Origin of the sequence: Spirosoma aureum (assembly GCF_011604685.1) — a bacterium.
Classification (GTDB): domain Bacteria; phylum Bacteroidota; class Bacteroidia; order Cytophagales; family Spirosomataceae; genus Spirosoma; species Spirosoma aureum.
The window spans coordinates 5544576-5602246 of record NZ_CP050063.1 but is presented as its reverse complement, the minus strand read 5'-3'; the positions used below and the strand labels follow the sequence as shown (position 1 = coordinate 5602246).

The following is a 57671-nucleotide window of genomic DNA, read 5'->3' as shown; positions in this document are numbered from 1 at the left end:
GAACGGCGGGACTATTCAGGCCGATTTCGTCTACATCGGGGTTGGAAATGACTTTGTAAAGCTCCGGAATAAGGGACATATTTTTCGACTCGACAATCAGGCGCTGCGCGTTCATTCGCCAGAACATATTGTCGCTTTTGAGGGCAGCAATCAGACCTGCCGGTTCGTTTTTCGACAGCGTAATGGGCTGGTACGGTTTCGCTTTTTTATAAACGATGCGGTAAATACGTCCAAAATTGATGTCGCGCAACGGACTGTTAAAGGCGTTGCCCTGCCCACGTGGTTGCTCCTTGAAGGGCAACACCATTTCTGACGGGGCCTGCCGCTCCACAAATACGTTGTGCTGAATAATGAAGTTGTACCAATCAGCCACCCAAAGTGCTCCGTCCGGACCAACTTCTGCCTGCACAGGACCAACCCACTCGTCGGTACTGGCGAGCATATTCCAGCCATCCTGCTCGGCAAAACCGGCTCCTTTGGGCTCAATGATCGCATTATGAATCAGCCGAACGGTTGGTTCACACACAAATGCCACCCGATTCCAGTACGATTTTGGAAAATTCCGGGCCGTATAAAAATGGTGTCCTGCTGCCGACGTGAAACCACCTACTACGTCCACCTGCCGCAGATTCGGGGTCATTGTGTGCGAATCGTAATGCCCATCAATTTTTTGGACCGCCTGTATTGTCGCGCCCGGCAGGTTACGCTGCATGTAACGGGCAGGCATCGAATAAAACGCGCTGTGGGTATTGTTGGCCGTGGAAATAAATACGTTGTTATCCTCCGTAAAGCCCAGCCCCCAGGTATTATTGCTTGTATTCGCCAGAAAATCGAATCCGGTACCGTCGGGATTCACGTTATAAACGCCAGTTCTGAAATTAAGGGACAGACCATCGCGGGTAGTGCCGCTGTAGCCGGAGCCAACTACGCCCCAAATCTTGTTGTTGAAGCCATATTGCAGATTCGAGGGACCAAAGTGCGTATCGTTTTTGTCCCAGCCACTCATGATATTTTCCCGAACATCAGCCTTGTCGTCGCCGTTGGTGTCTTTCAGGAAAACGAAGTGCGGAGCCATCGACACTACCACACCACCGTTGGCAAATACCATGCTGGTGGGGATGTTCAGCTTGTCGGCAAAAATGGTGAATTTGTCGGCCCGCCCGTCGCCGTTGGTGTCTTCGCAAATTTTAATGCGGTCGTTGGCAGCTCCGTCGGTTTCCAGAAACGTATTCGGATAATCGACTGATTCTACAATCCAGAGCCTTCCTCGTTCATCCCACGACATGGCAATGGGATTTGTAATGTCCGGTTCAGCCGCAAACAACTGAATGTCGAAATCGGTGGGTACCTGCATCAGTTTTTTGGAGTCCTCGGGCTTCAACGCCACCTGCATGGCCGGAACGCGGTGCCGTTTGGTGTAATCGTCAATGGGAATGTTGGCCGACTCGTAAATGTCTACGTTCGGAATCGCCAGTTTAGCGATCTGTTTGGTTACTGGCTCCCCAATGGCCCACAACACCCCCCGATTTACCAGTTCACGGAAACCGGGATTTGCCCACGTACTGTCGTTATGGCCATAAGCCGTATAAAAAACCCGTCCTTTTCCCTGCTTACGTACCCACGTATAAGGCTCCTGCCGGTCGCCCTCCTGTCGGGTCGTCAAAATGGTCATGTCGGGGTTGAGCCGCTGGTGGATGTATGTTTCGTCCCAGGAGGTAGTAAAGGGCGTTAACCCCTGCATGACCGGGTGATTTTTTGCGACAATGTTCTCCGTAATCGGCCCTGTTTTGTGCGACTTGAACTGGCCACCGATCGTCGAGATGTACCAATCCGAATTTTTAAAACAGCCGGATGCTGAATGCAGTGGAATTAATCCCTTGCCACCCTCCACGAACGCCTTTAAAGCCGATTCCTGCGCGGGCGGGAGACTGTCGTGATTGGCGTAGATAATCAGCCCATCGTATTTAGCCAGATTTTCGGGGTTAAGGTCATTGACGTTAACGGTGTAGGTCAGATTCACGCCTTTTTTAAAAAGCGAAATAGCGAGCCAGGGGGCATATTTCCCTGAATCATGATGCTTGCTCCGGTTGCCCAGAAACAGCACTTCTCCCCGGCGAGCAGTTGTCTCGGAAGTAGAAGGATTCTGCCCCGAACCCATTCCGGGCCGGGCAGTTCTTGTGCAGCCCTGGTGCAGCACGAGTGCCAGCAGGAGGGTAAAAATGGGCAATTTCATAAAGAAAAAGTTGAGCGATTAGTGTTGGTTTTCGAGCCAGACTTGTTGGGTAAAAGCACCATTCACAGCGGCATCCCAGACTTCGACCCGGACCCACTTTCGATTTTTAAGATTTGTGTCGAACCGGTACGTTTTTTTGCTGAAGGGCAACGTATTGGTTAAGTCAATATGTTCGCGGTAGACCTGCTTGCCATCGCCGGATACAATTTCAGCGAATGAGAGTGGGAAAGTCCAGTTTACGTCCAGATTGATGGTCGTTTTTCCGTCGGCGGGTAACGAAGCGGTTTCGCCCGAACCTTTGCCGTTCACCGTGAAGGCTGGCAGCAGGACTTCGCCCGTTGTTACGAAAAACTTACCCTGTTTCATGACGTCCAGAACCGGTTGCCAGCCCGAATTGTAATCAGGCAGTTTGTCCATCTGGAAGTAATTGACATTCAGGTGCGCATAGGTTTCATTTTCCGGCTCCATCGTAAAAATGTCTGTCTCGGCTATGGCGTGTTTTTTGTGCCCCCAGTTCGAATAATCGTCCAGCAAATCCAGCACCCGGCGGCTCAGTCGTGGTTCCGACAGGTCAGCGGGAATATTCTTCCAGGCCGCTCCGAAAAAATGGTCCGACTTAAAAAAGTCTTCTTCCTTGTATTTATCAGGGTAGCCCGTTGAGCCTTTTGTACGGGCGTGGGCCACCCAGGCCAGACCGTTTTCGGCCTCCAGGAGCTTGAGCATATCATTCTTGTCGGCAATCCGATAGACCTTGCCGTAGCCGGGTTCATTCGTCACGAAAGGCATTTCGGGTTTGCGCGACATGATCCAGTAGACATCTTTCGGAAAGAAAGATAACCAGTGACCGCCGAAAAAATTATTGGGTTCTTCGCCGGGTAGCAACAGAAAGTCATTGGTTGATAGTCGTTTACATTGCTCATGGAGGGCTTTTAGTTCCCGTAGCCGCAAGCTATCGGGGCCTTTAGGATGGCCAGGGCCGTGAAATTCGGCCAGATGGACAATGTTCACGCCGTGGTCTTTAAATACCTTTACAAAGTTGGGAACTTCCGGTATGGGCTTACCTGCAAGTACCACTTTCATGGTGAACTCGTTGTGAAAGTGGCTCGACATCGTTTTGTAGCCTGGCACCGCCGGATATTTGTCGTTATGCGTGAATCGCTTCACCTCTGCCAGCGTTTCAGCCGGTTTGTCAGTGCTGAGCAGGCAGAAAAAGTTGAGCCGTTGCTGGGTGCCGGGTGGCGCATTGACCCACGGAACCCAGCGCTTGTCGCCCATTAAATCCTGCCGGATGCCGATGCCGAACTCTGGAACGAGGCTTCGATAGCCCGTCCCATACCACGTAAAATCTAGATTATATGCTTCGTCTAACGGATAAAAATATTGGTGCGGAGCCGGGAAAACAGCCAGCGTTCCATTGGGACCACAGCCCATGATGGTCCGGTATTTTACGGCCTGTGCCTTGTTGGGAGCCGTCGGATTAAGCGGAGACTCCTGAATCCGGTTGTCAGTATCCGACCAGGCCAGTGTGGTCCAACCTGGCATTTTGCTTACCAAACCCGCGTCGTAGAGAATAGCCGTTGAGTCAACCTGCGTCGACATGACAGCCGCTATGTTGAATAATGGGCTTCCCTGATACACCGTAATTTCGATGGCTCCCCGGAAACGGTCGGCTTCGGTATCGCCAATCCGCAACACGGTTCGCGTACCAACGGTGCTGACACTGGCCGACCGTTTGGTCAGTTGAACAGCATAGGATTTACTGGGCAGCCGGTTGGTTTTATCGAAAAAGATGTTCCAGCCGTTTTGCGACACTAGATCCCGTTTACCGATGGTCAGTACAAAGGCCGGGTTCATGTCCGTGGCAATTTCGCTGAACTTCCCGCTTTTTGACAACTGGATGTGACTAAACAGCGGTTTGTCCGAAACCAGACTAACGATTAGCCGACCCATTTCCCGCCCCGAAGCTGGCCAGGTTAGTATTACGTCGCTACCCTGCTGCGAAACTGTAGTGGGGCTTTTGGTGTATTTGGACAAATCAACAGCCACTTGAGCCTGAGTGGCGACCGATCCCAGAAGAGTGAGCAGGAAAAGGAGTTTTCGCATTGAGTAAGAAAGGTTTGCAGGTTGTGTTAGTTGGTTATTGATCAGGTTTGGAAAACTAAGCACAAAGGTTCGCCACTTATACTTGCTGACGATACATTCGTCGGGCGAACCTCTGCGGCTTAGTAAACAACCACCAACCTATAAATTGATTTTCTGCACGGGCGTATAAATCATGTCTTCCACGCCTGAGATTTTTAGCCCAATACGTGCGTATACGTAAGCCTGCGCAGGAACCAGAGCGGGCATGTCACCCGTAATCAGGCTTACATTGGCCATATCCTTAATATCGGCCCCCGCTAAATCTGCTTTGTTCAGACTATTACCTGCATCGACGAACTGCGTTTTGTTGACGTATAAAGATACACGTTCGACGGCCTTACCGTTCGTGGCATCAGTAATTACTTTTTCCAGCGAAACACTGCCCGATATTTTCCGACCATTGATCGCAATTTTGGGGTTTCGAAGCATGTAATACGGAATTACTTCGATGTCTAACTTCTGACTTCCCTGAACGGTAACATTCAAACTATCAGGCGTATTAGCTGCCGTTTTTTTCCAAAGAAAAGGGCCTTGTCCGTTGGGAACAATCAGTTTGTATTCTCCATCGAAAAGTAGCGACGAGAACGTACCGTCCTGCTTGATTGGAATCCGGATGGAACTGCGGTTGTTGTAGGCCTTCTGCCAGAGTTCCAGGAAAACCGGGAAATCGGAGTTGTTCGTGAACGCTACGTTCGAACTTTGCATGAGCAGAGGCTCACCTTTATAAACAAGCCGTCCCTCGAAGGTGGATTTGGGCGGTTCGAAATTATCCAGTTCACACCCGGTCAGGCTGAGGAGGGTTCCAATTAATAAAAGGTATGTCTTCATCTTTTTAAAGAGTGAAAGAGTTAATGAGTGAAAGAGTGTTTCTGAAGCAGAGCAAAATGACCCGGCAGGTTTTCGCTCATTCGCTCTTTCACTCATGCGCTTATTGGTTAGGGTTTCTGAGAATCAACGGATTGTTGTTGATGATCCCATCGTTGATGCGCGCATAATAGTTGCCCAGCCGGAAAATATGGCTTTGCGTTACCCGACCCGACAGTACTTTGCGGTACACCCATTTATTATGGTTGGGTCCGCCGGGATCGTAGATTTTGTACGGCCACAAACTATATACCCGTGTGCTCGGCTCGGTGGCCTTACCCGGTAATGTAGTCAGGTCGGAGTTGCTGCCATCCCATACGACGTGAGCAAGCCGCCACCGCTTCATATCCCACAAAATGTGATTTTCAAAAGATAGCTCCACTTTGCGTTCGTGAACAATCCGGTCGAACGTGATTTCAGAAGGAGTTAACGCTTTCGTGAGTCCTGCCCGGTCGCGCACCTGTTTCATATACCCGGCAGCTAACGCAGTCTGACCTAGTTCAAAGGCCGCTTCGGCGGCATTAAGCAGCACTTCAGCGTAGCGATAGCGCACATTCCAGACCTCACTCATCGTACCAATCTGCCCTGAACCAGTAACGGGGTCGTTGAATTTCCGCATATAAAATCCACTCTGCGCTGAGCCATCGTATCCTTCAATAGGCCCTGATAAACCTACTACCTGCACCGACGCACCGTTAACCATCTTGAGTTGGCCCAGTTGATCGCCCGACAAGATGCTGCCGTTGCCTAAAATCAGTCCGGCAAAGATGTCGATGGAGCGGTTTTTGAAAAGGTCTCCCGGCACCAGCACCGTTCCCCGAAGCCGCGCATCGCGTCCGGCGAAGAGATCTTCGGGTTTGTCGTAGTAGATATAGTCAGTAGCCGCGCCTTTATTTATCGGCAATGGCGCGAACGTATTATCTAACTTCTCGAACGACTGCACAAGGTTAAGCGAAGGATTCAACCTGCCTCCACGTTCGCCTTCTTCCGTAACAGCGCGTGGCTGATTATCTAATGCAAACGAGTGAACCTTACCACTTTGCAGTTTGTAATCCTCCACAAAAATCACCTCAGGGTTGTTCGCCTTGTCCAGGAAAATATTGGCGAAATTGGTGGAGAGGTCTGGCGCTTTCTGATAAAGCGAATACTGCCCGGAGTTAATCAATTCCTGAGCGGCATCCAGTGCTGTCTGGTAATACCCAGTTGCTTTAGCTACCGGAATGCCCACTTCGCCATCAGGTAACGTAACAGTCGGCGTATTGACACCATATTTGGCGATAGAACCGGCGTAGAGCGCTGCCCGTGATTTAGCGGCCAGAGCCAGTCCATAGGTAGCACGCGATTTCTCGTTGGGCGTTTTGGGCAGAATAGACTTGATCGCTTCAAGTTCGCTGATAACGTAGTCATAAATCTCCGATTCTTTGGCGCGGGGTTTACGGAGATAAGCCGCATTGCCACTGTAATCGTAGGTGAGCGATTCGGTAATGAGCGGTACTCCGCCCAGGCGCCTGACTAACTCAAAATAGACATTGGCCCGCAGGAATCGACCTTCGGCCACAAATCGGGCTTTATCAGCCGCGCTTAGTTTGGTTGCGGCATTGACCCGCTCGATGAACAGATTAATCTCTCGGATGTAGCCATAATCCCAATACGTTACTTCAGGATTATTTATGCCCGGAAAGACATAATCGTATTCCCTAGTCTGATGCCGCGGGTAGTCACCAGACGAGAAAGCTTCATCAAGGACCGCATAAATGCTAATTGTACCTGTGCCGGGCTCCTGAAAATCAGGAATACGGTTGTACAGGTCCGTTACCGCCGATAGCACCAGCCGGGGGTCGCTATAGACCTCATCGACCAGCAGAATACTTGTAGACTTGATATTCAGAAATTCAGAGTCGTCCTTGCAGCCGGTCGTTAACGAAAACAGGATGGCGAACGATAGAATGTATTTTTTCATGGTTGTGTCGGTTTAGAAGCTCAGGTTCAGGCCAAAATTGAGTAGCTTGGTCTGCGGGTATTGCAGCCCGTTTTCATCCTGTACTTCGGGGTCGATACCATAAGGCCGAGTGTTGTCGATGGAGAATAGGTTGTAGGTGTTCACAAACACGCGCGCCTTCTGAATCTTCACTTTTTGGGTCAGCAGGACTGGCAACGTATAGCCGAGTTCCATTGTCCGGTTGCGGAGATAAGAGATGTTGAGCAGCCACCAGGTCGAATTCTTATTGATGTTGCTATGTCCGGTATCGTTATAGCGAAGCGGAATTTGGCTACCGGCAATCCACGGACTGTCCGGATTGAGCGGGTCAGCCCGGCGCCAGCGGTCATCAAAGAGCAAATGCGGTACGTTACCCGTAGTCTGGTAAGCGTTTCGCTGTTCATTGATACGGTTAATCGCCATCATCCTGCCCCCGGAAAAATCCATAGCAAAATCAAATCCTTTGTATTGCAGCGTGAAGTTCAGACCACCCGATAAAATCGGTGTGTTGTTTATGCCGTAGCCGATGGGTCGTTCATCGCGGGTATTGATGACCCCGTCATTGTTCTGGTCGCGGTAGATCAAATCGCCCGGAATCATGGTCCGGTTTCCTTGCCCGTCGTTATTGACCGCGTAGTCGTTGATTTCATCCTGCGACTGAAACTGCCCGACCACTTCGTATCCCCAGAAAATGTTGCTCCACCGATCTGTTCGCGAATCGCGGTACTCAAGCAATGAATTACCGAAAAGTGGATTATAAGGAGTCAGGAACCGATTGCGGGCAAACGACAGGTTTGCGCCAATGGTGAAGCGAATGCCCCGCACGTTACCGTTATACGTCAGCGAACCTTCACCACCGGTAACGGCATCGCTCTCTAAGTTTTCCTGTGGCAACGCGTATCCCAATTCGCTGGGCACAAACACGTCGCTTTTTACGGCGGGTAATCCATCGCGAACCCGCCGGAAATAATCGAGCGTACCCGTGATCTTATTATTCAGCAGCGAAAAATCCAGCCCAATGTCGGTCACTTTGGCCGTCAGCCACGAAAGCCGATCGAAAGCAATCCCCCGATCACGAGCCGCTACGGTTGTCGTGCCCGACATAATGCCTATACCCGTGTTGTAATTGTAGCCAGGATTATAGGCGAACGGATCGAGTTCGACGTTGTTGGGCCGAATGTTGTCGTCACCAAGCTGCCCGTAGGATGCTCTCAGTTTAAGCTCGCTCAGGAAAGCGCCGTTATTGGTCCAGGCTTTGAAGAAAGGTTCCTCGGTAATGCGCCAGGCCAGTGAGACCGACGGGAATGTACCCCAGCGTTTCGAAGGGGAGAATTTCCAAGAGGCATCACGCCGGGCGGCTATTTCCACGAAATATTTATCGGCATAGCCATAGTTTATCCGACCAATGTAGCCTACCCTTGCCTGCGTAGAGTCGACGTCGTTATACGCCACAATATCAGCGAATTGCATGACGGGTAGCGAATTGGTTTTGGGCACAGTGCGGGCCTCTACGTTTCGGATACGCTTCTTCAGTCGCTCGGTTAGGGCGATGGCGTTAATGGAGTGCTTCCCAAACGTATTGGAGTAGAGTAACTGGATCTGCCCAACGTTTTCGTCAATTTTGTTCACCACCCGTTGCCGATAGGGGTTCTGACTACCACCCGTCCGATTGTATTGCTGAGTCGTTGGATTGTAGGTATACGTATCATAGGTGTACTCGAATACTTCGCGCTGGGCATCGCGGAACATATAGGAATACAGGCCCTTGATACTTAGACCTTTGATAGGGGTTTGGTATTCGGCTGTGGCCTGGGGGGTAATGGAGCTATACACTTCTTTGAGAAAGCCTGATCGCGTGTAGTTCAGATAGCCCCAGTTCGAAGCCGGGTTGCTGATGGTGTTGATATAATCAGGATTATCATTGGCGTAGGGGCGTTCGGTAGGGCGATTGCGTAGGATGGCCAACTTGGGTGCTACGTAGTCATCACCACCCGGCACACCCGGATTTTCGCGCGTTTCCTGCCGCCCGGCAATGGTTAGTCCCACTTTGATACGGTCTGAAATTCGGGCGTCAATGTTCGACTGAATATTGGTGCGGTTAAAGAAAAACTCGCGGCCCATCACCGAATTCTGATCCAGCCGCGTAGCGGAGATGTAGTAGTTAATACGTTCTGAGCCTCCGCTGGCACTGAGGTTTATGTTCGACTGGGGCGAGTTCGGTTGAATAATGAAATTATACCAGTCGAAACTCTGGTAACCGTATTCCGTCCCTGCTTTATACTTGTCTAATTCAGCCTGGGTGATGGCCGTCGTCCCATTGCGATTCACCTCGGCTTCTGCTTTTCCCAGATTCCAGTCGTAAGCGTTCACGACCGTCGGGAAGCGCGTCCAGTTCTGGAAACCGTAGTACGCATCCAGATTGATCGTACTTTTCTGGCCAACTGTTCCGCGCTTGGTCGTTACGATAATAACGCCGTTAGCTGCCCGCGAACCATAGATAGAAGCGGAGGCATCTTTCAGTACCGTGATCGTTTCGACATCATTGGGAGAGAGGTTATCGAACTGCGTTTTGTCTTTCGGCACACCGTCGATGATAAACAGTGGGTTACCACCCATATTCCGGATTTGAATAGTTGCCGCAGCACCGGGTCGGCCGTCGGGTTGCCGGAACTGTACACCTGGAATTTTACCGGCCAACGTTCCCGTTACGGTAGAAGCGTGAACCCGACCCACGTCGCGGGACGTAACAGCCGAGATGGCTCCGGTTATCGATTCTTTTTTCTGCGTGCCGTAACCGACAACAATAACCTCCTGCAAGCCTTTGGAATCCGGGACGATCGTTACGTCGATGGTAGTTTGATTGCCAAACGGCACTTCTTTCGTTAGGTAACCAATGAACGAGACAACCAACGTACTGCTTGTCTGTTCAGTTGGAATCGGGAGAGAATACAGCCCATCGGCGTTGGCTGACGTACCCGTCGATGTGCCTTTCAGCACAACAGTAGCCCCTGGCAGTGGCCCTCCGTTTTCCGCAAGGATTTTCCCTGAGAGCGTACGTTGCTGGGCTTGCGTATGCCTCCCAATCAGAAGAAATAGCAGAATTCCAACCAGCTTGATTGGCCTCAACCTGTAGTTGTTCTTCATAGAATGATTTTTGGTTAAAGGATTAAGGAGGAATTTGCCAGGCTGCCTAAAGCTTGGCATAATTCAAAGGAATGATTTTGCAATTTTAAGAAGTAGAGTTTACCTCAATCTTGACTTTTGATCAAATAACCAGGACAATTGTGCAGATTTTACCCCCTTATATCCAGTTTTGAATGATTGTGCGGATACAAATACATATAGCTGGTTTTATGATAATGCAACGAAAATGCCGCCTTAGGATACATTTTGTGAATCTTATTTTGTTGATTGTTAGTTTGTTACTTTCTATTGTCAGCACAAGTGAGGCTCAGAACTTTTATTTTAATGCGCTCACATCTGAACATGGGTTGTCGCACAATAGTGTTTTTAGTATCAAGCAGGACCATAAGGGCTTCATCTGGTTCGGAACGCGTGCAGGAATTAGCCGCTATGATAGCCAACGCCTTAAAAATTACCCGCTAACTGATTCTGACCCCAGTGCTGAAGGGGCCAGAGTCAACTGCCTTTATACCGTTGGGCATGCACTCTGGGTAGGAACTGCGGCTGGCTTGTTTCGGTATCTTTTCGATAAGGATGAATTTGTACCGGTATCGCTGGGAAAAAAATCAGTGAACGTATTGGGTATCCAGCGTGTATCGACAGGCGACTTATGGATAGGCAGTCCAGATGGAATCTATATTTTATCCGAGCGTGGATCAGTACGACAAATTCTGCCAGGGAAGCTCGTTCACGATATTTGTGAGTTCCGAAAAGGTTCTTTTCTGATTTTGCATAATAATACGCCATGCATCATCAATTCAGCTGGCGAAACCATAATTACACTCCCCATTGATGGGGAAAATCATCGGAAATCACATACGCTGCGCAACCATAAGCTTTTCAAAGATCGCCGGGGAGCTATCTGGCTGAGTACGGAAAACGATCTGCTGCAATTAGATGAAACGGCCATGATCTTCAGACCGTTAGAGTGGTTTGGGCGGCTTGTACGTGGGCAAGTACGGATAATCCGTACCGTTGTCGAAGATTTGGCCGGAAATGTCTGGATTGGTAGTGAAGCGGGGATTATTATGGTTGACAGCCAACGCCAAACTGCACGTAGCTATGATAAATCGTTTACGGCCTCTCCCTATGGCCTGACTGACCGGGCTGTTTATTCGAGCTTCGTGAGTCGGGATGGGATCGTTTGGCTGGGTACGTATTTTGGTGGGGTCAACTATACGAAACCCATCGGCATTTCATTCGAGCATCTTTTTCCAGCCACCGACGGGCAAACCATTGCGGGAAAGGCCATTAGTCAGCTTGCCATTGATGGGCAAGACCGTCTTTGGGTTGGCACTGAAGATGGAGGCATCAGTATTCAAGACCGGATTACTGGCAAGTATACATATCATAACCGGGCGAACGGTCTGAGCGACAATAACATACACGCTATTTTGATCGATAAGTCAGGAGCGGCCTGGGTTGGTACGTTTCTGGGTGGGCTAAACCGTATCGATCCGGTAACGGGAAAAAAGAAAGTATTTCTGCACAATCCGGATGATCCGACCTCGCTGACAAGTAATTACGTCAATGCACTCCACCGCGACCGAACCGGTCAACTTTGGGTGGGTACAACTCGGGGTCTGAATATTCTGGATGAGAAAACGGGTACCTTTCGACTCTTCAAACCTCAGGAGCTGGGAACCCGCTTTGTTGTCGATCTGCTTGGCGATACGTCGGGACGAATTTGGATTGCTACGTCGTACTCAGGTGTGTACCTGTACGACCCTAAACTCGACCAATTAACTCATTATGACGTCAGTAATACGCCTGTTTTGCGGAGTAATCAAATTATGAGCGTTTATGAAGATTCAGGCCATAATATATGGTTCGGTAGCCTGAATGGGGGGGCGAGTCAGTGGAGTTACAGGCAAAAAAAATTTATCAATCATCCAGTACAAGCTTACCTGTCTAATCAGACGGTGTATGAAACACTGGAAGATGACAATGGTACGTACTGGTTTTCGACCAACAGCGGGCTGCTTTCATTTAATACCAAAAAGAACACCCATCGGGTTTTCGACGGAAGTAATGGACTTGAGGCTACCCAGTTCAATTTTAAATCTGCCCTGAAAGACCATCAGGGTAATCTGTATTTTGGGAGCGTAGACGGACTTTGTTATTTCAATCCAGACAGCATTGCGAAACGGGTTTTTGATCCTCCAGTTTATTTTACCGATCTTAAACTCTTTAATAAGGAAGTCAGGGCCGACGGCGAATTGATGCTGACAAAGCGTCTTGATGAAACAAAAGAACTAGTTTTTAATTACGAGCAGAATGTCATTACGTTCGATTTTGTAGCCATCAATTATTTTTCGAAGCAGACCAATTATTATACGTATTACCTCGAAGGATTTGAAGAAACCTGGGGTCCGAAAACTACCGTTAACTCGCAAACGTACACGAATCTATCACCCGGAACTTACACGTTCCACGTTCGGTCGTATCAATCAAACGGCGATTTGTCGCCAAAGGAGCGTACGCTTCAGCTTGATGTGAAACCACCTTTCTGGCGAACGACCTTCGCCTATCTATTTTATGGGTTGTTCGGCATTGGTTTGCTGGTTCTGTATCGGCGGGTCATTACGTATCTGAACCGCCAGAAAATGGCCGTGCAGATGGAACGGGTCGAACGCGAAAAAAGCAGAGAGCTGAACCAGCAGAAACTGAATTTCTTTACGTTCCTTTCCAACGAATTCAAAACACCGATTACCCTGATTATTGCGGAGATTGACGAATTGATTCAAAACAACCAGGCCTGGCGCGCCGATTCAGCGACGAATTATAGTATCATCAAGAACAACGCCCGGCGGTTACAGGCACTGATTGATCAGATTACCGAACTTCGGAAGACAGGTCACGAAATTCAAAAAATCCACCTTGTTGATGCCGATGTCATTGCCTTCATTAAAGAAACATTGAAGGGATTCGATCCCCTGCTTCGGGCCAGGCAGATTTACAAGAGACTTACCTTTTCTCCCCCTTATCTGATGGCGTCGTTTGATGCCGGAAAGCTGGAAATGATAATTGGTAATGTATACTTTTACCTGATTGACCAACTGGCCGAAGGAGACGAACTGAATTTTGATGTTGAGATTACTAAGACTTCGGATCAGGCAACGGCGGAACTGCAACTCACCTTCACATTCAATGGCCAACCAGGCCTGTTGAAAAGCCTAGAAACCAGTTATCAATATGCTGGAAATTCAGAAGAGATTTTTGCGCAGAATAATTCGCTCAGTATAGGTATATTGTTAACATTCAGTCTGTTGAAAATGCTTTCGGGGCGCGTAATTTTTTCTGACATGAAGGACTGGGGCCGACTTTCACTATATATCCCCATACGAAAAACGCCAGTAAGCAAGGCAATAACGAACCCCAAAATTGAACACTCGATAAGTAGGCATATTGTCGATTCGTCGGAAGTAAATCTGCTGTGGGATGGGGAATTAGTTAGTTCCCCGGTTGACGATTCGTTACTGAATGATAAACCAAATCTGCTAATTATTGAACGCTCTAAAGAACTGGCACAGTTTCTGAAACGCCATTATGGAGAAACGTACCGTATTAGTGTGGCGACTACGTTTAACGAAGCGCTCAAGAAGGCCGAAAGCAGGCTGCCTGAAATTATTCTCTGTGACAGCAATATGCTCGATAAAGAGTATAAAAGCATCTGTCTGGTTCTAAAGAGCAATCCACAAACGCAACACATACCGATTATTCTACTACTGGAAAACGAGGAAGATAAAACGATTATTGAAGGCCTTAATAGTGGGGCTGAAGGATACATAAGCAAACCTTTCAGCCTGAAAGAGATGGATTTAATGATTACAAATCAACTGAAAACGGTATCCTTGTTAAAAACTAAGTTGACGGGCAGTCTGGCGGGCTCCTTGATAAGCACACTGCCTCGGCACAATAAAGATCAGGAGTTTGTGCTGCGGTTCGCTTCACTGATCAATCAGCAGTATAAAAATAAAGACGTAACGGCCGACGAACTGGCGCAGCAGATGAAATGCAGCCGGTCGCAACTGCATATGAAACTAAAAACACTAACGGGTCTGAGTACAAAGGAATACCTGAACGATTATCGCCTGATGTTAGCGCGTGAGTTACTCGAAAGCGGTACAAGCGTGACCGAAGCGGCTTTTGAAGTAGGTTTCAACGACCCAAATTATTTTGGTCGGGCCTTCAAAAATAAGTTCGGAATTACGCCAAGTAAGATTTACTAAGTTTAGGTCTGTACTGGGCAGTTTTACTTCTAGGCTTGATTTAACTAGGATTTGGTCCTGCCTAAATTATTGCTTTAGTACAATTTCAACCAAACTTATGACCGTTTACAAAACGCTTCAACAGAGAATTACAATGTTGGTCATATGCCTGACTCAATCCATACTATACAAGCCTGAAAACGTTCACGAAAAGCTTGCCTAACCTACTCCGGGAAAGTTTACTCTTTAAGCGATGAAAAGACCCACTAGGAGGGAAGACAACGCATTCGGGCTCTTTTTAACTAAGTATCCACAAGCCGAGTGCTGTCAGCTACTAACACAATCATACCTACTATCGTGAAAAAAGAACCCATCAGCAGTTTCTGGTAGTCTAGCAGTCCGCTCTATCCTATTTTTGAATGATTAGCCAATGACACTTCATCATGGACGCCCTGAATGGTTTTTAGTGAACCTATAACTAGTTATAGGTAGCTGGTTATCATTCATTTCACTAGATTGGCTTTAATTTTCCACCTGTTGCCTTCCCATGATTCGACTTTTATGGCTTTGCCTAATTTTCTGCCTGACCGCTGGCCCAGCCTTTGCCCAGGCTAAGCTTCCTGCCCGCTCCAGGCCTATTTTTACCGTGGACTCACTACCCGTCCAGGGCATCACGCTCAACCAGGACTGGCGATGGCACGAAGGAGACAACCCGAAGTGGGCAAATCCGGATGCCGATGATCGGAACTGGCAAGCAATTGACCCTAGTCAGGACATTGCCGAGTTACTCAAAACGCAGCCAATACAGATGGGCTGGCTGCGACTACATATGCGGCTGGATTCGGCGTTACTTGGCAAAGTAATCAGTATGCTGATTGAACAGCAGGTAGCCTCCGAGCTATACTTAAATGGAAAACTTATTGGCGGCTTTGGCCAGGTCAGCACAGACCCGACTCAGGTGAAGGCGTATAATCCGTCGGGTGCTAACCAGACATTAGGACAAACGATTCATTTTCTCCTGGGGCATCAGGCTCAACAGGTGCTGGCCATACGCTTTGCCCTCCAGCCAGGTATACGTTATTTAAAATTCTTCGATCGGCCCAATCCATTCCTGCTGATTCGGCTTTACCAGGCAGACCAACGGAACCAAAACCGATTTGACAGTATCGGTAACTTTGATCTAATGTTTTTAGACTATTTCAAAGTGGGGCTGTTTTTGATTCTTGCGCTGCTGCATTTGCTATTTTACTGCTTGTATCCGCCCCACAAAGCGAATTTTTGGTTTGGCTTGTTCTGCTTTTGTGTTGCTGCAATTTATTTGAATCAACCCATACACTATCAGTACCTCCATAGTGTATCCTACCGGATGGCCAGTGCTATCGCCCAGTGGGTCTTTATCTTTGGGGCGCACCTTTTCTTTTTAGGCGCCGTCTATACCCTGTTTAATAAACGAATCGGTATTGTCTTTTATACAGCCCTTTTTGGTTTTAGTGTTTATCTTGTCTTATTCACCCTGCAAGTGGCTATGCCTACCGACCTGGCTACTTTTTTAGCGCTGATCCTAACCGATATCGCATCAACCCGACGGCTGTTGCTGGCCGCTCGGAATCGAGGAAAAGAATATTGGATTTTAACGATTGGTGCCAGCGGTTTTGTGCTGTTGGTCACGGCTGCAATGATCCTTCCCTTGTTGTCGGTAAGTGGCCATATAAAATTCATATTAGCCCAAGTATTCTTCAATCTGGGTACGCTCAGTTTACCCCTCAGTATGACCTTATTTCTGGCCAGCGAATTTGCCAAAACCAACCGCTCACTGGCTAAAAAGTTGAAGCAGGTAGAGCAACTTTCCGCCCTGACGCGGGTTCAGGAAAAGGAAAAGCAGCAACTTCTAACCAATCAGAATGAAACCCTTGAACAACAAGTGACCCTCCGCACGGCCCAGTTGAAGCAATCGCTGGCTGACTTGAAAAGTACCCAGACGCAACTCCTGCAAGCCGAAAAAATGGCTACCATGGGCAAGCTCACCAAAGGCATTGTTGACCGGATTCTCAATCCTCTCAACTACATTAATAACTTTTCGCTGATGGCTAAGGAACTGCTTGAGGAAATGCAAGCAGTGATCCGGAAACACCAAACAACGTTTTCCGTTGACGAGCAGCAAGAACTGGACGATACCGCGGGGATGTTAGAGCAGAATTTAACCAAGATTCATACGCATGGTAACAGCACCGCCCGCATCTTACAGGATATGCAGCAGTTGCTCAAAGAGCGCTCGTCAAGCTACGTCCTTACGGACATAAATACTTACCTGACCCAGCATATTGAAATTTCCTTCCAAAAAGCCCAGGATACCTATGCGCCCACCGTACCGATCAAACTGGACCTAAAGCTAGCTCCTCAACCGCTACCAGTTAACTTATTGCCTGTTGAATTTGGTGATGTGCTGGATAGGCTGGTTGATAATTCGTGTTATACCTTATTGGAAAAATGCCACCATATAACGGGGTTTGACCCTCAACTGGAGGTGAGTACACAAGTGTTCGAGGATCAGGTACAGATTCAGGTACGGGACAACGGACTAGGCATAAGCGCACACGAACAAAAACAACTGTTTAGTCCCTTTTTTACCACCAAGGCTACGGCAAAAGGCACAGGCTTGAGCTTATATTTGAGTAAAGAAGTGGTGGAAGTGAATCTTCAGGGTCAGATGCGAATCGATTCGGTGGAAGAGGAATATACCCAGGTGACAATCTTCTTGCCGCTTAAGCTAGTGCTGGCAGTCTCTTAGTTAGACGGCTTTGTGGAGCTAAGCAACTGAAATTCCTTTTATCCCCTCCATTTACCTATTAGCCGGTTTGTTTCTAGCAGAGACAGGATCGTAGTTACTTTCGGCCAGCTAAATCCTGAACAAACTTTTATAGATGGAACATCCTGACCAAATCGATTCGGTAAAAGCAGCACAAACAGACATGAGAAGTGCTTACCTAAATGGCGCTACGGGTGTTCTCGTCTCCGGACTCGTATGGATAACAACGGCCGTTGTCATCTCCCTTTTTTCGACCAAACATGCGATTTGGGCACTGCTTGTCGGTGGAGCCCTTATCCACCCCATCGGCACACTGGTCAATAAACTACTAGGGGTGAAGGTTCCGATCAACAAAGACAACCCGTTGGCTAGTCTGGCGCTAGAGGGTACAATTTTTATGCGGATGAGTATCCCTGTCGCTTATGGACTTGCCTTGGTACGGCCGGCCTGGTTCTTTCAAAGCATGTTGATGATCATCGGAGGCCGGTACTTAACGTTTCATACACTGTATGGGAACAAGCTATACTGGCTATTAGGCGGTGTCTTAGGCTTGTCAGCTTATGGCTTATATACCTCTAACGCCCAGGCGATGATCACGACGCTCACAGGAGGATTAATCGAAATAGGTTTCAGTATCATTCTTTATTATGATTTCTCCTTTAGGAAACAAATAGGGGCTGCCAGATTATAAATTCAAGCAATATGAGTGGAGGGTGCAAGCTCAGGAACGCTGCTAGTGAGTCAAAGTGGATTGGCTATCTTTTTAAATGCCTGAGCCGCATCAAGTAGCCATTTCGGCTAAATGGCACTCGGGATTATACCCAGCCAAACTGCTCCAATAAGCGATCCTTATGCTGCCGGTATACAGGAATGTTGGCTCCCGTGGTCAAAATCAGGTACTTGCCTTCGCCCTTGACCAGTCGCTTACTATGGTCCAGATTCACGACCTACCGCCACCGTAGTCCGAATAATCTGTCGGCATTGACTCTTGGGTGCGCAAGTGGGGTTGAGTGAACACTGTTGACCGTCCTGACAGGTGGCTCGATAAATTTTCAGCAAATCGCCATTGTCCTGTGAATCAAAAACCTTGAAGGGTAGTGGCTTGCCAGCGGGAAAGCTGCTGAGTCATAAGGGATGACTTAAATCTGCAACTTATACTTGTCGAAGGTGGATTGCAAGTGGATTAATTTAAACTAATTTATTAGTTATATAACGTATTTATTAGTTATATTTGAAGACTTTTAGTTATTCCCAATTTTTCAGGGCACTCTAAGCTGGCTCGCTTATGGTACAGAGTTATGTCAAAATGGCTTGGCGGATTCTACGAAAACAACGGCTGTATAGTAGCCTGAACATCGTTGGTCTGGCCGTGGGTTTAGCCACTACGTTGCTCCTCTTATTGTGGATCAACGATGAACTTGGCTATGATCGCTTTCATTCCAATCATGGACAGATCGTTAAAGTGATGCTCAACATCACCTCGGAATCACAGACCCAGACCTATGGATGGGTCGCCACTCCCGTTGCCGACGCCATGCAGCGAGAGATTCCAGGGGTCAAACAAACCACCTGTTCATGGGAGCAAAAAGCCATATTTAGCTATAACGAGATAACCAGCGAGGAAAAGGGAATTGTAGCCGATTCGGCTTTCTTGCGAGTCTTCAACTTTCCACTTCTACAGGGGAATCCAGCCACAGCGCTTCTGGCCCCTAATTCGTTAGTGATTACCCGACATTTAGCCGAGAAATATTTTGGTACAGATAATCCAGTTGGAAAAATAATCCGGATCGACCAAACGACCGACTGTAAAATAGTGGGTGTTCTGGCTGATATTCCCAGCAATTCCACCTTACAGTTTGACTATTTACGACCTATGCCGACGCCTGCGGGCGCTGGTTCCTGGTTGGAAATTAAAGCCAATGTCTTTGCGGTGATTGATTCCAAAACCGATCCCGGAAAACTTCAGGCGCAGCTAAAAACCATGACGCAACGGCACATGCCAGACTGGTTAACCGGCTGGGCTTATTTCTCGTATAAACTGGATGACCTGTATTTACGGAGTAATTTCGAAAACGGCCAGTATGCAGGTGGTGGGCGCATTACGTATGTCCGTTTATTCGGACTCGTTGCGATTTTTGTGCTGTTGATTGCCGCCATCAACTTTATGAACCTGTCAACCGCGCGGGCCACCGGGCGAGCGAAGGAAGTTGGAGTTCGGAAAGCCGTTGGAGCGGGTAAATGGTCGCTCATCGGCCAATTTCTAAGCGAATCGTTGTTGCTTACCAGTTTAGCTGGCTTGGTCGCTTTGGGATTAATTCTGGTAGGGCTACCCTTATTCAATGGACTGCTTCAGAAACGTATCTCCATCGATTGGACTAATCCGATTTATTGGATGGGTTATGTTGGCGTGCTCTGGGGAACGAGTTTATTGGCAGGTTTATATCCAGCTTTCGTCCTGTCGGCTTTTCAGCCCGTTCGGGTGCTGAACGGATTGCGGGAAAGATCGGCTGTTAGCGTAGTTTGGCTGCGAAAAGCCCTGGTCGTTGTTCAGTTTACCGCTGCCAGTATGCTTCTGGTGGGAACCGGCGTGGTTTATCAACAGATTGATTTTATCCGAAACCGTAGTTTAGGCTATCAGAAGCAAAATCTGATTCGGTTCGACGCCAAAGGCCTAACAGAGCCTGAACCCTATAAACACGCCAAAACAATGCTGAGCAGCGTTCCGGGGGTGGCGGCTATTTCGAGCTCCAGCTCAAGTTTTCAGGGAACCTTCGGGCGGAATTATGTGGAATGGCGAGGTCAGGAAACGCCCGAGAAAACCATGTTTGTCGTCATCAATGGCGATCATGATTTACTGCCAACGCTGAAGGTGCCGCTTCAATCCGGGCGAGGTTTTTCTCCACAGTTTAGTACAGATAGTGTCGGTGTGATCATCAACGAAGCGGCTGTGCGCCGGATGAAATTCCGACAACCACTGAAACAGATGATCAGAGTAAATAACAAAGACTATCAGGTTATTGGCGTAGCGAAAGATTTTCATATTGCCTCTATTCATCAGCCGATTGAACCCACCGTGATACTTTACGATACCAAAAAATTCAGCTACTTCTTCGCTCGGCTGGATGACCAGAATCAGGCCAACACCTTGCGGCAATTAGCGGCAACATATCAATCCTTACGACCAGGTGCCCCGTTCAGCTTTCAATTTGTCGATCAGGAATACGAACGTGTATACCAAAGCGAGTTGCAGATCGGCACACTAGCTAACTGGTTTTCCGTTATCGCGATCTTTATATCCTGTTTAGGCTTGTTTGGGTTGGCGTCGTTTTCGGTTGAACGAAGAACTAAAGAGATTGGCGTTCGGAAAGTGCTCGGGGCATCCGTAACCAGCGTTTTTGTGTTGCTAAACAGGGAGTTTATCGGTTTAGTCCTTATTTCGCTGGTACTGGCAGTGTATCCCGTCTGGTATATTATGAATGGCTGGCTGGATAAGTTTGCGTACCACGTTCAAATTGGAGGAGGAGTATTTGTGCTGGTTGGTCTACTGAGTCTTGCCATCGCGCTGGTAACCGTGAGCCTGCAAAGCATTCGAGCCGCTTTGAAGAACCCGGTCAAAAGCCTGCGAACGGAGTAAATTAGCTCTCTGTCATACTATAGCGGGGAAGTTTTAAAATCTTTTGACCTTTAGTTCAGCCCAAACATCCAGGTGGCGGATTTTACGCAGGTCTGCTTGAGCGGTCTGATCTGGCGAAACACCCGTATTAAATGATTGGTGCCGAGACATCAATCTTAAATCGGAGGTTGTGTTGGACGATTTTTAAACTTTCACTTATCATGTAAAATGCTATCTGTTAGTACAACATAGGTCGAATTTGACCAGTTAAAGCACGTTTTAGCGATTATTTAGAAGAAGAAAAGTATCATTGGGACTGTACGTTTTAATAGCTATCAATTCAAATCCGAAGCTTACGCTGTTCCCAGGGGAATGAAGGAGAGGTATTCCTCTTTGAAGCCAAAACCCACTGCTACAAGCGTATAATAATTCAACAACTTCACCACCCAGTTATGGAGTGACAGTTTCGAGATGACTAGGAACGTCTTGTGGCAGAGAATACAGTTTTTCATAATATTCCGTGGCCATTCGGTTCGAGTCAAAGTAGGGCACTACATCGTGTATACTGGATTTCATGATACGCGTCCACTGCTCTGGCTTTTCATAATACATGGGTACAATCACCGACTCCAGAAGCGTATACAGGTTATCGGCGTCGAACGCATCTTGTTCATGCACGGGCCAGTTCAGGTCAGCTTCGGGCAATACGAAACTGTTGATCCCATTGCGGGCAAATTCAGGCATCCAGCCGTCGTTGGTTGAGCAGTTAATGGCTCCGTTCATAGCCGCCGTCATACCGCTGGTGCCCGAGGCTTCGCGGGTTAGCCGGGGAGTGTTCAACCATAGATCGGCACCCTGTTTAAGGAGCTTGGAAAGATACAATTCATACCCAATTAATACAGCACAATTGGCATAGTGTTTGGAAACATGAACCAGTCGATCAAATGTACCAATGCTGGTATAATCGAATGGATAGGGCTTCCCCGCCCAGATGATTTGCACCGGATATCGTGTATTGGTTAGTAGCCGATCAAATCGAGCTGGATCTGTCAGCAGAAGATCGGCCCGTTTATAGCCCGCAAATCGGCGGGCCCAGACCAGAGTAAAGACATCTGGATTGAAAAGATCACCTGTTTGATTAGCGACCAGGTCGAACAAGGCGTGTTTACTAGCGCGCTTGCTGGATTTCAACGTTGCATCGTCGTTACTGGTTGCTGCAATATTCAGTGCCGGGTTACCCCAGAAGGCCAGATTCTGAGCGTTTGTAATAGAAATCAGAGGGGCAATAGCTGAATAGTTTCCCCACATCAACTCACTTACCTGCCTATGTTTTTGGGAGACCGCATTGGCTCTTCCGGCCAGCCTTAAAGCACCTAAAGCCCAGTTAAACAGGTCATCCCTGATTCCGGTAATCTGACGAACTTCGTCTAGTGGCAGATAGTCAAAAAAGCCCATCCGATCCAGCAGGCGAATATCCGATCGCGGATTTCCAGCTTCTTCAGGGGTATGGGTTGTGAATACAAGCCGCTCCTGAACTGCCAAAAGGCTTCCCAGCTGATGATATAAATAAAATCCTAATGGTAGGGGATGGCTCTCGTTCATATGGTACACGTCGGGGAAGATGCGCAGTTGCTCAAGGAGTTTAGCCCCACCGATCCCCAGCAGAATGCTTGATGCAATACGGGTTTCTGGATTTTGATCGTAGAGTTTATGGCAGATAGTTTGCGACAGATAATCATTTTCCGGTAAATCAGTGGTCAGGAAATACGTTGGTATTGTATCGAAAACGGTAGGGGGTAAGAACAATGCCGTGACCCAGACAGATGTGTGATTAATCTGAATCTGAAATTTTAGATTCGTTGGCTGGAGAAAGCTATAGTGCTTTTCCATGAATAAGATATCCATCGTCTGATCGGCTTTACGCACCTGATCATAATAGCCGTATTTCCAAAGAATACCTACTGCCACAATGGGTTGTTGCAGGGTATAGGCACTTCGCATGTGTGAACCTGCCAGGAAACCTAGCCCACCCGAATAGGTTTTGAGCGATTGCACATAGGCAAATTCCATTGAAAAATAAGCGATCTTCCGCGCAAGTGATACGGGGCTTGAAGCGGCTACTTCCTCCATGATAAGCCGTGAAAGTATTGTGATAATTAATGCGCGAAGATCGGCTGGATTCAGGAGGATTGGACTGAGTTAAAACAGGACACAGACTGATTCCTGTCAGTTAAGTGATTTCAAACAGCACAATGCCAGCGATCACCCTGATCAGGTAACCGCAGCCTATGAAAAGGGAGTAAATGCTTACATTAAGAAACCTGCCACGAATGCCGCCTATGATGAACTAGTGAAGGCCATATCTTAAGGAAGCTGCGAAAGTGATAAAATCGCAATAAAAATCTAGTAATTGTTATTTTGGCTCTGGCTGTGATTTTTCGTTTTTGAAAACCACTTTGGCGACTACAGCCACCATTGAAGGTATGGGAATTCATGATGACAAACTCTGGAGGCAAGGCAGCCACATTTATTAAAATCCGACCGGCAATAAGTTATGAATAGGCACTTCCTCTAGGTGGAGTGGTCGACCGAAGGCTCAGGAAACGATAGCTTTTCAGTGTCGTTAGTCAGATGATAGTTTGATTGGGCTAAGAATGCCGTATCAGATACGCATAAATTTCTCCGCCACAGTAAGATAAAATTGGGTGGAAACACTGACCAGAATCAGCTAAAAAGCAATACCTGGCTTGAAAAGTCGCCTAAAATAAGAACACTACTTAATGTGACTAAGGCTTTCGTACGAAAGCCTTAGTCACTCCATTTTATTTAATTTTGAATGATTTTTACAGATTTGAGTTGGGTGGCAGTTATCGCCTGAAGTATTAATACTCCCGACGGAGCCTTAGTAACATGAAAATTTTGTACTTCCTCGACTCCTGCCTGCTCAATATGTCGGATTTCGATCAATTGCCCCTTTAAATCACTTAACCTGAGTTGCAGGTACTGATTATCCGCCCCCTGAATCAAAACGCTCAAGTTCTCCTGTATTGGATTTCCCAGTACGGATAAAATTAAGTCTGTAGAGGCTTCCTGTGCGCCCAATCGCGCCCGTCCGCAGGTAGCTTTTAGATCCCAGCTATACGTAGTTGTTACGCCCCCCTGGCGGGCTTGCAGCGTAAAAGGCTGTACATCCCCCGCCGTGCGGCTCTCTTTGTCAACGAACTGGTCTGGATTGATTGTCCAGTCAGTGATGCCCGGAACAGCCCGGAATTCGATGGGTGAACCATCCCCCCCACGGGTGTTGAAGTGGATGGCTCCCGTCGAACAATTATAAGTTGGAGCTACCAAAATCAGGGGGCTCACAGGTGGGTTAGTGGTCGCACAAAATAACTGGAAGTCAAATAGATAAGTAGACCGCTGGCCACGCTGTTCCGCCTGAATCAATATGGGTTTAGGGTCAGCTCTTAGCTCTGCCTCAACGATACCGGTATTGCTGGTGGGCGTGGAGCGGGCAATACCCGGAGCGGTGAAGGTGATGGGCGATCCGTCGCCCCCACTGGTGTTAAAAGTAATCGCACCACTCTGACAATCATAGGTGGGCTGCGTTAAGCTCAATGTGGTAGCCGGATTAGAGCTGGTAACGATGATCTTAAAGGTGGTGATGACAGGCTGGTCGGGGAAAGCGGCCGTGCTGGCATTAATTGCGACAGTGTACACTCCTACTAAGTTGGGGACGCCTTGAATAACTTGAACCGGACTGCCACTACCGATCATGGGTTTGGCAAAGACGTATAAGCCAGGGGGTAATCCATTGACCTGAAAATTCCAGCCTGAGGAGTAATTGGGGATATACGGGGTGGGATCGGCGAAGTAAAGTCCGACGGCAAAGCCACTGCCGGGCAGGGGTTGGTTGAGAACAAAGTGCTGGTCGGGGATGGGCTGGAGCAACACTGGAGGTTTTGGGGTAGGATTAGTGGAAGTACAGACTGCTTTGAGGTCAAAGGGATAGGTCACACTGTAGCCGTTTTGGTAGGCGGTTATGGGAATCGTTTTGGGGTCATTACGCAATTCGACTTCGACCACACCGAAGTTATCGGTTGGATTTGCTCGGGTAATACCGGGTGCCGAGAAGGTGACAGCTGAGCCATCGCCCCCGCTGGTGTTAAAGCGAATGGCTCCACTCTGACAATTATAGGTAGGGGCCAAAAGCATGAGAGCTTGTGGGGAAGGAGGTGATTCTAGTTTGACAACCCAAATATCGGAGCTGCCTTGATTGCCTATCACATCGCCATCAGCAGAATCACTTGTACCGGCTATTGCGAAGCCACCATCCTTGTTCGGGATAATGGCACGTGTCTCATCCATTCCACTACCACCCAATGCTTTTTGCCAAATAAGATTTCCGTTGTTGTTAAGCCCGGCTAGCCAGATATCACTCGCACCGTGATTGCCATTCACATCACCATTATAAGAATTCGTTGTCCCTGCTACTAAATAATTCCCATCACCCATAATGGTTAGGGCATTGACATTATCGCTGTTATTACCGCCCAGTGTTTTTTGCCAAATAATCTCTCCCGTACCAGTGAGCTTAAGAACCCAGGCATCCCCGCCCCCGTGGTTGCTACTGACATCGCCATTTGTAGATTGTGTATAGCCACCCACTAAATACCCCCCATCAGGTGTTGAGTTAATGCTATTGGCGTAATCCAGTCCGCTTCCGCCAAAAAACTTATACCAAACGACATACCCCTGGCTATTAAGTTTGCTAACCCAGGCGTCATACGAATCATAGGTATTATGATTTGTGGTATGGTCACTATTGCCGGTCACAGTTTCCGTTTGTAAGGTAGGAGATGAGGTTTTTCCGACCACGACACAACCTCCATCGTCGGTTGCTGTTAGGGCATATAGTAAATCATCGCCATGATCACCCCCAAAATGGTGAACCCACTGGATCTCACCCGCATTTGAGAGTTTAAGCACATAGAAGAAATTAGCCGTTTTAATGCCCTGAAAATAAAGATAGCCCGCGATAAGAAAACCTCCGTCCTTGACAGTCGTTATCGAAGTAGCATATAAACCTCTAGACTCTCCTTTGCCTTGTTTCCAAACAATTTCACCAGAGCTATTGAGTTTAAAAGCCCAGATATAATAAAATGGAAAATTACTGTACTGAAAGAGCCCTTTCATGTCGTCATCCGTTGACGTCGTAACGCCTGTCAGAACGTAGCCTCCATCGGTACTTGCCGTTATACCACGAGCAATATCGTCGCCAGATCCACCGAATGTCTTTTTCCAAATTATACTTCCCGTACTCGTTAACTTAACGACAAAAATATCATGTGCACCGCCATGATTATTTTCTACATCTCCATCTGTTGAAGCAGTCGATCCGACAACAATATAGCCACCATCGGCCGTAGCCAGAATCGCTGTTGCTGAATCTGTTTTCGATCCCCCAAGGTTTTTTTGCCATTGAACGTCTTGCGCCAGAGTGCTAGTTAAACTGGTCAGCCATAGCATAAAAAACAAGAGAACCGAATTGGGTACCAAGCTGGATAAATTAAAAACCAATGGAAAGGGAAATTGTATATGAGTCTTCATAGTAGCAAAATTTACAATAAATGGAAGTGAGAAAAATGGTAGTGAAACACACTATTTTTATGCAGGACACTTACTTATTTAAATTTGAAGAAATTAGTAAACCTGTTACTGTTCAAATAAATAACTCAGTGTTAACCAAGTATCAGGAAGAGATCAACTTTTAGATGTCACCGCATGTGAATTAGTTTTACTAAGATCAACAGGCTGAATAGCAGAAAAACTGATACCTATCACGCACCTAGTTGATTGTATTCAGTTCGGGCTTCAATCAACCACATTTTTACAGTAAATGCCAGACGGAAATTATTGGCATATCTTATGGTTTTATCAACTTAAAGACCTTGTGTTCCTTTTCAGAAATGATATCAAGCAGGCACAGGTTGCCTGTGAAAACCACCGGTATAGTAACCCGTTCAATTGGACTTGCTTTTGGAATTAGGTGCTGATGAATTCGTCGACCATTTTGGTCCATCAACATTATTTGAACCGATTGGCCAGCAACCCCGCTTACCTCAACTGTTGCGGATTGACCCTCCACAGGATTACCGAGTACAACAACATTCAGACTTGCCTTTTGTACTTCCTGTGCGCCCAATCGCGCCCGTCCGCAGGTAGCTTTTAGATCCCAGCTATACGTAGTTGTTACGCCCCCCTGGCGGGCTTGCAGCGTAAAAGGCTGTACATCCCCCGCCGTGCGGCTCTCTTTGTCAACGAACTGGTCTGGATTGATTGTCCAGTCAGTGATGCCCGGAACAGCCCGGAATTCGATGGGTGAACCATCCCCCCCACGGGTGTTGAAGTGGATGGCTCCCGTCGAACAATTATAAGTTGGAGCTACCAAAATCAGGGGGCTCACAGGTGGGTTAGTGGTCGCACAAAATAACTGGAAGTCAAATAGATAAGTAGACCGCTGGCCACGCTGTTCCGCCTGAATCAATATGGGTTTAGGGTCAGCTCTTAGCTCTGCCTCAACGATACCGGTATTGCTGGTGGGCGTGGAGCGGGCAATACCCGGAGCGGTGAAGGTGATGGGCGATCCGTCGCCCCCACTGGTGTTAAAAGTAATCGCACCACTCTGACAATCATAGGTGGGCTGCGTTAAGCTCAATGTGGTAGCCGGATTAGAGCTGGTAACGATGATCTTAAAGGTGGTGATGACAGGCTGGTCGGGGAAAGCGGCCGTGCTGGCATTAATTGCGACAGTGTACACTCCTACTAAGTTGGGGACGCCTTGAATAACTTGAACCGGACTGCCACTACCGATCATGGGTTTGGCAAAGACGTATAAGCCAGGGGGTAATCCATTGACCTGAAAATTCCAGCCTGAGGAGTAATTGGGGATATACGGGGTGGGATCGGCGAAGTAAAGTCCGACGGCAAAGCCACTGCCGGGCAGGGGTTGGTTGAGAACAAAGTGCTGGTCGGGAATGGGCTGGAGCAACACTGGAGGTTTTGGGGTAGGATTAGTGGAAGTACAGACTGCTTTGAGGTCAAAGGGATAGGTCACACTGTAGCCGTTTTGGTAGGCGGTTATGGGAATCGTTTTGGGGTCATTACGCAATTCGACTTCGACCACACCGAAGTTATCGGTTGGATTTGCTCGGGTAATACCTGGTGCCGAGAAGGTGACAGCTGAGCCATCCCCCCGCTGGTGTTAAAGCGAATGGCTCCACTCTGACAATTATAGGTAGGGGCCAGCAGCGTTAACTGGGAAGGGTGGATAACTATCCCATAATCACTACTTTGAACAACTGGCTTGCTGCTTACAATTCTAACTTTGCACAATTGGCTACTAGTGAACATAGGTAGTAACCCTGTTAGCGTTGCTCCTTGAGTACCCGCGACAGTTTGCAAAACAAATGTGTTATTTCGTTCATCGACTATATGTAGAGAAAAAGTATTGCCTTGTTCGAAAGTCCCTTCTGTTGAAAATGAAACAGTAATGGGATCATTTGCGTTAAAATTACCGGCATTCAGGCTGGTAATTTGAATAGCTGGTGTTTCGGCCGGAAATTGAAGAATTGCGTTGTAAACAGAATTAGCTCCATTTTGAAAGTAGGCATTCTGTACCTCATACAAGGGCATCCACTTATATACCACAACTGAATTGTAGGTAGCTTTTATTAGAAAATTCGAATAGCGCATGGTCCAGGGATAGCCGCTGGTTGAAGGCTGGAAAGGATTTGTTCCAAAGACATAGGTCCCAAACGGTGTGGTCGTATACCGTAGAACTGGCGTTGGATTTACCGAATACGAAAACCAATCTACCGGATACACTTCCAGCAACGCTCCTTCCAAAGGCTTACCTTGAGCGTCAACCGCCGTTAGGTTGATCGCCCTGGGAAACGGTTTGATGATCCACTGGTCACCAACAATAGGGCCATCAGCTGTTGAATTTAATAAATGGGTAGTGTATTCATCCCAGACGATATTGCCATATGGAAAATTCATGATGGAATTGACCGGCTCAAAGGTCTGTCCGTTGACGGGGTTCTTAACCCCTTCCACTCTCGTTCCATAGATGTCAACAGCTCCCCTGGCATGGCCAAACTCATGGGTTAACCCATCCGTGGCACCTGGCCCAAAAGGCCCACTGGCAAAATCAGTACTCCAGGGCCAGCTATGGTAGATGGTTTGATAATTGCCGTACCAGCCACCTCCAACCGTGGGTTCTGTAAATTTGCCATCAATCACAACACAGTATTGATAGTTAGGGTGCGCTCGAAAGGCTTCAGCCTGGGCCGGTCCGTTAAACACATAAATTGAATCAACCTCGAAATTATAGATGCCATTAAAGTTACTGGCACTGTTAATGTTTGCGTTGACAGTTGCCATCTGGTCCCTAACAATCTGGCTAATCGGCTTCTTGAGCATCGTTTGATAAAAATCAGCGGTTTGCTTTTCGACTGCCACCACCACGCTGAATTTCCAGACTGGTTTAGCATACAGGGCCAGGCTAAACCCCATTAGTAACAATGACAGCCAAGCCCTTTTTGAATATTGAGGTAAAAAAGATTTCATACGAAGCTCATTTAGTTTGATTCAGATTCTCAGCAAAACAAGTGAAGGATACGATGAAGGGGCATGATGGCTGTGGGTCTGTAAACTGATCCTGGTAAATCAATCTTGTGATGTGGATCAGTTGATTAACAGACATTTCTCAGGGATAACATTAGGCTTAGCTACCAACTTTACCCCTAAATTTTCTAGCGCAGGATTGTCATTCCTTTCTAGTCCAGTTGTTGGTAATCGGTTTTTCTCTGTCTGGAAATTTTTACCATGTTCTCGTCGTCTCAACTTTTAATCGATCATGAAGAAAATCATATTCCCGACGGACTTTTCCAGAGAGGCAGTTCAGGCACTGCCGATTGCGTCGCAATTGGCCCGGCAATTGGCAGCAACATTGCATTTAATTCATGTATTGCCCCCAACACCAGCGGGCTTTAGCCCATTCCTTCTGGATGCAGACACACAATACCTTCAGACGATGGGCGAGGTTGAACAACTGTTTGATGCTGTTCTGCAGCTTCCCTGTCTACAAAATCTAATGGTGCAGACGCATGTGGTGTTTGGGAGCGATCCGACTGATCTGCTGGAAGATGCCCGGTTTGCCGATGCAGACTTACTGATCGTGGCCTCCACCGGGGCCAGCGGCTGGAAAGAAGTGCTGACGGGATCGAACGCCGAACACCTGATCCGACGCGCCAGAATGCCCATTCTGGTTTTAAAAAATCCATCCCCTTATTTATCGGTTAAAACGATTGTGTTTGCCTCAGACTTCGAAGGCCACTATGATACTTCTGTAGATCTAGTACAAACTCTGCTTGATGGGTTTGATTACCCAACAGTGCATCTTCTATTTGTCAATACGCTTAGCCACTTTATCCCCTCCTCAAAGATTAAACCGCGCATGGAAACCTTTGCTGCCCGGTATTGTTTAGGCGGCAGTATTCTGAACCAGTTGGATGAATTTGATGTAGAAGCAGCCCTGTTGGCTTTTGCTCGGGAGAAAAAAGCGGATTTGATTGTATTGGGTACGCACGGCTGGCGAGGCCTTCGTCATTTATTACAAGGAAGCCTGGCCGAAGATGTAGCGAACCATGCACCTATCCCAGTCTTGATCTTACCGCTTCGATGGCAACCAAAAACGAAGGTAGAATCGGATACCGATACTTCAATTATTCAGCCCGAATCCTGATGGTCATACAATAAAGCTGGCTTACCAAAAAGTGGTAAGCCAGCTTTATTGTATAGGAACGGTTACCGTCAGAATGTAGGCTGAGCGGTTACGTATTGACGTATTTCGGTTTTAAATATTCGAAAATCGGCCTGAAAACTATCCATTTCCTCGCGCAGATACTGGTGATTCAACCGGGTATCTGTATCCAGAACATGATTGATGCATACCCTAGTCGCCATTTGTTTGTCAAGATTCTGTATTTCCTCCAGTAAACGCTTGACTAACCGGCGAAAATGGTGCAGCCGGCCTAGTTCTGTTTTCCTTGTATCGTCGTGGGTCGAGGTGACTGCATCAATGTCCACATCCAGGGAGATTAACAGATCTTCCCAAAAATTTACTTCGTGCAGGGCAATTTCCAGATCATTACACCAGATGCGATTTAAAATATGCACCGCAGTAAGTAAACCATATTTTTCGGATTTCATAAGCAGGCTCATTTAGAGATAGGTAGCAAAAGGAATCTGTTCGATAGACGATGATTCCGTTGGCTGAGTGTCAAGAATCTCTTCGTCGTAAAGAGCCAACAGCGGAACTGTAGGACGGAACGCAATGGTACGAGTGATACTTTTGTGAGCAAGCACATCAAAAATACGCTTATGATGCGGCAGCGTAACCAGTAAATCAACCGTATGCGTTAGCAAATACGTGTTTATTCCATGCAGCACATTGTCGTCATGAATGATATAGGTAGCCGTCAATACGTTCTCTAAAGCACATAGCACATACTGACGGCTTGAATCCGATACGTGCGTTTCGGGCTGCCCTGGATTGTCAATGGTAAGCAACGTTATTAGAGCTGCTTTCCGACTGGCTATGTCGATCAACATACCTAATGAGACAGTGTCATTGATACATCGATAGTCGGTAGCCAATACAAGTTGTTCAACTGGTCGGATTGGGGCTGAGATAGGCACAACCAGCGTATTGGTTTTGGCTTTTCGAATGACGTCGGTAGCCACGCTGCCCAGTAATTCACTCCAACCCGTACCAGTTGCTCCCATCACCACTAAATCAAACTGTTCATTCTCTTTGGTCAGTAACTGATTTAGGATTTCAACGGGCTCGCCCATTCTTGCTAGCGTACGATAGGTATGATAAATGGGTTCAGATGGCTGCGTCATCTCCAGACGAAGTTCCTCCAGAGACATGACCCCAATTTTCCAGCGTTCGCCAATGAGCATAGTGCCTGTATACTCTATATCTGGCTCGATCGGGCAGGCGTAAAGAAGGCAGAAATCAACAGCCGTATCGGCAAAAAGAGCTTGGGTATAGGAAATGGCATGCCGGGAAGCATCCGAGAAATCAGTTAGTAACAGAATTTTGTACATGACAGGAAATAATGGTTGAGATGTAAGAATGAGCTGAATTCGAGATTCTGATTACTGGGAAAAGACCGCAACAAACGTAAAAAGAGAGAAATAGGGGTCACGGTCGTAGCGTTATTTACGATTAAGCGAAACAAGAAAGCTTATTGAGATGGCACACCTCCGCTACCTGTCAATCAACAGGTAAAAGCACTCGTCCGGATTTGCGGATTTTTCGGATAGGCTTCGGATTTTGCGATTGAAAAAGTTGATAAAAGGCCATGGCAAATAGCAGTGAGGATGGAAAAGCAGAACCAAATCCAAGGGGAGCGATAGCAACGCAGAAAACCAGACCACCCAGACAGCCCAGTCGAAACCAGTCCCCTTTCATAAACATCGAAAAGGCAATCAGAATCTGGCCAATGCCAATACTGAGCACAATTGGCGTCGTGAAGGAATCGAAAGGGCCAAGAATAAATCGACTATACATAGGTACAGCATAATCGGCATAGCTTTGATAGACCCACGGCGTTTCAAGCGCGTTTCGAATGTTAACAAACGCAGCCAGACTAAAAAGCAGAAAGAAAAGCACTCGGGTAATAGCTGGCCAACGATAACTACCGATCAGTTGCGTGACCGAAAAGATGTTCACAACCACATAGGCGATGGTCAGAAGTGTGTCCAGTGTGTCCATGATTGATGAGGGTTATAAATTGTTGTCCAAACCTTACATAGGTTTTAAACTGGACCAAAACTACACCTGGACCAGGTAAAGGTCTCTGAAGCTGTGTCAGCTTGAAGTATGATATAAATCAGTGAATTAGGAAGTAGGCATCAGAGTTGGAGAGGACAAAAATCGAGTCCTTTGCCTTTGTCATTAAAACCTACCTGCGTATGAATACGATTGTTGTTCCAACCGATCTGGGTCCTGAAACCGATATTGCGTTGTCGGTGGCCGTTGATCTTGCCAGGACGTATCGTTCTACGATACTCCTTCTGCATTCCGTGGTTTATCCGATACCTATGCCTATCTATGCGGAAGCTACAACGACTACTGTTGGTCGAACTGTAGAGGATTATCAGGAAATTGAACGGGAAGCAAAGGCAAGGCTGGAGCAGTTCGCTGCTAATAGCCAATACAAGAACGTTACTATTGTTCCCACGTTATTGACAAATGGACAAGGCTTGATTCACAATGTCACGGATGCCCCTGCCGATCTGATTGTCATGACCTCAGAAGGAGCATCCGGCCTGGAAGAGTGGCTGGTTGGTTCAAACGCCGAAAGTATTGTGCGGTTTGCGCACTGCCCGGTACTCATCCTAAAGAAGCCCATATCGCATTTTCAACCCGAAAATATTGTGTATGCCATAGATGTAGATGACCGTCTAAAGGCTGATCGACATTATCCTTTTCAAATGGGTGAACACGGCCTTCGCCAGTTTCTATACGTATTGACGCCAACCGATAGCCGGGTTCCCGAAGGTATACGCGACTGGGTCAATGGGTATGCTACTGGCAAAGGAATTACTGAATTTACCTGTACAATACGGAAGGCGAAAGATGTGCCGGAAGGAATTATCGACTATGCTGACGAAGTAAATGCCGATCTGATTGTTTTATTCACTCATGGTTATAAAGGACTACGGCACTTTTTGTCGGGGAGTGTGGCCGAAGATGTGCTCAACCACACAGCCAGACCGGTGTTGGTTATGCGTGTGTAAGTGAGTAAAAGGAATTCTTCCAATTAAATAGTCAACAAAGTTTGCTTTCAGATACGCCATAAGGGTGGGTTTATTTTCCCGCCCTTTTTGTCGTATCACTACTCATATCATACATGCATTTCTCCATTAATTCGAGCGTTTTCGAACCCGATTCGTTCGAATACCAAATGGCAGATACAGCGGACAAATCCGAACCAGACTGGTTAAAATAAACACACCGGCCAGCACTAACCCGGCAATTCCCCAGGCGCCGATTAGGGTTCCGGTGGCAAACAGGCCAATTAAACCAATAGCAACTGCAAGACGGATAATCCGATCGGCGGTACCCATGTTATTTTTCATGACAATACTAGTTTAGGGATGATAAAGGGGAGTTAGTTTACATCAAAGCAGGACTTCGCCCTTAACGCTACGTTCTACAATACCCGTTAGTGATTGGTCCGGATCGGCCAGCACTGCCAGTGGAATTAGAGGCTTATTGGCTAATTGATGTGTTAGACTACGACGAAGCAGGACGTCAAGTAGTGAACGATGATGGCATGTGACAATCAGCAGATCTACGTTATGTGAGTCGATATAATCCTCAATGCCAGACCGAAGGCCAATGTGTGACTCAATGGCTTCGTTGATAGTAAGGTCTGTAAATGGAGCTTGATACGCATCCCGTATGGATTTTTCGGGAGCTACTTGTAGCGTCTTTTTGGCCAGAATGGTTAGAAAGGTGAGTTCGGCATGATGAATCCCTACTAATGCGTGCAGCGAATTGACTGCACCGGTTCCAAGTGGCTGATAATCGGTAGCAAACAGAACATTCAGCAGTGGTGTATCTGGCTGTGAAGAGAATGGGACAATCAGAACATTGCACCGGTTAAGCCGAATAAGGGCTGTTGCTAGGTTGCCAAATGCATTGGCCTTGCTGGTTCCCGTTGTTCCAACAATCACCCAATCGAAAGATTCGTTTTGCAGCATAAGGGTAATGGCCGCTTTAGGTGCCATAGCCATAACAACCACCCGAAACGTATGCTGAACGAGTCCATTTCCACTGAATAGTTTTTCTCCCAATGCACGTAAATCCGCTTCAGTCTGCAAGTTCAAATTAGTTGATTGATGCCCGCGATTGAGTACCGCTGATTTGTCTGTGGCGTTTAGCAGCACAAACTCGACAGAAATATTGGCGAAGTAACGAATCGCACATCGAATCGCGTTTTTTGAGGTTTCCGAGAAATCGGTTGGGAGCAGTATCTTCTTCATAAAAACTGGCTATTTAGTTTTAGAACAAACTAACCCCGTTTACTCCTCGTCTACCATGACAGGGGTTAGTTGCTTGTCTGATTCAGCGCATAGTCGTTATGATTTCTACCAAAATCCAGAAAACCAGTGACTCTGATGTCAAATCTATTTATTCACAATCAGCTTGTAAGCTGACATTTATCAAGATTGTTCGTATCGAGCGATCGTAATTTTAGGTCGTAAAATGAAGCCGTTCTACTTATCTGTCGATTTAAGGTTATGAAGATTTATTTATTATTAGCTCATCCCGATAAAAACTCATTCAATGGTCAAATCGCGGATGCCTACTACACATCTGCCATTGAAAAAGGGCACACCGTTCGCTATCAGAAATTAGCTGAGATGACATTTGATCCTATACTCAGGAAAGGCTATCAAGTAGAACAGACGCTAGAGTCAGATCTGATTGCCGCCCAGCAGAACATACTTTGGTGCGACAAATGGGTTATTATTTATCCAGTCTGGTGGGGGAATTTGCCCGCCTTACTAAAAGGATTTATCGATAGAACGTTGACACCTGGATTTGCCTTCAACTATCACGATAAGGATCCTTTCTGGGACAAGTTGCTGAAAGGCAGAACGGCTGAGTTGATTGCGACCAGCGACGCTCCAGGCTGGTGGATCTGGTGGCAATATAGAAACAGTGACGTTCATGCCCTTAAACATGCAACGCTTAATTACTGTGGGTTTGAACACATAAGCGTGAGACGTATTACACGAGTACGATTTTTAAGCAAAGTACAACGGAAGCAGAAAATCAAGGAGATCTGCGACCGTATTACGCAGGCTACGGAGCTAGTCCATGACCAGCACCGTAGCTCCCCTGTTTTGCCCTAACTTAACACGCCATAATGCTTCGTTCGCCTGGGTGAGTGGATACGTCTGTAGGGTTGAATGAATTGGAATGGTGGCGGCCAAATTCAAAAAGTCCTGAACGTCGGCTCGTGTAACATTAGCCACACTGACAATCTCTTTCTCCTGCCAAAGGTGTTCAGGATAGTTCAGACGGAGCAGATACTCTTTATCCCGATCTTCCTTCCGAATCGCGTTAATTACCAGCCGACCACCCGGTTTTAGCCGACCTAGCGCTTCCACAATTGGTTTCCAGGCCGGTGTTGTGTCAATGATAGCATCAAGTAACTGGCCTGGATCATCGTCCGTATCACCCGCCCATGTAGCCCCCAACTCATTGGCGAACTGCCGCTCGGTTTCGCTCCGGGCGAAAACGTATACGGGCGAATTTGGAAATTGATGAGCCAGCAATATCAACATCAGATGTCCGGATGCGCCAAACCCCGTCAGGCCAATCCGTTGTCCATCCTGAAGGTTTGTCAGGCGTACTGATCGGTAGCCGATGGCGCCCGCACACAACAGCGGAGCAGCCTGGACATCACTCAATCCGTCTGGAATGGTATACGCAAAGTCTTCTCGAACAACCATATAATCGGCATACCCACCATTAACATCCCGGCCCGTAGCTCGAAACTGAGCACACAAATTTTCCCGCCCCGACTGGCAGAATTCGCAGTGACCACAAGCGGAAAAGATCCAGGCAACACCCACCCGGTCGCCCAATCGAAACCGGGTGGCATTCTCCCCAACGGCATCAACCGTTCCCACCACCTGATGACCGAGCACCACCGGTAGCTGGGGCGGAGTTGTTCGCCCTTCAAGTTCATCGAGTTCTGTGTGGCACACACCACAGGCCGATACGTGGACGCGAATTTCATTCAATTGCGGAACGGGTATTGGCAATTCCACCAGTGTTAACGGTTTGCTCCCCGCCTGAAAAGGACCGGTCTGAGATAAAAGCACGGCACGCATCGTATTCTTGGTTTTTCCTGTTAATTCTTTCGGCGCCTTAGTAGTTTGCCCAAAACAAAACCAAGCGCGATACCTATTGCTATGTGCCGACCAGTGCTTAGTGGTATATAACGAGTATTGGTCGTCGTAATTTCTATAACGCCCTGTGGCTGAATAGCAAGTCCACCGCCTAAACCACCACCCTCTCCCTGCTCACCATCAGACTCATCTGACGACGTTGTCTTCGGCTGAGAATGGCCTTCACCATAGCCTCCACCAAATCCAAGAATAACTTTGGCGACTGGGATAATTGTTTTATGGTCAACGACAATCGGCTCGCCGAAAACCTTTCGAACCGTCGCTTCGTTGGTTAGCCGTTCTACTAGCGATTGAACGGCTTGTTTTTTTTCTGATAAGCTCATAATCCTACTGGTTAAATCAATACGTTCAATTCGTGCAATTGGCGAATTACTCACACGACCGGGTTTCGTAATTTTATCTGGGTCGCCCCGGTAGCTGAATGAACAACGGCTCTAACGAATCAATAAAGCACCGGTCTGTTGTAGTCGATATCCGTAATTTCCCATTGGTAGTAGTTGAAATCGCCGGCAGGTAACTTCCAGATGACATCACCTTTAACGGGTATCGTAATACCATCCATTGATTTCCAGGCACGGGCCGGTATGTACCAGTCCTCCAACTGGCTCTTTGCATCGCTTCCCTTGTACCGTTTGGCGGCAACACGAACTAATCGATGCTGGTTATCAAAGGTGAAAATAGCAGATGCAGTTACTCCTTTATAACTCATAGTTGCCTGCGACTGATTATTATCAATGGGTTGCCAGGTAATGAACGGACTGAGTGCAGCCGATGGGTACCAGCACATCTCACTCAGGTAGCGTAGTAATTCTCCCTGATCCATTTTAGCGTTGGACGCATTGACGATGGGTATGAATGAAAGACCTTTTATCTGCATGTTACCTTTGCCATCGACATATGTATCAAGCCCAGCCAAGGGCAGCAGTGAGAACAACTGCACATCGGCCTTCCACACAAAGCCCGGTTTATCGACATCGATGTATTGTTCGGCTTTCGTGGGCATCCACGTACCGTTGGGACTGGTTCGCATCAATCCTCTTTGTTGAAGTCGAACGGTATGGACCAGCTCTTTTCCCACAACACCACTGGTTATCATCCATTTTTGTACAGGTGAAGGCAGGCGGCCCAACATCTCATGGGTAATGATCTGACTACCAGCAATAGGTTGATTCAGTAATTGCCGGACTTCACGATCGGCATACTTCTCAAATCGATTATGTGCACTGGTTATCCCGATCACGAACGCAATGAGTACGTTCACGATCGTCCCTGCCTTTGCTTCTGGCCAGTAAATGAAAATGAGGACTTGTGAAAGCAGCGTACTGACCAGTGCTACCGCCAGCCACCAGTCACGCTGAAGCCAGTAAGCCGTTGATGCTACTAGATAACATAAACCTGTCAGAAGCCACAGTATACCCAATAGTTTAGACATTCCTGCAGATAATGTTATCATCGACTTTCCACCCAGTTGAGTGCCAAGGTTCAGTACCCACTGGTTCACATAACCCAGCACGTGAATCATGCCGTGAATCAGTAATAGAGAAGCAAACAGGAAGCGTAACATAGCCTTTTTGATAGTTAATGGATAAATTGTTTAGTTCGGACATACCGGAATGCCCCAACACCGATGGTCATGGTGACAAAAAAACCACGGGTAGAATAACTCGGCCGGTCGGCGATAATCCGATCACCTGTTGTTTGCCAACCGGATGAGTATGGGCTTATTTGATAACCTGCCCGTAATCCCAGCAACGCTCCACCAAACGTATCTCCTTCGCCGAAAGCTGCCAACAGCCAGTCTGCTCCCAAACCAAATTGGGCATTCACGGTAGGCAACATCACCGATGATTCTTGTAAACCGGAGGACAGTAGTTCCCGTTGAGTCATGCCGACGACCGTCATGCCGGCTCCAGCCATCGGGTATAGCCAGAAGCGACGGGTGTTTACTACAATTCGTCCGAGATACAGATACCCTCCTCCACTAAATGGGGAAGCGTAAAAGCCGGGGGTACTGATGCTTCGTTGAGCCATGCCATAGCCACCTCCTCCCAGAATATACTTATCCAGTCGGGCGTACCCTTCGCCACCCATATAAACAAAATCGTTTCTAGAGGAGGCTGGTTGTGTTGGGGTGAATTGCGCCAGGGTTTGCCCAATCTGATGCAAATTCCCATAGCCCAGTCGAAAGAATCCTGCGCCCCCGTATAAGCTCGTGTTTTGCGCTAAAGCGGAAGTGTAGGTTATAAATAAGAAAATACAGAAGAGTTGTTTCATGGCAGTTTTTCGGTTTAACACATCGACGCTTTGGTGACCATGATCATTTGCTGACTATCGTAGAAGGTGAATTGGTTGAGTAAGTTTCGCGCCATCTGCTGGAGCGCTTCTTCGGTCAGGAATCCCTGGTGCGCCGTTAGTAGCACTTTGGGGTGGTTTCGCAACTGATTTAGGATGTCGTCTGCAATTGATTTGCGGGAATAATCGTAATGAAAATAGGCCCGTTCCTGCTCATACACATCAGCTGCATAACCTGCCAGTTTCCCGGCATCTAAGGCATCCAGAACGGCTTTCGCATCAACTAACCGCCCTCGAGCGGTATTGACAAGCACTGTGCTGGGTTTGAGGGCTGCTATAGTTTGTGGGTTGATGATATGATCGGTGAGCTGTGTTAGCGGGCAATGGAGAGATAAAATGTCGGATTGCGCCAGCAGGTCAGATAATAACCGGTATTGTGCTCCCGCTTCAATCAGCTTTGGATTGTGCCGAATATCATAAATCAGTACGTTGCAGCCAAAACCCAGCATGATCCGCGCAAACACACTTCCGATACGGCCCGCGCCGATGACTCCCACTGTTTTCCCATGCAGGTCGTTGCCGATCAGCCCGTCGATCGAAAAGTTACCCAACTGTACGCGCTGGCTTGCTTCGGGCAGGTGTCGGACCAGACCTAATAATAAGGCGACTGCCTGTTCAGCTACTGAATAGGGCGAATGTCCTGGTATGTTTAGGAGCGTCAGGCCTAAATCAGCCATCGCTTCCTGATCAACGTTATCCAGGCCAACGCATCGCATGCCTACGACTGAGACTCCCTGTTGTTTTAGGATTTGCAGAACCGGACGGCTGAGATCATCATTGACAAAGGCACAAACAGCTCTGTGTCCTTTAGCCATATCTGCTGTTTGTTCCGTCAGTGCCTGCGGGATATAGGTAATCGCATGGTTTGTGTACGACGCAAACCAGGTTTGCTCAAAAGGCAGGGTACTATAAAAGGCTATATTCATGGCCAAAAAACTACGTTTTATAGAGACAAAAATGGCTTTCTTCAAGCCTACACCCTATGATATCAATCAGGAACCGGTATGACCTTTTTTAGTACTGGTAGTTACGATCAGGCATAAGCTGTTTCAGATCAGTTGATTCGCTGAAATTAATCATAGTTGATTGACAAACAGGGCTTTAGTTTTGATCTGTTTTTCAATCAAGCCAAAAACAACTATGAAAACCGACGAAACCCTACAAAAGGATGTGATGAGTGAATTACGCTGGGAGCCCGTGTTAAACGCTGCCGAAATTGGCGTTGCCGTGAAAAATGGCGTGGTTACACTAACCGGAGAAGTGAATAACTACCTGATGAAAATGGCGGCTGAACGAGCGGCCAAACGTGTAACGGGCGTTATGGTGGTTGCACAGGAAATCACCGTGAAACCCATCGATAGCGAGCAGCATGGCGATGAGCAAATTGGGCAGGCGATCATCCGTTCTTTTGGCTGGCATAGTCAGGTGCCCCAGGATTTGATTCAGGTAAAGGTGCAGCATGGATGGGTTACACTGGAAGGAGAAGTTGAGTGGAATTATCAACTGCAGGCTGCCGAACGAGCCGTCGAAACTATTTCAGGCGTTAAGGGTGTATCGAATCTGATTCGGGTTAAACCCCAGGTAATTGCACAGGACGTGAATGCGAAAATTATCGATGCACTGAAACGAAATGCGGTCGTTGAAGCCCAACAGATCAAGGTTGAAACCAATGGCAATAAAGTCACTTTGCGAGGAAAAGTTCACTCCTGGGCGGAGCGTAAAGAAGTAGAGAATGCAGCCTGGGCAGCGCCTGGCGTTATGGCGGTCGAGGATGATCTGGTCGTTACTACCTACTAATACTTTAAAAATTTGCCCAACACGCACCCCAACCGAGATTCTCGGTTGGGGTGCGTGTTGCTTTACAATCAAGGATAGCAATCAGGTCTTAGATGAAAACGGCAATAGTCATCGTTCCCAGGCTTTATCATTTATGAAGCAGTGAAGATGTATTAAGACTATTTAACTCTGATAGCCAGCGCATGAAAAAACTCTCCAAAGACTGGACGTTATGAGGGTTGTCTCTAGAAGGAGTTCTACTCCGTATAAGCTGCAGGAGCCTGATGAAAATCAAGAGAACGCTGATAGCAACGCCCTGTTTTGCTTACGATCCGAATCCGATAAACAACTGGGTAGACGACTTTTTGTCTAACTGGAGAATCCACGCCCGGATAGCCAAGTTGTTCATCGGCAAAGACCGGAATTTTGCGTTGACGCAGAAAAAATAGGGCATCATCGCGGTCCTCACCCTGCAATTCTTCATAAACTCCCTCAATAACCACACTACGCCAGATATCCGGACTGATTGTTTCGTCAATTTCGAAGGCTACCGCTGGATTTTTGTTTAGTAGTTGTGTTTTGGTGCCCTGCCGCGTAAGCCCATAAATAAAATGACCGTCATAATAATACATCACAGGCTCAATCAGAATCCGATTATCGGCGGCACAGCCAATCCGGCCGAAATACTGATTGGCCAGCATCGTCTCGATCACTTCCGAGGTTAGTTCGCTCAGCATGATGTTTGGTAGCGGGCTGTTTTAGAATGAACCGCTAACTTAAAAGTAGTAACCCACTGGCTCATACGGAATGCGGCTAGTCAGTCAAACAGCTGATTATCGACATTCCATTTTTTACGACGAAGACGCTGACTAACTATGTTTCGGCTGGTTACCAGTTCGCCCGTCGCAACTTTTCCGGCTGTATCATCCGAATACCCCCCGACGGGGTTATCTCGATCAGGCCATCCTGTTTAAAATCGCTTAGCGTACGAATTAAGGACTCGGTGGCCGTGCCGGTCATGGCTGCCAGATCATCGCGCGAATGCTGGATCAGGGCATCGGGCTGTTGCTCATGAAGTCGAATCAGCGTATTGGCTACCCGACGCCGGAGTGAATTATAAGCCATGCTCAGCAGTTGGACTTCGCGTTCGCCGACCCGACCCGCCAGCAGCTTGATAAATTGCTGGCTCACATCAGCATTGATGGATACTAATTGTAAAAAATCGTCCTTAGGAATATAGATCAATTCCGAATCCTCCAGCGTGATGGCAGAGTCCGTATAGTCCCCTTTTTCGAACAGAGCAAAATAGCCAAAAAACTCCCCGGCATTATACAGCCCCGTTATCAGTTCCTTTCCATCTGTTGTATTGCGTGTAGTTTTAACCTTGCCGGTTTTGAGAAAATAGAGACGGGTTGGCTCGTCTCCTTCCGAATAAACATATTGCTTCTTCCGGACCTGATGGATCTTGCGGTCGGCCGATAAGCTGTCTAAACCACCGACTGCCCGTGCGTTATCAAGAAACTGGCTGAGTCCTTCCTGTTTCAAATCGTAGGAAGGGTGTACGTTCGAGAATCGATTTAGCCGTCCTTCAATGGCACTGAGCAACTCGCTTTCCTCAAACGGCTTGGTCAAATAATCATCGGCACCCAGATCCATCCCCTTTCGAAAATCGCCACGTTCAGTTTTGGCCGTCAGGAAAATAAAGGGAACCTCCGATAAGGATGGGTTTTTGTTGAAGATCTGCAAGACCCCATAGCCATCCAGTCCCGGCATCATAATGTCGCAGATGACCAGATCGGGCTTTGTTTCCAGCGCCAATTTAACGCCAGTCTTTCCGTTTTCAGCCGTTCGGACGGTGTAGCTGGCCAGTTCCAGAATTTCAGCGGTTGTTTCGCGAATTTCGTCGTTATCTTCAATCAGCAGAATGGTTTTCATAGGGTAGGGAGAGGGTTATCGTGGTGCCCTTGTTTAATTCGCTTTGCAGGTCAATAGTGCCCTGCATTAGTTCAACGTATTTAGCGACAATATGAAGGCCCAGGCCTGTTCCTGGTATGTTAGCCGCATTTTTAGCCCGAAAAAATTGGCCAAACAGATGTTGTTGATCATCGGGTGAAATACCAATACCCTGGTCACTCATTACTAACTTAATCTGCCGATCATCGCAATGCGCCTGAACGCGAATGAGGGATCCTTCCCTCGAATATTTGATGGCATTTGAGAGTAGATTGACCACGATTTTTCGAAGCAGGGAAGAGTCTAGCCAGATCGGTTGTGAGCAATCTATGTTGAGTTCAATCCGTTGATTGGTTTTCAACAGGCTTTGCATATCGTTCACCACTTCATCAACAAACTGGGGTAGATAAACAAGTGCCGGATGTGCCATAATCTTTCCTTCTTCAAGCTTACCTACGGACAAAAACTCTTCAAGAATTTCATTAAGGTGCCTAACTGAGGAGCGGATGCGCTGAAGGTGTTTCTGTCGTTTCTCCTGCTGATCGCTGGCAGGGTATTTTTCGATCAACGTTGTCGAATTCAGAATTGTGGTCAGTGGCGTTCGAAACTCATGCGATGCCATTGAAACGAAGCGGGACTTTAACTCGCCCAATTCACGCTCGGTTTTCAGAGACAGAGCCAACTCCTCTTTGGAGGCTTCCAATTGGGCTAGTGTATCCATCAAGGCGTGTGTACGATCTACTACTTTTTGTTCCAGTTCCGTATTGAGCCGTTCCACATGTGCTTTTTGGTCCAGTAACTGTCGCTCTGCTTCTTTTTTAAGGGTAATGTCGATGATGTAAGCAACGGCATATAAGGTATTATCAAGACGAAAATAACTCAAGCTGATTTCGACCGGAAACAGGGTACCATCTTTACGTTGGGCGTACAAATCCCGATTATGACCCATTGGTCTCGCTTGCGGATGATCTGTAAAAGATTGGCGTAATTTTTCGTGATACTGACTGACGCTTCTGGGAACGAGTTGTTCGATAGACAGCCCTTTTAACTCCCCCGTTTCATAGCCAAATAATCGATCGGCTAGTTGATTCGCCGATACAATGTGGCCTTGCTGGTCAGCTACGATAATGCCAATGGTAGCACTAGTAAAAACGGATTCGTAGCGACGAACACTATGGTCCAATTCCTGTTCGACACGATGTAGACGATCTAAATTGGTGATGCGAATCAGAGCCAGCTTGCCATCAGCAAAAGACTCCAGCATTAGTCGACCCCAGAATGTCTCTCCATTATACCGGGCTATTTCGGTCTCTTCTTCATAAAAGCCAGCCTGGATCAACTGACTAATAACCTCATCCCGCTCTTCCGATTTTAGTGGATACCGCCTGAAGGAGAATTGCGGTTGATCAATCAACACTTGCTCAGACGGGTAGCCCAGCATCTTAACCCCAACCTGATTAATACGAACGTAGCACTCCTGCTGGAAATCATATACCCCCAGAAAATCCACTCCCTGTTCAAACAGTACGTTCATCAAGGTATTGGCATACGGTTCTCTATGCATAAAAAATGCACCAGGGCGCTTTAGAAGTATAAATCAATTTCATTTGCCAAATAACGTGAATTGAATTTTGGATATCAGCACAAACAAAAAACCGACTTATTTTCTGATAATCAACATTTTGTTTAGTAATGGGTGCGCCTGAATAAATCAGACTTCTTTATTGACTAGATGAAAATTAGCTGCTGTGATGACGGCAGTCATATACCGACGAAAAAACTACCTCCATCTTTATTGTCATACGTATAAAATTCATCCGAACAGGGTGGGTAGACGATTACGGTTATGGAGACAAATCACCCAAAACAGTTGAAATATAACAAGCGGTTACCTGTGTTATTGGTTTTTATGCCCAAAGACGCTCATCGACATCTGCTCATAAATGACGTAGTAGAACAGCTTCTGGAAAAGCTTACCGGAAAAGTTCAATTGCTGAAGATTGAGGAAGTCGTTCATCCAGGTGTGGTTCTTAGTTTTAATGTAACTCAATTACCTACGTTCGTTCTGGTCAATAAAGGCAAGGAACTTTGGCGGTACGAAGGGCTGCCAACCGAGAGTTTACTAAGTTTGGTGGAACTTCATATTTCGTAAGGCTGTTTAAACAGTTTTTCGCTTCCACCATTTGTAGCCTTCCACCCAAAATGTACCAATAAAGCCAGCCAGGATACACTGACCCAGTTGAACCCCACTCAAGGATGAAAACTGCATAAATGAGCGGATTGCGGGAACGAATAAAGAGGCTGCCAGGATGAATACAGTTATACCCAGAACGTTCCAGAGAACCGGGTTGGGCTTTCGCAGGGTTTGAAAAAACGACACCCGGTTGGATCGACTTACCAGGGTTAACCCGATATTGCTCATGATCAGACTCGAAAACGTCATGGTTCGTACTGTCTCTAACGATTGCCCCTTATGCATTCCCAGATAATAAACAACCAACGTAATGAGGGCAATTACCAATCCCTGAATAATACTCATACCCAATTCTTTTGCTGTAAAAAAAGTGGCGTTTAGCGGACGAGGGCGTTGATGCATCAATCCCTGCTCGGTGGGTTCCTGCTCGAAAGCGATAGAGCAGGTCGGGCCCATAATCAACTCCAGCAGAATGACATGAATGGGGCTCAACAGGTTGGCGTACTGCCAGTTGATCAGTAACGGTAACGTTACGATCAAAATGATCGGTATGTGTATGGAAACGATATAAGCTACTGCAATTTTAAGATTCTGGTAAATGCGACGCCCGAGCGCAATGGCCTCAACCATGCTGGCCAGATCATCGGTTGACAGGATAAGTGATGCTGCCTGTTTAGCCAGTTCAGTGCCACGTCGGCCCATAGCTACGCCAATATGTGCGGCTTTTAACGCAGGCCCATCATTGACGCCATCGCCCGTCATGGCTACGACCTGTCCGTTTGCTTTGAGAGCCTGAATGACTCGTAGTTTGGCTTCGGGCAGCATACGGGCAAATACCCGGATTGGGCTAACTTGCTTCCATAGCATTTCGTCAGATAAAGTCATGACCTGCTCGCCGGTCAGTACCTGATTATCATCCGTTAAGCCAACCTGCCGGGCAATGGAGAGGGCGGTTTCAGGGGAATCACCCGTGATTAGTTTGACAGCAATACCCGCCTGTTTAAACTGGTCAATAACCCAACTGGCATTCGGTTTGGGTGGGTTCTCAAAGGCAAGCAATCCCTTAAATGACCAGGTAAAATCATCCTGCTCGGTTGGATATGGAGTAGCTCCCCATTGGCTGCCTGCTACGCCCAAAACCCGATAGCCTTCGGTAGCTAACTGACTCGCTTGCTGAAGAATAACCTCTGCTTCGGGTTTGGTTAATTGGCAAACCCGAACGATTCGCTCAACAGCTCCTTTGCCTGCAATCTGTATGATGCCCGTTTTTGAATCATATATGTGGGTCATCATTGGGGGTGTTCCCGATAGCGGATACTCGTGTACCATTGGTCGCTGGTAGGGATCATCAGGCGAACAATGCTGTCGATAAGCCGCCAGAATCGCTTTTTCCATCGAATCAAACGGTTCGGCTTCACTTGCCCAGCGGGCGTAGGCTAGTACGTCCCAGGCAGGCGCCGAAATAGCGGCCGGCAGCGTCACCACACGTTGCTCAGAACCGATGTAGAGCCGGCTAAGTACCATGCCCTCCTGCGTAATTGTCCCCGTTTTGTCGATGCAGATGACCGAGGCCGACCCTAAGCTTTCGACAGTTTGGGGTTGCTTGGTCAGCACACCCAATTTCGCCATCCGGGCTGCCCCTAACGCCATAAAGCTGCTGAATGCTACCGGTATTTCTTCAGGCAGGATTGTCATGGCCATGGTCAGTCCAAACAGAAGAGACGTAACCCAGTCACCAGAGCGAGCGAAATTGACAAACCAAACCAGCAAAAAAGCACCCAATCCGATCAACGCCATTCGATTCACAAACTGGTGAATTTGTTGTTGAAGGGGTGTTTTTTCGGAATTAATGGTTTGGAGGGAATGACCCAGTTTCCCTATTTCGGTGTTAACGCCAACCGCATTGATACGTATAAAAATACGCCCCGAAGTTAGCACCGTTCCCCCGAAACAGGGCATACCAGCCTCTGTTTTAGCAACGGGAACCGATTCGCCCGTCAGCATGGATTCATCGACCGAACAATCGTTTGCCTGAAGCAGCACGCCGTCAGCGGGTATGGTTTGGCCTTCCGTCAATAACACAATGTCGCCCACAACCAACTGCTCGGTAGGCACTTGGATCAGTTGGGTATTTCGGATCACCTGAACAGTGGGCTGGGTTAACTGCCGAAGTGCCTGCAAAGCCTGATCACTACGAAGAGATTCATACACCGAAAGCCCCGCCACCAACAACATGGCTATGCCTAACACAATCCCTTCGTGCCACTGCCCCAGAAAACCATAGATGGTGCATGCTCCGGCCAGCAAGCCAAACATAGGTTCTGTAATAATGTCTATAAAAAGACGCCAGTTGGTTGACTGACCAGGCAGGATATTGGTGCCGTAGCGCTCCCGTGATTCATCGACCTCAGGGATTGTCAGCCCAACCAGGCTGGCAGAGGGTATAAGCACGGATGAATTCATCGTTTGGCTAAGATTTGATGTCAACAAAACTGCATTGTCCTGATTACAAGCACGCTGATCTTAGTCACTGGCTGTTATGATCATCCTCAGTATGGGGCTGGCAACTGTCGAACAGCCAACGATTAAACGAAGACTAACGTACAAGGCCAGTAATTACCGGGTAACTACTGGCCTTGTACGTTAGTCTGTATTGCCGCAGCCAAAAATGAGATCCTATACAGACCTATTACCGAAGCTCCTTTGCCTTCCAGAGAAAGGCGTCAATCGCCTATTAGGCAATCGGAATTAGTTTCGGTTCGGATTTAGGTGTACTCATCTTTTTCTTTAGTTCAATTTTTAATACCCCATCACTATAAGTACCCTGAACACTGTCAGCTTCGACTCCATCGGGTAAAACGAAAGCCCGGCTGAAGGATCGGCTGTTATATTCTTTTCGACGATACGTATCTTTTTTTCCTCGGACTCCGACTTAGTCTCGGCGAGACCGTTAACATACCATCGTCGATAGCTAGTTTAAAATCGTCCTTATTCAATCCTGGCGCGATGACTTCCAACTGAAAACTGTCAGCTTCCTCCCGGACGTTCACCGCTGGTAAACCATTGTCCTGGAATAATGTAGGGTACCGAAAAAGTCGTTGTCGAAGAGTTGGGGAAATGCCGGCAACAGCGAATGACGCAAGTCTGGTTTCATGACCTAATACGTTTGAATTTATGATAGAATGAATGGCAATCTGTTAATCCGATCGATTAGCCAATTCCATGGCAAAGATGTCGCACCAAAACTGGAGAACATATTGACCAAAATCAGCTCTATAAATAAGTTGCATCAGCAGCTTAATTTGCTAAGTGATAAATACTTAGGCTTTCACAAAACAGTAAATTCACTTGACCATTATCAATTGCTTGCCTGACCCGCGTTAGTGCTTTCATTCCTGCATTCGGCCAAATTTGTGGTGAAACATTACGATTCACAGCATCATGAAAACAATCCTTACTGCCTTAGTACTGTTGCCTATGCTGGTCATGGGTCAACAGAATCAGGAGCCAGCCCAAGTAGTGAAATCGGTCTGGCGTGCGGCCTTTTTAGCCCCCGGTTTTATGAATGAATTTCGCCTTGGAAACCGTACTACTCTCATTTCGGAGGCACGCATTACGAGCTATTCCAAAGCTAAGGAAGTAGAAACCGATCCGAATCAAACAAAGTATTATACATCTACTACGTTCAATCCAGATGTGTCCGTAGGTGCCCGGTATTTTTACAATTTTGACCGGCGGTTGCAAAAAGGAAAAACTATCCGGTATAATTCTGGCAATTATCTCAGTGTTCGCGCCCGTTATCGGCTTCCTGCCGTTGCCAAAAGTGAATCGGAACAGGTTCCGATTGGTGACGGCAGCGGATTTGGTGTAGAGGCACTATGGGGATTCCAACGGACGTATCGCCGGAATTTCTACTTAAACCTGGCTCTGGGCAGCCGGATTTTCAACGGAAATGCTGAAGGGGCAGGTGACTTTACATTGGGCTACACCTTTCCTTCCGCCAGGCCGTAGCGGCTACAGGACGCCTAAACAAAATGGTCTCTTAATCCAAGTAATGTGGAGGGCTCAGGCTGACGTATATTAATAACCGTTAGATATAGATTTCAATGGAATTAACACCTAGAGTAAACGTACAACGTAAACAGGTTTTATTGGCATCTGGTATGTTAGCTGTATTTTTTTATGTCCTGCATATCCTCCTTGGTGGCATCTTGTGGAAGGGCTATGATCATTTTCAGCAACCAATTAGCGATTTAACAGCAACTGGTGCGCCCAATAAGTCATTGATGCTGGCCTTTACAACTTTGTATGGTGTGTTAGCGCTATTCTTCGCGTTAACATTTACTCTTTTTGAAGCAAATAAGCATCATAAATTTGTGCTTTGGGGAGGCATTATGTTTGTTACGTTGCACTGTATTTCAATAGCGTATGGCATATTCCCTGAAGATTTGCCGAACGCAGCTAGTACGTTTTTAGGTACAATGCATCTGGTCATTACTGCCCTGATCGTGCCTTTTACCATTGCTTCCCCTTTGTTAATAGGTCTGGGCTTTCGCAAAGAGCGCAGTTGGCAAAACGTTGGCTTCGCGTCTATTCTAGCCAGCTGTCTGATTCTTTTATTTGGTGGATTAACGGCAGTGTTTTATCTCAAACAATGGCCTTATTTTGGAATTGTAGAGCGAATGAACATGGCTATTTTGCAGGCATGGACTTTCTATTTATCGTATAAACTATACAGAAACCAATGAAAAAGGGCAGCTTCGTCTTTTTCGGATTGGCCTGCCTGCTGGTTCCGTATGGTATTCATGCCCAGCAAATAAAGCAGGAACACAGTGAGATTAAGCGTGATTGGGTACATACTGATGCGACTTGGTATGGAGCCCTGGTTCACCAGCATCAGAACTTTTTTAAGCAGCCGTTTTCGTTTCAGGGTATTGAAGCCGGGATTATCTTAAATCATAAATTTCTGATTTCGGCTTATGGCGCTACATTTGTTTCGACCCTGGATGTTGAACGAATTAATAATCCATTGTTTCTCTACGTAGGTCAATATGGCCTGTTAATCGGGGTTGAACAGAATCATCTAAAACCAGTTCATATTGGCTGGCTATTAAATGCAGGATACTTTTCGCTTGTAGGTAATAAGGCTGATTTTCAGATTTTTCGGATTAAATATCCGACAGCGAGACTTGGAGGTTTAGTTGTGTCACCACAGGTTTACGGTGTGTTGACTATTACTAAATGGATGAAATTTAGACTAGGGGTTGGCTATAGTTTTTACAAGTTCAATGAACAACCGGTAGTATCACAAGCTGATTTGCAGAATGTAGCCTTTACATTTGGTTTCATTTTAGGAAAATTCAACTGAAGTAAAATGCTGGTGAGATAATGATATTTTGATTACCTATAGTAGCATAGCGCTTCGTCTATTTAGTTAATCGTAATTTCAGCAGATAGTGAACGCTCAAAAATAGACTGATGAAAACAATCAGGCTATAGATAGCAGCCATACTATAATCGGTTGGTTTCGTATGGGTAGACAGGAGAATTTCGCCGATGGCTACAGGCAGAATCAGCGTTAGGATCTTTATCAGAAAGATACCCACCAGGACGTTGCCAAACGGAATACGACGTAGCAATTGTACGGCCGTGATTGCCAGACCCGGCATAACAATACAGAGATCAAGAATAAATACAGCGTACGTATCAGGTCGTATGTGTTTGCTGATCAAGGGCGTTAACGAATTTACCCATAAAAAAACGAATATGAAAACAATAACCAGTAGAAAAAGGCTTATGCTGTTACGGAGCAGAACGGGTAACTGCAAATACCTCACAACTTCGGGCTCAAAACTGGTAAGCCCAAAAATCAGTGAATAAATCGACAGGCCGAAAATAACCAGATAAACCAAGTAGATGGCGGTGAAATTACCCGAAATAACAAAAAGCCCATAGGCATACAGGAAATTACCAACCAGACCGAGCAGGACGAGAAAGGTCTTATAGCCTGCGTATAGAAAATGGCTAACCGACACGATTAAAAGGGTTACAGCAAACGGGATTGACAATTGATCCTGTAATCGGATAGCCGCCAGCAATGATTTCGAGAGTACGCCGGCTGCTATGGCATCGATATAAAGGTGTTTGTCCAGTACTCCCCGCAGGGAAGCATAGAGTACTAAAAGTGATACAACCAGTGCCAGGATTGCTGTCAGGCGGCTTCGCGGCCGATTAAGCATCAGCGTCTGTGGTCTGTCGTCCGTTAACTTTCGTTCGATTATTGATTCCATCATTCAACCCTTATTAAAGTTTCCGTTTGATGTACTAATTTGCTGATCATCATTGTTTTGTAGTTATGAGGATAGTCAGCTAAAGAGACGATAGTAATCAGTTTACTGCGTTGTTCACCGGCTTAGATTTGGGCATTACGTACTTGATTACGATTTGCGTCATCATTCCCAATGGATAATCTACCATTCTCTTCGCCAACACCAGAACAACTTTATCATTCGCTCCATTCGTCGCCAAATGGACTAACCGCCAGGGAAGCGGCTAAATGTATTCGGACACAACGGCAACAATTGCATACGGAAAGTAGCTTCCGTCGTGAGTTTAAGTTGCTGGTCCGTCAGTTTACCAATCCGCTGGTACTGCTTCTGGTGGTGGCGGTTATTTTGTCGGCGATGCTGGGCGAAACGTCCGACATGCTCATCATTCTGGCGATTCTGTTGGTAACCGGTTTTCTAGGATTCTGGCAAGAACTGAATGCAGGACGAGCCATCGAAAAATTGCGGTCGATGATTGCTATGAAACATACAATTCTACGCGATGGGAACGAAAAGCAGGTACGTACGGAGGAGATTGTACCGGGTGACGTAGTGATTTTCGATGCGGGCGATATTATTCCTGCTGATTGTCGGATTCTGGAAAGCAATGAACTGCACGTCGATGAAAGTTCATTAACCGGCGAGACCTATCCAGTTGAAAAAATGGCCGGAACAGTTCCTGATAAGTTGCCTTTGAATCAGAAAACCAACTGCCTGTGGCAGGGTACCAATGTAATTAGCGGCACTGCCCGGGCGATCGCTGTGCAAACCGGAAGCCAAACCCTGTTTGGTCAAATGGCCCACAGTCTGACGCAAACACAGGAAACGGCTTTCGAAAAAGGCATCAAACACTTTGGCTACTTTCTGCTGCGAATAACCATTACGCTGTCGTTAGTTATTCTGGCAGCCAATCTGTATTTTAAAAAGCCTTTTTTCGATTCCGTACTGTTTTCACTGGCCCTCGCGATCGGGATGGCTCCCGAACTGTTGCCCGCTATTATGACCTTCGCTATGTCGGCGGGAGCCAAACGCATGTTGGACAAAAAAGTAATCGTAAAAAAACTGTCCTCCATTTTCAATTTTGGGGAAGTAACCATATTGTGTACCGACAAAACCGGTACCATTACGGAAGGCACTGCAACCGTGAATGATATGGTGAACTGGGAGGGCAAAACCGATGAACGGGCCAGGCTATACGCTTACTTAAATGCGTCCCTCCAGAAAGGCTTTACCAATCCCATCGACAAGGCAATTGCCTCATTAAAACTATCGGTGGATGACTACCGTAAATTGGACGAAATTCCCTACGATTTCATTCGGAAGCGACTCAGCATTGCGGTACAAAAAGGCGAACAGCGATTTTTCGTTACCAAAGGCGCATTAAGTAACATACTGGACGTGTGTAGTCAGGTTGAATCACAGCCCGGTCAGTCGAAGCCCATCAACGATTCCGTCCGAAGGTCGATAGAAGCCCGATTTGCTGCATATTGTCAGGCTGGATACCGGGTGCTGGGCTTGGCTTACAAGGTAGTAACTACCGATAAAATCAGCCGGGCCGATGAGACGCAAATGACTTTCTTAGGCTATATTCTCCTGGAAGACCCGCTGAAAGAAAGTGCATTGGCCTCTCTGAACCAACTCCGAAAATTGCAGGTAGCCGTAAAAATCATTACAGGCGACAACCGGTTTGCGGCCATGCATACAGCCCAAGCCATTGCCAACACAACACCCGTTATACTGACCGGCGATGTACTGGATCAGTTAACCACGGAAGCCTTAACGGTCAAGGTGCTCCAAACGGATGTGTTTGCTGAAATCGAACCGCGTCAGAAAGAACGTATCATCAAAGCTCTTCAATTGTCCGGGGCAACCGTCGCGTATATAGGCGATGGCATCAATGATGTGGCCGCTATTCATGCCGCCGATGTGGGCATCTCGACCAGCAATGCGGTCGACGTTGCGCAGGAAGCCGCCGATTTTGTACTGCTGGAAAAAGACCTGTCGGTGCTGGCCGATGGGATTCTAGAGGGCCGCAAATCATTCGCCAACTCAATGAAGTATATTTTCATCACAACGGGGGCTACATTCGGCAATATGTTTAGTGTGGCTGGTGCTTCCCTACTGCTGTCGTTTCTGCCAATGCTACCCAAGCAAATTTTGTTGACCAATCTGATCACAGACCTGCCCTTTCTGACCATTGCCTCCGATGAAGTTGACGATGATCAGTTAACCAGACCGCTGAAATGGGATATGAATCAGATTCGTAATTTCATGATTGTGTTTGGTTTACACAGCTCTCTGTTTGATTTCATTACATTTTATACTCTCTTTCAGTATTTTCATCTGTCGGGTTCCCCCTTTCAAACGGGCTGGTTTATTGAGTCATCGATTACCGAACTGCTCATTCTGTTTATTATCCGTACCCGACACTCATGTATCAAAAGCAGACCGGGAAAATGGCTGGTGATAACGGGTTTGCTCGCCTTATTGATTACAATTTATCTGCCGGTTTCTCCTCTGGCACCTATGTTAGGATTTACAGTTGCTCATGTCCAACAAGTAGTAGCACTAATTCTGATTCTGATCACTTACGTGGTAACGGCTGATTGGCTGAAGGTTCTATTTTTTCGATTCAATAAAGAACCGCAACCCGAATCGGGGGGGCTGCCCGTGGATGTAAGGGCAAATCATGACGCCCTTGTTGCTATGCCATAAAAAGGCTTTTGCTATCACAATAGATAGGCACCAAATAGGAAAGGAAATAGGATTTCAACGTAGCCTAAAAAAGAAAATGGATCATTCAATTTATAGAATCGGGTTTTGGTCAGGGATTGCTGCATTTAGCTCAACAGTTGCCTTTGGTTTCGTTCAGGTGTTACAGGTGCTCAAATTAATCCATTATCCATGGGATGAAATACTAATCTATGGATTTTCCCTTTGTATCGTTATTCCCTTTTTAATGGAGATGCTTGCCTTGCATTACGCAGCACCTGATATGAAAAAATTCTGGAGTCATGCGGCTCTTATCTTTACCTGTATTTATGCCGTATTTGTTACAGCCAATTATGTAGTTCAACTGGCAACAGTAATACCCATGTCGCTTGATGGGGCTGCTAACGAAATTCAGGTACTCCGTCAAACTCCACACTCGCTGTTTTGGGATTTTGATGCAATCGGGTATATATGTATGGGCTTAGCAACGCTTTTCGCTATGCCTGTATTTGAAAAGCAAGGATTCCAACGCTGGGTTAAACGTGTTTTTTTCGTTCATGGACTAGTTACGCCTTTAATTACAATTGTTTATTTCTACCCGAAGTTTTCAAATGGAATGCTTCTTCTCGCTTTGCCATGGGGTATTACGGCGCCAACATCTATGTTAATACTGGCCTTATGGTTCAGACAGAATTTTCGAATAAAAAATGGATGAATTGATGAAAATAACGTTCATCAATTCATCCTACGTTCACTCCTGTATGGTTCTAACTAACTGCTCCTTATAAAGGGACGGCTTCTGGCTGAGCTTTCTTCGTCAAAAATTTCTCAAGAATGTCGGGCACCTTTTCAAAGGCTTCACTGAATCCTTTGGATTGTTTGGTAGAGATAAACTGAATCTGGTCTTCCTTGCTGACCAGAAAACCGATTGGTTCAAGCCCAAAACCAGCTCCAGCTCCACTTCCCGTACCATGACCCTGTTTTTTATCGTCTCCTTCACCAGCTCCACCACCAAAACCCATACCCAATCGAATAACAGGAACGCAAGAATAGTTACCTAACTGGAAGGCTTGACCCACTACGGTGTCAGTTTTTGATTCGGAACGTAAAAAATCCGTGACTTTGGTAAATACATCATTGACCGTTGTTTCCATGAGAAAATAAAATTAAATGATTATGAAACTAGTAAGGCGAATACGATTCGATACAGCCGGTTTTCGATAACGAGTTTTACGGATGTATCACCCTGGAAGTTAATCTGCCACCGATGTCCCGGTCTGCACAACAAGCTGAATACCGGAAATAGGTATGCATTCATCAGATAATCATCTGTATCCAGTTTAATATCCGAGGTGCGGATCCGAAAGGTTTGTAAAATACCCCTGGCCTTACGGATAAAAACTCGCAAGGGCATGTGCCATTTTCGGGGTTTGACTGGCAATTTCTTTTTCGGTTTATTTCGCCTAGGTTTAGCTGCTTGTCTCCAGGGGTCCAATACATACGTCCAGCCAAGAACCCAAATACGAATACAGCCGCCCGCAACCAGCTGAACTGACGCTAAACCTCGCCACTGCACAGAGTAACATCGCTGAACACTATCAATTACGAGCACCAATGGGGCAACCAGTAGCCATCCGATTACGCCTAATAACAGTCCAGCGATACATATGCTCCATAATTGCCCTGTCATGATGCGATGTGATGATGCGGTAAGGATTTTAGTCAGCTAAGTAAACGAGCCTGATTTCTGTCAAATCAAGATTTAAACAGCCAGCAGGAAAATTTGCCAGTTATCGGGCCAGATACCCACCATCGATAGGATAGTAGGAACCCGTTACGAACGAGGCTTTATCCGATGAGAGAAAGACAACCAGTTCAGCTACTTCTTCCGACCGACCTAGCCGACCGATGGGATGAAGGTCGACCAGCATTTCTTTAACGTCGTTCGGCAATACGCCCAGTAAAGGGGTATCGATGTAAGCTGGGCCAACGGCATTGATGCGGATGCCTTTAGCCGCGTATTCAAGGGCGGTCGCCTGGGTCAGACCCACAACGCCATGTTTGGCGGCTACATAGCCGGGCGACTGAGCCGTACCAACCTGCCCCAGGATCGAGGCCATATTAACAATTGAACCCGTGCTATTCTGTTTCAGCATCACTTCCAGTTCATACTTCATGCAATAGAAAACGCTGTTGAGATTGACATTGATGATCTTCTGCCAGCCCTCCACCGAATAATCGGCGGTTAAATTCAGCTCACCCCCAATACCCGCATTGTTAAAAGCAATATCCAGGTGACCAAAGGCAGAAACCGTTGCCTGAATAAGGTGTTGGCACTGTGTCGGGTCTCCTACATCGGCCTTATAAAAGTGAGCAGCCCCCCCAGCAGCATTGATTTGGTCAACCACTTCCTGACCCTGCGTTTCATTCACGTCCGAAAGCATCACATGCGCGCCATGCTGACCATAGAGAAGGGCAGTCGCTTTGCCAATCCCCGAAGCTGCCCCAGTTACAAGGGCTGTTTTTCCTAATAAGTCCTTATCCATAACAATCCTTTTTAATAGTTGCCACCAATGGCTGGCTACTGATTTCCAAGCCATCCGTTGACGGTACAAATCAAGCCTTTATCCCCCTTTCTTTTTATGACTTAATTCAGGCAGTAACTTAATTATAATCAATGTATTGACTAAGGTGGGTCATTAGCGAACAGATAGCCAATGCCTAGCTTGCGGCCGCATCTTGAATTCACTTACAGATTTGAATCGATTTCGGGGCGCAAACGTATTGATCGTTCTCTCTAAACCCTGGCTGGTATGTTAGTCCATAAAAGGAAAATATATTGCTTGCTTGTAATGCTCTTGTTACAAACCGCAGGGTGGGGGCAGGGAATCTGGGGCGGAGCTGGATTTTTTTATGGTGGCCAGAGTATATGGCCAGGATTTGCCAATGCGATTCAGCAGGCCAGTAAAACAACGGGGTTAGTAAACGACGATCGGTATTGTATCCTGGGTGTGGAGATGTATGTCCGAAGAAATCGGTGGATCGTGGGTGCCGGAGCATCGGCACTCGTCAATAAACGGGTTCAGGATATGTTATCTCAATCGACCATTGAATCGTCGGCGTCGAATGCTCATATCTGGATCGGATGGGTTGCCTGGCAGACAAAGCGATTAAAGCTCTACCCTAGCCTGGGTCCAGGCCTTAGCTCATTTACTAGCAATTCGACTACATCGACTGGGGTGTTAACAACGAACGTGCTCGAT

The 57671-nt window shown here is 47.0% G+C and carries 43 protein-coding genes and 1 pseudogene (2 of these 44 cut by a window edge); 15 read left to right on the top strand and 29 right to left on the bottom strand.

What is annotated here, in order from left to right:
• The 5 genes from G8759_RS22285 to G8759_RS22265 form a co-directional block, all read right to left on the bottom strand.
• Positions 1–2233: the 5' portion of a PVC-type heme-binding CxxCH protein gene (locus G8759_RS22285; protein ID WP_167212648.1), read on the bottom strand. The gene continues 1352 nt to the left of window position 1, outside the view; the window shows 2233 of its 3585 coding nt (coding positions 1–2233); it begins with the start codon at positions 2231–2233; its stop codon lies off the left edge, out of view.
• Between the two features lie 18 nt (positions 2234–2251).
• Positions 2252–4336, bottom strand: a complete 2085-nt coding sequence (locus G8759_RS22280; protein ID WP_167212645.1) for a CehA/McbA family metallohydrolase domain-containing protein — start codon at positions 4334–4336, stop codon at positions 2252–2254.
• A 138-nt stretch (positions 4337–4474) separates the two neighbouring features.
• Complete coding sequence (locus tag G8759_RS22275; protein WP_167212641.1) at positions 4475–5203, bottom strand: DUF3823 domain-containing protein; 729 nt, start codon at positions 5201–5203, stop codon at positions 4475–4477.
• 100 nt (positions 5204–5303) lie between these two features.
• A complete protein-coding gene (locus G8759_RS22270; protein ID WP_167212638.1) occupies positions 5304–7199 on the bottom strand; it encodes a RagB/SusD family nutrient uptake outer membrane protein in 1896 nt (631 codons plus the stop codon).
• Between the two features lie 12 nt (positions 7200–7211).
• Positions 7212–10361, bottom strand: a complete 3150-nt coding sequence (locus tag G8759_RS22265) for a SusC/RagA family TonB-linked outer membrane protein (protein ID WP_167212636.1) — start codon at positions 10359–10361, stop codon at positions 7212–7214.
• Positions 10362–10609: 248 nt separating this feature from the next.
• Here G8759_RS22265 and G8759_RS22260 point away from each other — a divergent pair, with 248 nt between their 5' ends.
• The 3 genes from G8759_RS22260 (at position 10610) to G8759_RS22250 (ending at position 18108) form a co-directional block, all read left to right on the top strand.
• Positions 10610–14632 (top strand): hybrid sensor histidine kinase/response regulator transcription factor, encoded by a 4023-nt coding sequence (locus G8759_RS22260; RefSeq protein ID WP_167212633.1) that lies wholly within the window; start codon positions 10610–10612, stop codon positions 14630–14632.
• A 526-nt stretch (positions 14633–15158) separates the two neighbouring features.
• Positions 15159–17399 (top strand): sensor histidine kinase, encoded by a 2241-nt coding sequence (locus tag G8759_RS22255; RefSeq protein WP_167212631.1) that lies wholly within the window; start codon positions 15159–15161, stop codon positions 17397–17399.
• A 133-nt stretch (positions 17400–17532) separates the two neighbouring features.
• Positions 17533–18108 carry a DUF7010 family protein gene (locus G8759_RS22250; protein ID WP_197933042.1) on the top strand — a complete coding sequence of 192 codons (576 nt, stop codon included), beginning with the start codon at positions 17533–17535 and terminating at the stop codon, positions 18106–18108.
• A gap of 124 nt (positions 18109–18232) precedes the next feature.
• Here the strand turns inward: G8759_RS22250 and G8759_RS36200 are convergent, their stop codons facing one another.
• A complete protein-coding gene (locus G8759_RS36200) occupies positions 18233–18361 on the bottom strand; it encodes a hypothetical protein (protein WP_262890616.1) in 129 nt (42 codons plus the stop codon).
• 341 nt (positions 18362–18702) lie between these two features.
• Here G8759_RS36200 and G8759_RS22240 point away from each other — a divergent pair, with 341 nt between their 5' ends.
• Positions 18703–21051, top strand: coding sequence for an ABC transporter permease (locus G8759_RS22240; RefSeq protein ID WP_167212627.1), 2349 nt, complete (start codon positions 18703–18705; stop codon positions 21049–21051).
• A 429-nt stretch (positions 21052–21480) separates the two neighbouring features.
• On the opposite strand, the gene glgP is transcribed toward G8759_RS22240, so the two are convergent.
• From glgP to G8759_RS22220, 4 genes are all read right to left on the bottom strand, one after another.
• Positions 21481–23160 carry an alpha-glucan family phosphorylase gene (gene glgP, locus G8759_RS22235; RefSeq protein WP_167212624.1) on the bottom strand — a complete coding sequence of 560 codons (1680 nt, stop codon included), beginning with the start codon at positions 23158–23160 and terminating at the stop codon, positions 21481–21483.
• Between the two features lie 696 nt (positions 23161–23856).
• Complete coding sequence (locus tag G8759_RS22230) at positions 23857–26637, bottom strand: autotransporter outer membrane beta-barrel domain-containing protein (RefSeq protein WP_167212621.1); 2781 nt, start codon at positions 26635–26637, stop codon at positions 23857–23859.
• A 316-nt stretch (positions 26638–26953) separates the two neighbouring features.
• Positions 26954–28213, bottom strand: a complete 1260-nt coding sequence (locus G8759_RS22225) for a hypothetical protein (RefSeq protein WP_167212618.1) — start codon at positions 28211–28213, stop codon at positions 26954–26956.
• The gene (locus G8759_RS22220; RefSeq protein ID WP_167212615.1) at positions 28168–29604 is read right to left on the bottom strand and encodes a hypothetical protein; all 1437 of its coding nucleotides are present in this window, start codon (positions 29602–29604) and stop codon (positions 28168–28170) included. The genes G8759_RS22225 and G8759_RS22220 overlap by 46 nt, the downstream gene beginning before the upstream one ends.
• Positions 29605–29947: 343 nt before the next feature.
• On the opposite strand from G8759_RS22220, the gene G8759_RS22215 reads away from it, so the two are divergent.
• Positions 29948–30835 carry a universal stress protein gene (locus G8759_RS22215; protein ID WP_167212612.1) on the top strand — a complete coding sequence of 296 codons (888 nt, stop codon included), beginning with the start codon at positions 29948–29950 and terminating at the stop codon, positions 30833–30835.
• A gap of 68 nt (positions 30836–30903) precedes the next feature.
• On the opposite strand, the gene G8759_RS22210 is transcribed toward G8759_RS22215, so the two are convergent.
• From G8759_RS22210 to G8759_RS22200, 3 genes are all read right to left on the bottom strand, one after another.
• Positions 30904–31302 carry a hypothetical protein gene (locus tag G8759_RS22210; RefSeq protein ID WP_167212609.1) on the bottom strand — a complete coding sequence of 133 codons (399 nt, stop codon included), beginning with the start codon at positions 31300–31302 and terminating at the stop codon, positions 30904–30906.
• Positions 31303–31314: 12 nt separating this feature from the next.
• Positions 31315–32205 carry a universal stress protein gene (locus G8759_RS22205; RefSeq protein ID WP_167212607.1) on the bottom strand — a complete coding sequence of 297 codons (891 nt, stop codon included), beginning with the start codon at positions 32203–32205 and terminating at the stop codon, positions 31315–31317.
• A gap of 169 nt (positions 32206–32374) precedes the next feature.
• Complete coding sequence (locus tag G8759_RS22200) at positions 32375–32875, bottom strand: hypothetical protein (RefSeq protein ID WP_167212603.1); 501 nt, start codon at positions 32873–32875, stop codon at positions 32375–32377.
• Between the two features lie 200 nt (positions 32876–33075).
• Here G8759_RS22200 and G8759_RS22195 point away from each other — a divergent pair, with 200 nt between their 5' ends.
• Positions 33076–33903: a universal stress protein gene (locus tag G8759_RS22195; RefSeq protein WP_167212600.1), complete on the top strand. Its 828-nt coding sequence runs from the start codon at positions 33076–33078 to the stop codon at positions 33901–33903.
• 126 nt (positions 33904–34029) lie between these two features.
• On the opposite strand, the gene G8759_RS22190 is transcribed toward G8759_RS22195, so the two are convergent.
• Entirely contained in the window at positions 34030–34245 is a 216-nt protein-coding gene (locus tag G8759_RS22190) for a YgaP family membrane protein (protein WP_167212597.1), read from the bottom strand.
• Positions 34246–34287: 42 nt separating this feature from the next.
• A complete protein-coding gene (locus G8759_RS22185; RefSeq protein WP_167212594.1) occupies positions 34288–35154 on the bottom strand; it encodes a universal stress protein in 867 nt (288 codons plus the stop codon).
• Between the two features lie 258 nt (positions 35155–35412).
• Here G8759_RS22185 and G8759_RS22180 point away from each other — a divergent pair, with 258 nt between their 5' ends.
• The gene (locus G8759_RS22180; protein ID WP_167212591.1) at positions 35413–36030 is read left to right on the top strand and encodes an NAD(P)H-dependent oxidoreductase; all 618 of its coding nucleotides are present in this window, start codon (positions 35413–35415) and stop codon (positions 36028–36030) included.
• On the opposite strand, the gene G8759_RS22175 is transcribed toward G8759_RS22180, so the two are convergent.
• From G8759_RS22175 to G8759_RS22155, 5 genes are all read right to left on the bottom strand, one after another.
• Complete coding sequence (locus G8759_RS22175) at positions 35989–37017, bottom strand: zinc-dependent alcohol dehydrogenase family protein (RefSeq protein WP_167212588.1); 1029 nt, start codon at positions 37015–37017, stop codon at positions 35989–35991. The genes G8759_RS22180 and G8759_RS22175 overlap by 42 nt on opposite strands.
• Positions 37018–37037: 20 nt before the next feature.
• Entirely contained in the window at positions 37038–37418 is a 381-nt protein-coding gene (locus tag G8759_RS22170) for a spore germination protein GerW family protein (protein WP_167212585.1), read from the bottom strand.
• 119 nt (positions 37419–37537) lie between these two features.
• The gene (locus G8759_RS22165) at positions 37538–38659 is read right to left on the bottom strand and encodes a DUF6544 family protein (RefSeq protein ID WP_167212582.1); all 1122 of its coding nucleotides are present in this window, start codon (positions 38657–38659) and stop codon (positions 37538–37540) included.
• A gap of 14 nt (positions 38660–38673) precedes the next feature.
• Complete coding sequence (locus tag G8759_RS22160) at positions 38674–39369, bottom strand: hypothetical protein (RefSeq protein ID WP_167212579.1); 696 nt, start codon at positions 39367–39369, stop codon at positions 38674–38676.
• 14 nt (positions 39370–39383) lie between these two features.
• Positions 39384–40373 (bottom strand): 2-hydroxyacid dehydrogenase, encoded by a 990-nt coding sequence (locus G8759_RS22155; RefSeq protein WP_167212576.1) that lies wholly within the window; start codon positions 40371–40373, stop codon positions 39384–39386.
• A 214-nt stretch (positions 40374–40587) separates the two neighbouring features.
• Here G8759_RS22155 and G8759_RS22150 point away from each other — a divergent pair, with 214 nt between their 5' ends.
• The gene (locus tag G8759_RS22150) at positions 40588–41244 is read left to right on the top strand and encodes a BON domain-containing protein (protein ID WP_167212573.1); all 657 of its coding nucleotides are present in this window, start codon (positions 40588–40590) and stop codon (positions 41242–41244) included.
• 236 nt (positions 41245–41480) lie between these two features.
• Here G8759_RS22150 and G8759_RS22145 read toward each other — a convergent pair whose 3' ends face one another.
• From G8759_RS22145 to G8759_RS22135, 3 genes are all read right to left on the bottom strand, one after another.
• The gene (locus G8759_RS22145; protein WP_167212571.1) at positions 41481–41960 is read right to left on the bottom strand and encodes a pyridoxamine 5'-phosphate oxidase family protein; all 480 of its coding nucleotides are present in this window, start codon (positions 41958–41960) and stop codon (positions 41481–41483) included.
• Between the two features lie 151 nt (positions 41961–42111).
• Positions 42112–43158, bottom strand: a complete 1047-nt coding sequence (locus G8759_RS22140) for a response regulator (protein ID WP_167212567.1) — start codon at positions 43156–43158, stop codon at positions 42112–42114.
• Positions 43136–44740, bottom strand: a complete 1605-nt coding sequence (locus tag G8759_RS22135) for a sensor histidine kinase (RefSeq protein ID WP_167212564.1) — start codon at positions 44738–44740, stop codon at positions 43136–43138. Before G8759_RS22135 ends, G8759_RS22140 begins: the two co-directional genes overlap by 23 nt.
• 282 nt (positions 44741–45022) lie before the next feature.
• Between G8759_RS22135 and G8759_RS22130 the strand changes: the two genes are divergently transcribed.
• The gene (locus G8759_RS22130) at positions 45023–45328 is read left to right on the top strand and encodes a thioredoxin domain-containing protein (protein WP_167212561.1); all 306 of its coding nucleotides are present in this window, start codon (positions 45023–45025) and stop codon (positions 45326–45328) included.
• Positions 45329–45334: 6 nt separating this feature from the next.
• Here the strand turns inward: G8759_RS22130 and G8759_RS22125 are convergent, their stop codons facing one another.
• Together G8759_RS22125 and G8759_RS36465 are read right to left on the bottom strand one after the other, a co-directional pair.
• On the bottom strand, positions 45335–47833 hold the full coding sequence (locus tag G8759_RS22125) for a cation-translocating P-type ATPase (RefSeq protein WP_167212558.1): 2499 nt from the start codon (positions 47831–47833) through the stop codon (positions 45335–45337).
• Positions 47834–48104: 271 nt separating this feature from the next.
• Positions 48105–48227, bottom strand: a pseudogene (locus G8759_RS36465) (Hsp20 family protein); the annotation flags it as partial.
• Between the two features lie 584 nt (positions 48228–48811).
• On the opposite strand from G8759_RS36465, the gene G8759_RS22115 reads away from it, so the two are divergent.
• From G8759_RS22115 to G8759_RS22105, 3 genes are all read left to right on the top strand, one after another.
• A complete protein-coding gene (locus G8759_RS22115) occupies positions 48812–49381 on the top strand; it encodes a hypothetical protein (RefSeq protein ID WP_167212555.1) in 570 nt (189 codons plus the stop codon).
• A 95-nt stretch (positions 49382–49476) separates the two neighbouring features.
• Entirely contained in the window at positions 49477–50118 is a 642-nt protein-coding gene (locus G8759_RS22110; RefSeq protein WP_167212552.1) for a DUF998 domain-containing protein, read from the top strand.
• Complete coding sequence (locus tag G8759_RS22105; protein WP_167212549.1) at positions 50115–50738, top strand: hypothetical protein; 624 nt, start codon at positions 50115–50117, stop codon at positions 50736–50738. The genes G8759_RS22110 and G8759_RS22105 overlap by 4 nt, the downstream gene beginning before the upstream one ends.
• A gap of 58 nt (positions 50739–50796) precedes the next feature.
• On the opposite strand, the gene G8759_RS22100 is transcribed toward G8759_RS22105, so the two are convergent.
• Positions 50797–51663, bottom strand: coding sequence for a hypothetical protein (locus G8759_RS22100; protein ID WP_167212546.1), 867 nt, complete (start codon positions 51661–51663; stop codon positions 50797–50799).
• A 168-nt stretch (positions 51664–51831) separates the two neighbouring features.
• Between G8759_RS22100 and mgtA the strand changes: the two genes are divergently transcribed.
• Positions 51832–54411 carry a magnesium-translocating P-type ATPase gene (gene mgtA, locus G8759_RS22095; RefSeq protein ID WP_167212543.1) on the top strand — a complete coding sequence of 860 codons (2580 nt, stop codon included), beginning with the start codon at positions 51832–51834 and terminating at the stop codon, positions 54409–54411.
• Positions 54386–55123: a hypothetical protein gene (locus G8759_RS22090; protein ID WP_232073902.1), complete on the top strand. Its 738-nt coding sequence runs from the start codon at positions 54386–54388 to the stop codon at positions 55121–55123. The genes mgtA and G8759_RS22090 overlap by 26 nt, the downstream gene beginning before the upstream one ends.
• Before the next feature lie 67 nt (positions 55124–55190).
• Here the strand turns inward: G8759_RS22090 and G8759_RS22085 are convergent, their stop codons facing one another.
• From G8759_RS22085 to G8759_RS22075, 3 genes are all read right to left on the bottom strand, one after another.
• Entirely contained in the window at positions 55191–55562 is a 372-nt protein-coding gene (locus G8759_RS22085; RefSeq protein ID WP_167212540.1) for a GerW family sporulation protein, read from the bottom strand.
• Between the two features lie 20 nt (positions 55563–55582).
• Complete coding sequence (locus G8759_RS22080) at positions 55583–55822, bottom strand: hypothetical protein (RefSeq protein ID WP_167212537.1); 240 nt, start codon at positions 55820–55822, stop codon at positions 55583–55585.
• A 376-nt stretch (positions 55823–56198) separates the two neighbouring features.
• A complete protein-coding gene (locus tag G8759_RS22075; RefSeq protein WP_167212534.1) occupies positions 56199–56954 on the bottom strand; it encodes an SDR family NAD(P)-dependent oxidoreductase in 756 nt (251 codons plus the stop codon).
• 306 nt (positions 56955–57260) lie between these two features.
• Between G8759_RS22075 and G8759_RS22070 the strand changes: the two genes are divergently transcribed.
• Positions 57261–57671, top strand: the 5' portion of a protein-coding gene (locus G8759_RS22070) for a hypothetical protein (protein WP_167212531.1). The gene runs 234 nt beyond the window's last position; 411 of the gene's 645 nt are visible here — the first part of the coding sequence; the start codon lies at positions 57261–57263; its stop codon lies beyond the right edge, outside the window.

Excerpts from the sequence above, each read along its gene's own strand:
- G8759_RS22280 (WP_167212645.1), bottom strand. The coding sequence starts at position 4,336 with ATGCGAAAACTCCTTTTCCTGCTCACTCTTCTGGGATCGGTCGCCACT.
- G8759_RS22275 (WP_167212641.1), bottom strand. The coding sequence starts at position 5,203 with ATGAAGACATACCTTTTATTAATTGGAACCCTCCTCAGCCTGACCGGG.
- G8759_RS22270 (WP_167212638.1), bottom strand. The coding sequence starts at position 7,199 with ATGAAAAAATACATTCTATCGTTCGCCATCCTGTTTTCGTTAACGACC.
- G8759_RS22265 (WP_167212636.1), bottom strand. The coding sequence starts at position 10,361 with ATGAAGAACAACTACAGGTTGAGGCCAATCAAGCTGGTTGGAATTCTG.
- G8759_RS22255 (WP_167212631.1), top strand. The coding sequence starts at position 15,159 with ATGATTCGACTTTTATGGCTTTGCCTAATTTTCTGCCTGACCGCTGGC.
- G8759_RS22250 (WP_197933042.1), top strand. The coding sequence starts at position 17,533 with ATGGAACATCCTGACCAAATCGATTCGGTAAAAGCAGCACAAACAGAC.
- G8759_RS22240 (WP_167212627.1), top strand. The coding sequence starts at position 18,703 with ATGGTACAGAGTTATGTCAAAATGGCTTGGCGGATTCTACGAAAACAA.
- glgP (WP_167212624.1), bottom strand. The coding sequence starts at position 23,160 with ATGGAGGAAGTAGCCGCTTCAAGCCCCGTATCACTTGCGCGGAAGATC.
- G8759_RS22230 (WP_167212621.1), bottom strand. The coding sequence starts at position 26,637 with ATGAAGACTCATATACAATTTCCCTTTCCATTGGTTTTTAATTTATCC.
- G8759_RS22220 (WP_167212615.1), bottom strand. The coding sequence starts at position 29,604 with ATGGGGTTTAGCCTGGCCCTGTATGCTAAACCAGTCTGGAAATTCAGC.
- G8759_RS22215 (WP_167212612.1), top strand. The coding sequence starts at position 29,948 with ATGAAGAAAATCATATTCCCGACGGACTTTTCCAGAGAGGCAGTTCAG.
- G8759_RS22210 (WP_167212609.1), bottom strand. The coding sequence starts at position 31,302 with ATGAAATCCGAAAAATATGGTTTACTTACTGCGGTGCATATTTTAAAT.
- G8759_RS22205 (WP_167212607.1), bottom strand. The coding sequence starts at position 32,205 with ATGTACAAAATTCTGTTACTAACTGATTTCTCGGATGCTTCCCGGCAT.
- G8759_RS22200 (WP_167212603.1), bottom strand. The coding sequence starts at position 32,875 with ATGGACACACTGGACACACTTCTGACCATCGCCTATGTGGTTGTGAAC.
- G8759_RS22195 (WP_167212600.1), top strand. The coding sequence starts at position 33,076 with ATGAATACGATTGTTGTTCCAACCGATCTGGGTCCTGAAACCGATATT.
- G8759_RS22190 (WP_167212597.1), bottom strand. The coding sequence starts at position 34,245 with ATGAAAAATAACATGGGTACCGCCGATCGGATTATCCGTCTTGCAGTT.
- G8759_RS22185 (WP_167212594.1), bottom strand. The coding sequence starts at position 35,154 with ATGAAGAAGATACTGCTCCCAACCGATTTCTCGGAAACCTCAAAAAAC.
- G8759_RS22180 (WP_167212591.1), top strand. The coding sequence starts at position 35,413 with ATGAAGATTTATTTATTATTAGCTCATCCCGATAAAAACTCATTCAAT.
- G8759_RS22175 (WP_167212588.1), bottom strand. The coding sequence starts at position 37,017 with ATGCGTGCCGTGCTTTTATCTCAGACCGGTCCTTTTCAGGCGGGGAGC.
- G8759_RS22170 (WP_167212585.1), bottom strand. The coding sequence starts at position 37,418 with ATGAGCTTATCAGAAAAAAAACAAGCCGTTCAATCGCTAGTAGAACGG.
- G8759_RS22165 (WP_167212582.1), bottom strand. The coding sequence starts at position 38,659 with ATGTTACGCTTCCTGTTTGCTTCTCTATTACTGATTCACGGCATGATT.
- G8759_RS22160 (WP_167212579.1), bottom strand. The coding sequence starts at position 39,369 with ATGAAACAACTCTTCTGTATTTTCTTATTTATAACCTACACTTCCGCT.
- G8759_RS22155 (WP_167212576.1), bottom strand. The coding sequence starts at position 40,373 with ATGAATATAGCCTTTTATAGTACCCTGCCTTTTGAGCAAACCTGGTTT.
- G8759_RS22150 (WP_167212573.1), top strand. The coding sequence starts at position 40,588 with ATGAAAACCGACGAAACCCTACAAAAGGATGTGATGAGTGAATTACGC.
- G8759_RS22145 (WP_167212571.1), bottom strand. The coding sequence starts at position 41,960 with ATGCTGAGCGAACTAACCTCGGAAGTGATCGAGACGATGCTGGCCAAT.
- G8759_RS22140 (WP_167212567.1), bottom strand. The coding sequence starts at position 43,158 with ATGAAAACCATTCTGCTGATTGAAGATAACGACGAAATTCGCGAAACA.
- G8759_RS22135 (WP_167212564.1), bottom strand. The coding sequence starts at position 44,740 with ATGCATAGAGAACCGTATGCCAATACCTTGATGAACGTACTGTTTGAA.
- G8759_RS22130 (WP_167212561.1), top strand. The coding sequence starts at position 45,023 with ATGGAGACAAATCACCCAAAACAGTTGAAATATAACAAGCGGTTACCT.
- G8759_RS22125 (WP_167212558.1), bottom strand. The coding sequence starts at position 47,833 with ATGAATTCATCCGTGCTTATACCCTCTGCCAGCCTGGTTGGGCTGACA.
- G8759_RS22115 (WP_167212555.1), top strand. The coding sequence starts at position 48,812 with ATGAAAACAATCCTTACTGCCTTAGTACTGTTGCCTATGCTGGTCATG.
- G8759_RS22110 (WP_167212552.1), top strand. The coding sequence starts at position 49,477 with ATGGAATTAACACCTAGAGTAAACGTACAACGTAAACAGGTTTTATTG.
- G8759_RS22105 (WP_167212549.1), top strand. The coding sequence starts at position 50,115 with ATGAAAAAGGGCAGCTTCGTCTTTTTCGGATTGGCCTGCCTGCTGGTT.
- G8759_RS22100 (WP_167212546.1), bottom strand. The coding sequence starts at position 51,663 with ATGATGGAATCAATAATCGAACGAAAGTTAACGGACGACAGACCACAG.
- mgtA (WP_167212543.1), top strand. The coding sequence starts at position 51,832 with ATGGATAATCTACCATTCTCTTCGCCAACACCAGAACAACTTTATCAT.
- G8759_RS22090 (WP_232073902.1), top strand. The coding sequence starts at position 54,386 with ATGACGCCCTTGTTGCTATGCCATAAAAAGGCTTTTGCTATCACAATA.
- G8759_RS22085 (WP_167212540.1), bottom strand. The coding sequence starts at position 55,562 with ATGGAAACAACGGTCAATGATGTATTTACCAAAGTCACGGATTTTTTA.
- G8759_RS22080 (WP_167212537.1), bottom strand. The coding sequence starts at position 55,822 with ATGCCCTTGCGAGTTTTTATCCGTAAGGCCAGGGGTATTTTACAAACC.
- G8759_RS22075 (WP_167212534.1), bottom strand. The coding sequence starts at position 56,954 with ATGGATAAGGACTTATTAGGAAAAACAGCCCTTGTAACTGGGGCAGCT.